Origin of the sequence: Peribacillus sp. NPDC101480 (assembly GCF_050277335.1) — a bacterium.
GTDB lineage: Bacteria > Bacillota > Bacilli > Bacillales > DSM-1321 > Peribacillus.
The window spans coordinates 662597-720267 of sequence record NZ_JBNNSB010000001.1; the positions used below are offsets into that span (position 1 = coordinate 662597).

The following is a 57671-nucleotide window of genomic DNA, read 5'->3' on the forward strand; positions in this document are numbered from 1 at the left end:
TGAACTCAAAGGTATCATGGAATTCACGATGGAACCTTTAGTTTCCAGTGATTTCAAAACGAATCCACACTCTGCAATCATCGATGGGTTGACGACGATGATGATCGGGGACAGGAAAGTGAAAGTCCTTGCATGGTATGATAATGAGTGGGGTTACTCCAACCGGGTAGTGGACCTAGTGAAATTGGTTGGCTCCGAGTTGAAAAAAACTTCCGAAGTCGAATTATCAGTAAAATAAAATGAAAAAAAACGAGCCTGCTAAATTTTTTTAGCGGGCTATTTTTGATTTTTTATCGGATTTGAAGCAGTTATAGAGAATGGTGACCTAACGCATACCATACTTTTCTTTTGCATCTGCTCCTGGTTTTCCAACTTTCTCAATCACTAGTTCAACCAGAAGCTCTAAGATATGATTATCATGCGTATTTCCGGGTGTTACTATCGTCCCTAACACAAATCCATTGCGTATGATGCCGAATGAAACGAATAGGCAAACTTATTTTGTTCGTTCATCATTCACATAATAGTAGCTAATCTCAGTATCAGTTGAACTGCCCTTAATCTCCTTGGTTTCTTCCTTAAATAGACTGTAGGTAAAAGAGTTCTATCTTACTGTTAAAACAAAGTTGATTGGAGCGGGTGTTCGAGACTCCTGCGGGGAAAGTGCGTCCAAGGGAGACCCCATAGGCGCTATGGCGCCGAGGAGGCTCCCGGACCGCCCGCGGAAAGCGAGTGCCCTACGTTCCAATCAACGGCCTAATATACTGTAGACAAACTCAATTATTGAGTTTGTCTACAGTCAGAGCCTGCTGAATTTTTTTAGCGGGCTATTTTTCATGCAGTGATCCATGAATTCCCGGCTGTTTTATGGCGCTGAATAAACCTAAGACGGAATTTGCTCCACATTTGAACCTTCGCTATATCCCCATTACATATAAAGTTTATCTTTCCAAAAATTCAATTTGGAGTTGCAAAAAAAATTCAAACCATATATACTATGAATCGTGAACTTCTTCAATAGCGGTTTGCATGATGGCTACTTAAAGGGTTAGGACCTCTTTGGACTAACTTTCCCCCGTGGTAGTTATCAGAACTTATTTTTAAATCATGGTAAGGGGGAAGCTTAATATGGAAACAGCTTACACTATGGAAACTATGGGTAGACACGTCATTTCTGAACTTTGGGGTTGTGACTTTGAAAAACTGAACAATATCGATTTAATTGAAAAGATTTTTGTTGATGCTGCTTTGAAATCAGGTGCAGAGGTACGAGAAGTTGCCTTTCACAAATTTGCTCCACAAGGAGTCAGCGGGGTTGTCATCATTTCTGAATCACACTTAACGATTCACAGTTTTCCAGAACACGGCTATGCGAGCATTGATGTCTATACATGCGGTAACTTGGATCCGAATATTGCGGCAGATTATATTGCAGAAGCTTTGAATGCGCAAACACGTGAAAACATAGAATTACCACGTGGATTAGGTCCTGTACAAATGAAAAAAGCCAATATAAGTGCCCTATAAAAAACACGTATACACAGAGATGCCATGGGTGCATCTCTTTTTTAATGCAATCAATCGGCAGTCTGCTTTCCTTTATAGGGGAGGATGCCCTTGTAGCATAAAGACTTTGACAACGGTGCTTCAACGGCCGAACAAAAAGTGCCTGCTGCCGGAAGTTACACTTTTTACTTGTACTGGCCGTTCCATTTAATATAAGATTAAGATAGAGAAGTAATTCCTTGGGGAACATTTAGATAGGGGAGTCCTACATAAAATACGGAGCTGATAATGATGAAATGCCCATCATGTCAATATAACGGAACAAGAGTGCTCGATTCCAGGCCAGTCGATGAAAGTAAATCGATTCGACGACGCCGTGAATGTGAGGCATGTGGTTTTCGATTCACGACATTTGAAAAGGTGGAGGAAACACCGCTTATTGTAGTGAAAAAGGGCGGGACGCGGGAAGAGTTCAGTCGTGATAAAATCCTGCGTGGCTTAATCAGGGCTTGCGAAAAACGTCCGGTTCCCTTAAAAGAACTAGAGCAAATTACCAGTTATGTAGAAAAAGAACTACGCAACCAGGGCATATCGGAAGTGAAAAGCGACAATGTCGGCGAGATGGTGATGGACAAGCTGGCAGAAGTCGATGAGGTTGCCTATGTAAGGTTCGCATCCGTCTATCGACAATTTAAAGACATCAATGTCTTTATCGATGAATTGAAAGATTTGATAAATAAAGAAAGAAAGTAGAGCTGAAGATTCACTTTGGCTCTTTTTTCACTACATCTTTTGAAAGGTTTGAATGGAGATGTCAAAGCATTGGCAAGAATTGCTCCCAGCTGATTCATATTTGGTCTCATCTGCGGGGCTGCTTCATGACTATGATCGGAAAATACTTACCCGACTATATCAACCTCTTATTGGACCTATATGCATTAGCCTATATATGACGTTATGGAGTGAGTTGGAGGAGAACAGGCTATGGTCGGAAACCTCCTCACATTATCAATTAATGAATACCATCGGCCTTAAGTTAGCTGATATTTACGAAGCCCGGCTTTTACTTGAGGGAATCGGTCTGTTGAATGTATATAAGAAATCGAAAAATGAAACGAAGGAATTCATCTATGAGTTAAACCCGCCGCTTTCCCCCCAGCAGTTTTTCACGGATGGAATGCTGAATATTTACTTATACAAAAAAATCGGTAAAGCGCAATTCAACCGGTTAAAGAGATTCTTTTGTGATGACCATATCTTAACCGATCAATATGAAGGTGTGACTAAATCTTTTGCGGAAGTATTCTCATCAGATCATTTGGACTCTTTATATGTAACGGATGAAGCGAAAAATGAATGGCAGCCGATGCCTGAACAGCAATACATCGATCGGACGGATGGCGTCGAGCCATCGGGGTTTGATGACTTATTTGATTTCGACCTTTTATTTGCCGGGATAAAATCCTCGATCGTACCGAAAAAGGCATTTACTCCGAAAATAAAAAATACGATTGCCAAACTTGCTTTTTTATATGGCATCGATCCGCTTGAAATGCAAAAACTAGTAATGGATGCCGTTTCATTGGATGATGAGATCGATGAGGAAGTGCTCAGAAAGGCGGCAAGGGACTGGTATCAGATTGAACGACAGGCCGATATGCCTTCCCTTGTCAATCGGGTGCAGCCGATTCGTGAACGGACGCAAAAAGAGGAACCGAAAACACAGGAACAAGAGTTAATCCGCCATTTGGAGACGATTTCCCCAAGGGAGCGGCTGATGCAATTGTCTGGCGGTGCAGAGCCATCAAGCGGTGATTTGAAAGTCGTTGAGGGCGTGATGATCAATCAAAAGCTGAATCCGGGTGTCGTCAATGTCTTGATTGAATATGTCATGCTCAAAGCGGATATGAAGTTCACGAAGGGCTATGTCGAAAAGCTGGCAGGCCATTGGGCACGACTGAAGGTCTCCACGGTGGTCGAGGCGATGGAGCTGGCTAAAAATGAACATAGGAAATATCAGGACTGGGCTCAAGGAAGCAGGAATGCTGCGAAGGGCGGCCGGAAAAAGGCGATACGTGAAGAAGTGGTTCCGGAGTGGCTTGAGAAAAAAGAAGAAGCACAGCAGGAGCAGAATGCAGATCAGCCTGAATTGGATGCCCAGAAACGCGAGCTTCTGGAGAAATGGAAGCAGTGGAAAGCAGGAGGTGAAATGAACGATGGAAAAGATTAATAGGTCTCTTAATAAATTGGCGAATACAAATCAATTTCAACAGCGTTATGAAAAGCTGAAGCAGGAGATTTTTGAAAACGAACAAGTGCGGTTATTTATGAATGCCAACAGCTCGACGGTCACGAAGGAAATGATTGATAAAAACTTGGGGAAGCTTTATGAGTTCACTTCACAAAGCAATAAGTGTGATAAATGTCCGAGCTTGGATGGCTGCATCAATATGATGCAGGGGTATTATCCCAAATTGGTGGTTCAAGGGAAAGCCCTGAACCTGCATTATGAAGTCTGCCCGCGGAAATTGGCAGAGGATGAAAAGCGGAAACGGGAAAAGTTGATCCGCAGCCTGTATGTACCGAAGGATATTTTAAAGGCGAGCATTGAAGACTTTACCCAAACGGATAATGAAAACAAACGCTTGTCTGTCTTAAGTAAAGCGATGTCGTTCATTATGGAATATGAGCCAGGTAAAAGGCAAAAAGGCTTATATATTTATGGGAAATTCGGCGTTGGGAAAACGTACTTATTAGGTGCGATCGCCAATGAACTTGCAAAAAGGCAAATTTCCTCCCTTATTGTCTATGTACCTGACTACTTGAGGGAACTTAAGGGATCGATAGGTGATAATACGGTCAATGAAAAAATTGAAATGGTGAAAACGGCACCTGTCCTCATGCTTGATGATATTGGAGCGGAGTCCATGACGAGCTGGGGACGCGATGAGGTTTTTGGTCCGATTTTACAATTCAGGATGCTGGAAAACCTGCCAACGTTTTTCACTTCGAATTTTGACTTGAATGGCCTGGAGAACCACCTGACCTTTTCACAGCGTGGTGAGAAGGAAGAAGTGAAGGCGGCCAGGGTACTGGAAAGAATTCAATATTTAGCTGAGCCGGTCAAGCTTGATGGTATGAATCGGAGAAGATGAAGAAAAGTGGTCTCTTAATGGAGGTCACTTTTTTCATCATACAAGGCTCATCCTACTTCTAAACACGTCCCCATCCCCATATACATGAAAAAAGAAGCAAGGGGGAAGGGGGGATGTCGTAGTGCAAATTTCGTTTCAAAACGATTCAGAGGCATTGAAATTACTGAATTTCGTTTCTGTCCATCCACTGGGGGCAGAATTTCAAGCATATATTCGATTTCTTCCGCAACAAGGCATGTATGTGGATATGACGGAGTCTTCAGGTGATGAATGGCTAATTCTGCTTCGTGATGCATTTCATTCTTTTTTATTGGAAGAAAAGACGCTTCCTGTTCTGGAGCAAATAATAGTCGGTAAATTTTTTTATAGGGAACGGGAAGAAATTGAAGCCATCATTGAAATTGCATCATCAATCATCGAGGTGGAAAGAGCCAGGAGTCAAGATGAAGCATTCAGTACGGAGAAACGATTGATTGAGGAGGGACTTCAAAGCATCTTGGCTGGAAAGGTATCTTTTTCATTCGATTCTTTTACGACCTTCCGTTTGAAATCATTTCAGCACACGTTGGAAAAGTTTGTCGTCAAGGCGATTGATGAATACAAGCTGGAACAGGACTATCAAAATTTCATTGCTACGCTCCGTGATTGCCTTCAAGGGCAGGAGTCGAAATTAAGAAAGCTTCACCTGGTCAACCGGGATGGTTTTCATTTCTATGATCAGAAGTTCAGCAAGCTCGACCGCCCAAAAATCAATAGTATGATCGACAGGAGGCTTCTTGCCAAAAGTTCACTATTTCTCGATACGGTGATACTTGCCCCGCTTTTATCGATTGCTCCTGAAAACTTATGTATCTATACCGATGACAAGGATGAGGGGCTGATCCAGACCATTTCAAGGATTTTCGAAGAACGGGCCACTATCCTGCCACTTTCGTCATTTTCTATGCATTTGAATGATCTTTCGTGGAAAAAAGAAAATTAACCTTGATTTTCACCGTATAACAAATTATAATTTCCTACATACTATTAAAAAACTAAAAGTTATGATGAGGACAAGGGTATTCTAGTCGCCGATTATCAGAGAGGGGAGCCAACAGGCTGTAAGCTTCCTATTCGCATGGAACACTTACCACCTTTAAACTTCGGCTCGGAAAGCAGGCATCCTGTGAATATGAGCTGACGGGAAGCTGCCGTTACCAAGTTACAAGTGCCATTTTGCCGTGAAAAGCAAGCTGGAACGAGGGTGGAACCGCGGGTTAATGATATTTATTACTAAGCTCGTCCCTGTTTTATACAGGGACGGGCTTTTTTGTGTTGTAATGGAATCAAATACCCGTAATTTGTTCGAACAATAAGAAGGAGTGAAACTCAATGTCAGAATTACTGAAAATATCTTTTCCTGACGGAGCGGTTAAGGAGTTTGCTAAAGGCACAACAACTGAAGACATCGCTGCATCCATCAGTCCTGGTTTAAGGAAAAAATCCATTGCCGGAAAATTCAATGGTGAATTATATGATGTGAAACGGCCGATTGAACAAGATGGTTCAATCGAAATCGTCACACAGGACACAGCGGATGCTCTTGAAGTATTGCGTCACAGTACAGCGCACTTGATGGCACAAGCGATCAAACGTTTGTACAAAAACGCTAAATTCGGCGTAGGTCCAGTCATCGAGGGCGGCTTTTACTATGATATGGATCTGGAGGAATCATTGACTCCCGAAGACCTTCCATTGATTGAAAAAGAAATGAAGAAAATCGTCAACGAGAACTTGGAAATTTCCCGCATCGAAGTAAGTCGTGATGAAGCGATTTCCCGTTTTAAAGAAATAGGCGACGAGTATAAATTGGAGTTGATCGATGCAATTCCTGCCGATCAGCAGGTAACGCTTTATGAGCAGGGTGAATTTTTTGACCTTTGTCGTGGAATTCATGTTCCATCAACTGGGAAAATCAAAGAATTCAAGCTATTGAGCATCGCTGGAGCATACTGGAGAGGCGATAGCAAAAACAAAATGCTGCAACGCATTTACGGTACGGCTTTCTATAAAAAAGAAGATTTGGCCGAACACCTGCGTTTCCTTGAAGAAGCAAAGGAACGTGACCATCGTAAAATCGGTAAAGAATTGAACTTGTTCATGAGCTCACAGAAAGTGGGGCAAGGGCTGCCGATGTGGTTGCCAAAAGGAGCGACCATCCGCCGGACAATCGAAAGGTATATCGTGGACAAGGAAGAACGGTTGGGTTATGACCATGTCTACACACCTGTAATGGGTAGCGTGGACCTTTATAAAACTTCTGGACACTGGGATCATTACCAGGACGGCATGTTCCCTGTCATGGAGATGGAAAACGAACAGCTTGTCCTGCGTCCGATGAACTGCCCGCATCACATGATGGTCTATAAAAACAGCATCCACAGCTACCGGGAACTGCCAATCCGGATTGCCGAGCTAGGCTTGATGCACCGCTATGAAATGTCAGGTGCCCTTTCAGGCCTTCAGCGTGTACGTGGGATGACATTGAATGATGCACACATTTTTGTCCGCCCCGACCAAATCAAAGAAGAGTTCAAGCGCGTTGTGAACCTGGTTCTGGAAGTATATAAAGATTTCGATATCAAGGATTATTCATTCCGTCTGTCATATCGCGATCCGCAGGATACAGAAAAATACTTCGATGATGATGATATGTGGGAAAAAGCGCAAAGCATGTTAAAAGGCGCGATGGATGAACTTGGTCTGGATTACTTTGAAGCGGAAGGTGAGGCGGCATTCTACGGTCCTAAGCTTGATGTTCAGGTACGTACTGCTTTAGGGAAAGATGAAACGCTTTCCACTGTTCAGCTTGATTTCTTGCTTCCTGAACGTTTTGATCTTAATTACGTCGGTGAGGACGGCAAGCAGCATCGTCCGGTTGTTATCCACCGCGGTGTCGTTTCCACAATGGAACGTTTTGTCGCTTATTTGATCGAAGAATACAAGGGGGCATTCCCGACTTGGCTTGCACCTATCCAAGCACAAGTGATCCCGGTCTCACCTGAGGTGCACTTGGATTATGCGAAAGAAGTACAGGAAAAACTTAAAGCGCAAGGCATTCGTGTCGACCTGGATACACGTGACGAGAAAATCGGTTACAAAATCCGTGAAGCGCAAATGCAAAAAATCCCGTACATGCTGGTTGTTGGAGACAACGAAGCCAAAGAAGGCAGCGTGAATGTACGTAAGTACGGTGAACAAAAATCCGAAACGATCGCTTTTGAAGATTTCGTTTCAGCGATTAAGGCTGAAGTAAGCCGTTAACATCAAAAAGAGGGGCACATATAGTTGTGTCCCTCTTTTTAATTATGGCATGATAAAATGAAACCATCATGTGAAAATATGTACAGCAATGAAAAGGAGGGGCAGCATGAAAAAGAAATTTACTTATCTATTCGGACCGACATTCCTTGTCATCATCATCTTATTGTTATTGGATGGTTATCGACAATATGCCATCGTCCCGGTCCTGTTATTTTGGATAGCCCTATTTTCTTGGGACGCCATTGAGAAAAAGAAAAAGGAGAAAGAAAACTCTTAACATTTGAAGGCTTCTGTCAGTATGGACTGTAACCAAAGGGGGAGTGGGGATAAATGGAGATTAGAAAGGCTTCAAGGGAAGACGCGGATAACTTGGCTGCTCTGTTCAATCATGTTGAAGATTCCGGGTATATGCTGTTCAACCCTGGAGAAAGAAAAGCGACAGCGAAACAAATGGAGAAGCAAATGGAGCAAATCGAAAAAAATCCCCTTTCCGTTTTCCTCGTTGCTGCTAGCGGCCATGAACTGTATGGTTACCTGATCTTATTGGGCAATCAAATGGGCCGAACGAGGCATTCAGCCAAAATCGTCATCGGCATCAATGAAACTGACCGGGGAAAAGGCATTGGTACGAAGCTATTTCAAAAAATGGAGGAGCATGCACGGACAAACGGAATCCGGCGCCTGGAATTGTCCGTGATTGCAAACAACGCCCCTGCGCTTTCCTTATATCGAAAGATGGGTTTTGAAAAGGAAGGAATAAAGCGGGAATCATTGTTTTTTGATGGGAAATATCATGATGAATATTTTTTGTCCAAATTACTTTAAAAAACGTATTGTCAAATAACTGAATGTCTGATAATATTAATTTTGTTGTGAAAAACGAATAAATTAGCATTTGACAAGTCATCAGTGTTTATGATATATTTCTAAAGTGAATTGAATACGTGTTTGATGAAAAGAAGAAGCACCCGCTTCTCACCTGGTTGACGCAAACAATGCAGTTAACAGGTCATGATTTGATTATTTGGATCTTTCTGAATGAGTCTATCAGTGTGGGTGCAGCATGCATCCACACTTTTTTATTATGATTATATCCTGTAAGCGAGTTGTGAGCGTGACCGAATTTATTCAAATATTCGTATTCGCCAATATCTTTGGAGGTGGCTAACTATTAGTAAAGACGCGATGGTAAACGAGGGCATCCGAGCCCGTGAAGTTCGTCTTATTGACCAAAACGGAGAACAACTTGGAATTAAAACGAAATTCGAAGCATTGGAAATTGCCGCTCGTGTAAATCTTGATCTAGTTTTAGTTGCTGCAAATGCAAAGCCTCCGGTAGCCCGGATCATGGACTACGGAAAACACCGCTTCGAGCAGCAAAAGAAAGACAAGGAAGCACGTAAAAATCAAAAAGTCATCAGTCTGAAAGAGGTTCGTTTGAGCCCGACGATTGAAGAACACGATTTCAATACGAAGCTTCGCAACGGTATTAAATTCCTTGAAAAAGGCGATAAAGTAAAAGCTTCTATCCGATTCAAAGGACGTGCCATTACGCATAAGGAAATTGGTCAACGTGTACTCGTTCGTTTTTCTGAAGCATGTAAAGAAGTGGCTACAATCGAGCAACACCCAAAAATGGACGGGCGCAGCATGTTCATTATCTTAGCACCGAAAAACGAAAAGTAATTGTAAAGTAATTTGTAATGAGGAGGAATACCTTATGCCTAAAATGAAAACTCACCGCGGATCTGCTAAACGTTTCAAAAAGACTGGATCCGGCAAACTTAAGCGTTCTAACGCTTACACAAGCCATTTATTTGCTAACAAATCTACTAAGCAAAAGCGTAAGCTTCGCAAAGCTAGCCTTGTAAGCAAAGGTGACTTCAAACGTATTCGTCATATGCTAGACAACATTAAATAAGTTCGATTTATCGAGTTAAATAGGAGGGAAATAACATGCCACGTGTAAAAGGCGGTACTGTTACTCGCAAACGTCGTAAAAAGGTAATAAAATTAGCTAAAGGTTACTATGGCGCGAAACATATTCTTTTCAAAGTAGCTAACCAACAAGTAATGAAGTCAGGAAACTATGCTTTCCGTGACCGTCGTCAAAAGAAACGTGATTTCCGCAAACTTTGGATCACTCGTATCAACGCTGCAGCACGCATCAACGGTCTTTCTTACAGCCGTTTAATGCATGGTCTAAAGCTTGCTGGTATCGAAGTGAACCGCAAAATGCTTGCTGATCTTGCTGTTGCTGACGAACAAGCTTTTGCTCAATTAGCAACTGCTGCTAAACAACAATTAGACAAATAAGTCTGACTGATACAGCCACTCTCTTTTCAAGAGGGTGGCTTTTTACATATTTAAAGGAGGGAATAAGGATGCAAGGAGTATGGTTCATTGCTGCTTATATGATCATCACAAACATCATCGGGTTTGCCTTAATGGGAATCGACAAAAGGAAAGCGCGTAATGGGGAGTACCGGATCAGTGAAAAGACACTTTGGTTTTGGGCGGTCATAGGCGGAGGGACTGGGTCCTTTTTGGGGATGAAGCAATTCCGCCATAAGACGAAGCATGCCGCTTTTAAGTGGGGCCTGCCGATATTGATGATTCTTCAGATAGGCTTATTGATTAAGATATTCATTCAATTGTAATATGTAGCCGCTATAATGTATATGCTTGTAGAAGCAGCAAAGAGTAGCTGGAGGGAGAGCATGAATGATAAACTGACACTTGTGATGAGCTACGTTCAATCAGGAAGCGTGTTTGCACCGTTGATTTTTATCACTTTTCATTTATTAAGGCAATTTTTATTCATTCCCGTCATTGTGGTTTGCATGTCTGGAGGAGTATTATTCGGGGCAGCTTTTGGAACCATCTATTCGGTAATCGGTTTGACGTTGTCCAGTATGGCCTTTTATTTCGTGATAGGCAAATTTCCGAAAACAAAGGATAGGCTGCTGCGACTTAAGAATAAGCTTTTTGGAAACCGAAAGCTAAACAGCCGGCAAATTGCAGTACTGAGGCTAATACCATTCATTCACTTTTACTTGCTGTCGCTTTGCTTATTGGAATCCAATAAAGGGCTGAAAAATTATTTTTATCTATCCTTCATGACTAATCTCCCTGTAGCATTCGTATATACGGTTTTTGGCCACTATATTTCAGATTTCAGTCCAACCCTGATCGTCATCATTTTATTATCCTTAACCTTATTGCTCTATTTATTGAGAGAGAAACAGACGGTCGTTCCCTGGAAGGAATTTTTTCGTTCAGATGATTAATATAGAGCCTTGAGTACATTTTTCTCAAGGCTCTTCATTACGTGTGATTTTTTTTTCATTTTTGTAAAAATTCCTTAACAGGGCTTTTCCAATCAATAACGGCATCCGGATATTGTTTTTTTATGGCTTCCTCGATTTTTAAAAAGTCATTTCGCTTCAAGCCTTTTAGGCCGGCCACTTTCTTGGGCCATATGAAGATGGAGATGACCTCAAAGGAGCGTTCCGTCGTCCCTAGATACTTTTCCCCTTCAAACATCACCCCGTTGTACGTCAATAAAAAATTCTTTCGTATATTGGCTGTATCGTCGAGCAGAAAGAACTTTTTCTGTTCATGTGCCAGCTCTAATTTTCTTTTCGGATTAAATAGATATTTGATGACTGTATATATTAAGAAAATGATGAGAGCCAAAAGAATGAACCGCATGATCAATACCATGGAGCTACCTCCTTAAACAGAGTGATTCCCTTCATTTACGTATGGGTTTTTAATAAGTTTCATTTATTTGATATAATTTAGGGGAAGACAAGGAAAGAAGTGATGAAAATGAACATAGGTAAATTAATGGAAATGCAGGCAGCTTTGGATGAGCATATACAATCAAAGCATGAATTGGGTTCTGAAGACTTGGTGGAACGGAAGATACTTGCTCTTTTAGTGGAGCTTGGTGAGCTAGCCAATGAAACGAGATGTTTTAAATTCTGGAGTCTTAAAGGCCCCTCTGATAAAGAAACGATTTTGGCTGAATACGTGGATGGCATTCATTTCATTTTGTCACTCGGGATCGAACGGGGATTTGTACCGAAAGTTCCATCTGGCCCAACCATGCATCAGGAGGATTTGACTGTTCAATTTACTGCTATTTACGGCTACATCAGTGAATTTCGCACACAGTTGACAGAGTCATCTTTCCAAAGGGTATTTGCTGCGTATTTACATTTAGGGGAGTTGCTTGGATTTTCGGCAATGGATGTGGAAAAAGCGTATGTAAGCAAAAATGAAGTGAATTACGAAAGGCAAAAGCAAGGCTACTGATTGTTTATGTAATCGATTGTCTGTATAATTATTCTTGTAATGTAAGTTATAGGGAGGTAAAAGAATGGCTCAATTGGATGAAACGTTAAAGATGCTTCGGGACTTAACGGATGCTAAAGGCATTGCAGGAAATGAAAGTGAAGTAAGAAAAGTGATGACCGAATACATAACACCATTTGCGGATGAAATATCGACAGATGGCCTGGGGAGTTTGATTGCCAAGAAAACGGGAGATGAAAACGGACCGAAAATCGTCGTTACCGGGCATATGGACGAAGTCGGTTTCATGATCACCCAAATTGATGATAAAGGATTTTTGCGTTTTCAGCCGGTAGGGGGCTGGTGGTCACAGGTAATGCTGGCCCAGCGCGTGACGATCGTTACAGGTAAAGGTGATATAACTGGCATTATCGGTTCCAAGCCGCCACATATCCTGTCAGCCGATGCAAGGAAGAAGCCGATTGATATTAAAGATATGTTTATTGATATTGGTGCATCCAGCAAAAAAGAGGTTAAGGAATGGGGCGTCAAGCCAGGGGATATGGTTGTGCCATATTTTGAATTCACGGTCATGAATAATGAAAAGATGCTTCTCGCCAAAGCCTGGGACAATCGAATTGGCTGTGCAATCGCCATTGATGTGCTTAAACAGCTGAAAGAAAGCGACCATCCTAATGTAGTATATGGAATTGGCGCAGTGCAAGAAGAGGTCGGCCTGCGTGGCTCCAAAACATCCACATTCAAAATTCAGCCGGATATCGGCTTTGCCGTCGATGTCGGCATTGCTGGTGATACACCGGGGGTTTCCGAAAAAGAAGCGATGAGTAAGATGGGGGAAGGCCCGCAAATCGTCATCTATGATTCATCGATGGTGGCACATAAGGGATTGCGCGATTTCGTCACCGACACGGCTGATGAAATGAATATTCCTTATCAATATGAATCGATTCCAGGCGGCGGGACGGATGCCGGCTCCATCCATTTAACGGCAAATGGTGTTCCCGCTCTGGCGATCACGATTGCCACACGCTACATTCATTCACACGCAGCAATGCTTCACAGGGATGATTATGAGAATGCAGTTAAGCTCATTGTCGAAGTGATTAAACGCCTCGATCGCGAAGCGGTTGATCGGATCATTTACGAATAATATAGTGAAAGTTAAAAATGGAGGGGCCTAATTTAGGTCCTCTCCATTTTCTATTTCTTATTTCTACTTATCTTCGACGATTATATAGACCGCTTTGATGGGGCCATGGACTCCGACGACAAGGTCCATTTCGATATCAGCAGAGTTGCTCGGGCCTGTTATGAAATTGATGCAGGAAGGAACGACCTCGCCCCGTTTAACTTTTGAACGGATGGCCGCAGCAGCCTGGGTCATTCGCGGTACGATGGTGCTTTTTGGAATGATGGAAACATGGCAAGAAGGAAGGAAGCTGATGGAACGGCCGTGATCCTTGTCGCTGAACAAGACGACGGTCGCTGATTCTGCTAATGTCATCTCACTGAATGTGATTCCGATGTTAGCACTTTCGGCTTTTTCGATATTTTCTTTGCCGGCTTGGTGATCCCATATATGGACATCTTTTTCCTTTAAGATACCCTCTAACCCATAGTCGGAAAACCGATCGTCCTTAGGGATGATCAAGGGTCCGTTTCCAAGCTCCTCGATCACCTGTGTTAAACAATGCATCACTTTCTTGGAGTCGGTAACGTGAAATTGAGTATGCACCCGTTTACATTGCTCCTCCAATTCCGCGACAAGCTCATTTGGTGTCGCATGTATCAAAACTTCTTTTTGGGGGGCGTGCTTCCATTCCGGAACGGAGATGCCTTCCGTAATAGGACCCCTTCCCAGGTTTTTTGCTATATTGTTTAAAAATGTCCCTTCATTATGGATGGTTCCATTCATGATGGTTTCCCTCCTTTTTCCCGATTTTTGAACCAGTCCCGAAAGCTCTCTTTCCCTGGAGCAGGGAACTCGCGGCTTTCTGTCCAAGTTTTGAGCGGTCCCGGTCCTTTCGAGATGATATCCCCCGTTTTAAAAGGGGACATCGCTGATGGTGCGATTTTGGAGCCGAATTTATAAAGCATAGGCGATGCCGCACCAATTCCGAAGGCCTTCATGGCCATCTTTTCTGAAAACGGCGCCATTTTTTCCTTTTCAACGATGACTTCCCGATGCTTCCTCAGTAAATCATGGAGAGGAATCTTTACCGGACAGGCATCTGTACAGGCGGCACAAAGAGTGGAGGCATATGGAAGTTCCTTAAAATCATCATATCCTCCGAGTAAAGGTGAAAGCACAGCACCGATTGGTCCGGGGTATATTGAACCATATGAATGACCGCCAACCTGGCGATAGACCGGGCAGACATTTATACAGGCAGCACAGCGAATGCATTGAAGAACGGATTGAAACTCAGTTCCCAAGATGGAGGAGCGTCCATTATCCACGATCACAAGGTGAAACTCCTCGGGTCCGTCTACATCACCTTCATCACGCGGACCGGTAAGTGCGGTGATGTAACTGGTCAATCTTTGGCCGACAGCGCTTCTTGTCAATAAGCTGACAAGGACTTCGAATTCATCGAATGTAGGTACAAGCCGTTCCATTCCCATCACGGTGATTTGCGTTTTTGGGAGGGCGGTGACCAAATCTGCATTTCCTTCATTCGTCACCAGTCCGATCGAGCCCGTTTCCGCAATCGCAAAATTACAGCCGGTAATGCCCACATCGGCGCTTAAGAAATCTTTCCGCAGAATGCCCCGGACATGGGCGGTAAGCTCTTCCGGCTTTTCAGTTTGCGTATATGCAAGCTTTTCTTTAAAAACATCCCTAATCTGCTCCTTATTTTTATGGAGAGCAGGTGCGACGATATGGGAAGGGGGATCATGATCATCCACTTGTAAAATGTATTCACCAAGGTCCGTTTCAACGACATCGAGGCCAACTGCCTCAAGAGTGGCATTCAAATTGATCTCTTCCGTGACCATCGATTTGGATTTCACGACCTTTTTGGCATTCTTTTTTACAATAACATCCTTGATGTAACCGCTTGCTTCTTCAGCCGTTTGAGCGAAGAAGACATGACCGCCTCTTTTCGAAACATTTTCTGCGAGCTGGTGCAAATAGAAATCAAGGTTACTAAGCACATGCTGCCTGATTTCTTCCCCAAGGGAACGCCAATCCTCCCAGCTTCCCAATTCATCAACGGCAGTCAGCCGCCGTCCGTGTAATCGTTCTTGGGCACTCGATACGGCCAATCGCATAAAATCATTATGTATTCCTTCATCCACCCGGTCTTTAAACTTGGCAGAGCTGGTTTTCATAGCCATAATTTTTTCCCCTCCTCGCTTTCTTTAAATACTATTCAGGACTTCCGCAATATGAAGCACTTGCACCGGTTGCCCCTTCCTTTGGATCCGCCCGCCGATATTCATCAAACATCCTGCATCCCCGCCGATTAAAAAATCTGCCCCGGTATCTTCAATATTGCAGACTTTCTCCTCGACCATTTGCCCGGAAATGTCACCCATCTTGACCGAAAAAGTTCCCCCGAACCCGCAGCAGTTTTGGGCATCCGGAAGTGGTGTCATTTCCAGCCCCCTGACATGGCTTAACAAAATGGCAGGTGCTTCCTTGACCTTAAGCAGCCGTGTCATATGGCATGAAGTATGATAAGTGGCCTTTCCCTTAAGGGTCGCCCCGACGTCGGTCACTTTTAAGACATCCACGATGAATTGGGTCAATTCATATGTTTTAGCCGCTAATGATGCCGCTTTCTTTTCCCATTCGGCATCCCCTTTGAATAGGGCCGGATATTCCTTGAACATCGCTGCACAGGAACCGGAAGGGGTTACGATGTATTCAGCATCCGCGAACGTTTTAATCATCTTTTTCATGGCTTCCTTCGATTCCTTCGTATACCCGCTATTATATGCCGGCTGTCCGCAGCATATCTGGGATTCCGGGAAATCGATCTCACAGCCTAATCTCTCGAGTAGCTCCACTGTCGCTTTGCCGACATTGGATTGAAACAAATCGACTAAACATGTTGCAAAGAGAGTAACTTTCAATCTGAACTCCTCCTATTTCAAATAAGTTAACAGGTCATCTGATGACTAGAAAATGGAAAAAGGAAATGGTTTAGAGAATATACCAATTTCCATGATTTTTTAAATGAGATAATCGTTTTCAAAATAATATATCAATTTTATCCTTTTTTGTATAGGGTATTTTTGAAATTAATGAAAGGTCAACTATGCTTTTACTGATTTTTTTGGATGACCCGGTCAAGTGATTCCTCGACACTTTGAAGGTGAAACAGCATGGCACTGCGGGCTCCGTCTTCATCCTGTGCCAAGATTGCATCATAAATCCTGACATGCTGCTGATAAAGCTGCTTAAGTGTCATCTCTTCGGAATAAAGCGCAATCCGACGGATATCACGCATCTTTTCCATCATTAATTCTGAAACATGGTTCATCAATGTAATCAGCAGCTCATTTTGTGATGCGTTTGCCACTGCAACATGGAAGGCGATATCCGCTTTATCACTGAGTTCTTCATCATCTGATACCTTTTCCATATTAAAAAGCCTGTCCTTGAGTTCGATAAGGTTTTCTTCCGTTCTTTTTTTCGCTGCCACTTCTGCCGTACCGGACTCAAGTATTTTCCGAACTTCCAGTAAATGCTTGATATTGTCTTGATCCATCAAAAGGGCGGCAGACAAGGGGTGGTTCATGATGGCGGGGTCGAAGGTTTTAACGAATGTTCCTTCACCTTGTTTTATTTCAATAAGACCCATTGAACTCAATGCACTTAATGCTTCACGGATGGCCGGGCGCCCGACTTGGAAATTTTCCGCAAGCTGCTGAATCGAATCCAATTGTTCACCTGGTTTCAGGCTGCCTGACCGAATCATTTCATAAAGTTCATCGCTGACTTCTTCATAAATTTTTTTCGGCTTTATTTTTTTATATACCAAGTAGTAGCACCTCTATTTTCTATGAGTTTCTCTGATTAATATTATATAACACAAATGCTATATGACACTTCCAGAAGGGTGAAAAATCAACAAAAAATAAAAAAAATCTTGATTTTATATTTTCAATCATTTAATTTTAATGAGTACTCATCAAGTCATCTGATGACTTTGAATATTTCGATATGTAAGGGGTTTCAATTAGCGATTGATTTCTGAATTTTTTAAAAAATCTACAGAAAATGGAGTCGAAATGAATGACATGGACACAAAACTTTACGCCGATCACCGATAATTTAGTTTTATCATCTCTTGCCGCACTCATTCCAATTCTTTACTTTTTCTGGGCACTTACCATCAAACGTATGAAAGGCTACATTGCAGGTATAACCACTTTGCTTGTAGCTCTTGCAGTGGCTGTATTGATATATGGAATGCCTGCAGGAAAAGCAGTGATGTCTGCTTCACAGGGAGCCGTATATGGGCTGCTCCCAATCGGATGGATAATCATCACTTCCGTATTTTTGTACAAAATGACTGTTAAAAGCGGACAATTCAATATCATTCGTTCTTCAGTGCTTTCGCTTACGGAAGACCGCCGTCTCCAGGCATTATTGGTGGCATTTTCTTTCGGGGCATTTTTAGAAGGTGCCGCGGGATTTGGAGCACCTGTCGCCATTTCGGCTGCGCTTTTGGTCGGTCTCGGATTTAACCCGCTATATGCAGCCGGAATTTGTTTGATCGCGAATACCGCTCCGGTAGCATTCGGGGCAGTTGGAATACCGATTATCGCCATGGAAGGCCCTACTGGCATAGCCGCCATGGAGATCTCAAAAATGGTCGGCCGCCAATTGCCATTCCTTTCGGCTTTCATTCCGCTTTATCTCATTTTAATAATGACTGGGTGGAAAAGGTCGCTTGAAGTCCTGCCGGCAATTTTGGTTTCCGGATTTTCCTTTGCCATCACACAGTACTTAAGTTCAAATTTTCTTGGGCCCGAACTACCGGACATCCTTTCCGCGTTAGTGTCACTATTTGCATTGGCAATCTTCCTTAAATTCTGGAAACCTAAAACGATCTTTCGCTTTGCCTCCGAGGAAACGGCAGCCACTGTCGAACCTTTATATACAGCCGAAGCGGAGACAAAATACACGAAATGGCAGATATTCCATGCTTGGTCACCATTCCTTCTGTTAACGCTTTTCATAACAATATGGGGGATGAACCCAATAAAGCCGGCTCTCTCCGGACATTATGAAGGCAACAATGTGCTGCTTGGCGCAATCAATGAAATCGGGAAGCTATTAACCTTCCAAATCGAAGTCCCAGGTCTGCATAATGAGATAATCGGAAGCAATGGATTGCCGATTGCGGCTTTCTATAAAATAGAACTGCTCGGGGCAGCCGGGACTGCCATTTTACTGGCTGCAATCGTAACGAAGTTCATCGCACACATGTCTGCAAAAGACTTTTATAGCACCTTTGTTGAAGCGATGAAAGAGTTGGCAAAGCCTATCTTGATGATTTCTACCGTGGTGGCCTTTGCCTACGTGACGAATTCTTCAGGAATGTCGACAACATTAGGGATGACCCTTGCAAAATCGGGTGATTTATTTCCGTTCTTCGCACCGGTTCTCGGCTGGCTAGGGGTGTTCATTACCGGATCGGATACATCAGCCAACCTCTTATTTGGCAGTCTGCAGAAAGTGACCGCTCTTAAAGTTGGAATGGAACCGGTGCTGGCACTGGCGGCGAACTCTTCCGGAGGGGTCACCGGAAAGATGATCTCACCACAATCGATAGCGATTGCATGTGCTGCCGTTGGCTTGGCGGGCAGGGAATCGGAATTATTGAGATTCACGCTCAAACATAGTCTTTTCTTATTGCTGCTTGTTTGTGTGATTACCTTCTTGCAAAATGGCGTCCTTTCCTGGATGATTCCATAAGTAGAATGAGGCTCCCTTTTCATAGGGGAGCCTCGAAATATTTTTTTCAAGCCCATACAAAAAAGGAGGACATATAATGCAATTGGCAGCTGTGGCAGGGAAATTGGTTCATGAGGTTCGGAAACTGATTGAAGAGGAAATCATCATTATTGATAATGCTGGCACAATTATCGCCAGCACCGACAGCAGCCGTATTGGATCTTATCATGAAGGAGCCATTCACGCTTTCAACAATCGTGAGAAATTGATCATCAACAAACAGGATGAACGTAGTTGGAAAGGAGTGAAGGCAGGTATAAACCTACCTATTTTCTTCAACCAGGAAGCCGTTTGTGTCATTGGAATTACAGGTGACCCCAAACATGTTTCCCCTTATGCGGAACTATTAAAAAAGATGACGGAGATGTTCATTCAGGAAAGCTATCATATCGAACAAGCAGAATCCCAATCACGTCTGATGGAATTCTTTGTATTTGAATGGCATCAGCTGCAGACGTTCAATGAACATTTCCTTCAGAAGGCCAAGTTGCTTGGGGTCGATGTTCATGCAGACCGAATCATCACTCTTGGGGAATTCAAGACTGAGGAAATCATTGAACCTCATGTATGGAGAACGCTTCAGATTTACATAAGCCAGCAGCATCCCAATGACATCGCAGTCCGTTGGGGGAGGAACCAATTCGTCATTCTTTCAATAGCCGATTTCATCGGTTCAAAAAACCAGCAATATAAGAAACTAAGTAAACTGCAAAAAAAGCTAGAGGAGAGTTCGGGTTATAAAGTGTGTGCAGGAGTAAGTTCGCGTGCATCAGGATCCGCCTTCAGGTCAGCGTTTTTTAGAGCGGAACGTTCCTTGAAAATCGCGTGTCCTTCATCAGGGATCATATTTGACGAGAACTTGAAGCTTGAGGTCCTGTTTGATGAAGTTACCGCTGAAACAAAACAGGAATATTTATCCAGGACGATTCAGGAGCTGCTTCCTAATGAGGAGCTGCTTAAAACCCTCTCCATGTATTTTGCATGTGATCTATCTTTGAAGGAAACAGCCGCAGCCCTGCACATCCATATCAATACCCTTCATTACAGGCTTAAGCGCATAGAAGATTTGACCCGACTGAACCCTAGGAAGCTAGCCGATTTAGTCACTATGTATCTAGCGGTAAGAGTATTGGATAAACATACAAAATAATTATCTGGAAAGCACTAAATTCTATATATTCATACATAGAAGGCCAAGTGTTTTTTTTCTTATACTTACAACATATAAAAAATCTCGAAATTTCCTATGTTTATGAGGAGGATGTACATGTTAACAAAACAGGTTAAGCAGCTACTTCTTACCATCGTCGGTCAGGAGAATTACGATGACTCCAAAGTGGAATGTCTAGTCTATTCATATGATGCAACGCCAGGCTTTCAAGCGATGCCGGATGCTGTCATTAAACCGGGCAGCACAGCTGAAGTCGCAGCCATCGTCAAAGTTTGTAAGGAATATAATGTTCCGATCGTTCCACGCGGGTCTGGGACGAATTTGAGCGGAGGCACCTGCCCGACAGAGGGTGGGCTTGTCCTTTTATTCAATCGAATGAATTCATTACTTGAAATAGATGAGGAGAACTTAACGGCTACCGTACAGCCTGGGCTCATCACATTGGACTTGATTTCAGCAGTTGAAGAGAAGGGATTGTTTTATCCCCCGGATCCGAGTTCGATGAAAATCTCCACGATTGGCGGCAACATTAATGAGAACTCTGGTGGACTGCGAGGATTAAAGTACGGAGTCACCCGTGATTATGTCATCGGGCTTGAAGTTGTCCTTCCGAACGGGGACATCATTCGAACAGGGGGCAAGCTTGCCAAAGACGTAGCCGGATATGATTTAACGAAACTATTTGTCGGATCGGAAGGGACCTTGGGAATCGTTACGGAAGCGATCCTAAAGCTGATCCCCATGCCGGAAACGACAAAGACGATGCTTGCCTTATATCAAGATCTGGATGCTGCAGCCCAGTCAGTGGCCAAGATCATTTCAAATAAAATCATTCCTGTTACATTAGAATTTCTGGATCGGCCGACTTTGATAGTTGTTGAAGACTTCGCGAAAATCGGTTTGCCCACCAATGTGGAAGCGGTCCTGCTGATTGAACAGGATGGGCCGCCTGAAGTGGTGGAACGTGATATGAAAAGGATGGCCGATATCTGTCTAGAGGAGAAGGCGGTTTCAGTGGAAATTGCCGAAACGGAATCTGACGCTGTCGCCTTGAAAACAGCAAGAAGGACAGCCCTTTCCGCACTGGCACGCCTAAAGCCGACAACCATTTTGGAAGATGCCACCGTTCCCCGCTCGGAAATTGCCAAAATGGTTAAAGCAATTAATGAAATCGCAGACAAGCATGACGTGGATATTTGCACTTTTGGTCATGCTGGGGATGGGAACTTGCATCCAACGTGCATTACCGACGCTCGGGATCATGAGGAAATGGAGAGGGTGGAGCTCGCTTTTGCCGACATTTTTGCCGCGGCTATCGACCTTGGCGGGACGATTACCGGTGAACATGGTGTAGGAGCGATGAAGGCCCCGTATCTTGAATGGAAGCTGAAGAAAGAAGGGATTGACGCAATGAGGGCGATTAAACAAGCTTTCGATCCCAATAACATCATGAATCCCGGCAAAGTATTTGCCAAGGAAACCAGGAAAAGAGTGGTGGTTACTTCATGACGACAGTTCAGGAAAGGAAAACTATTGCCATTCAATTCGCGGAAAAAATGAATGAAGATGAATTGTTGAATTGTATGCGCTGCGGCTTTTGCTTACCCCATTGCCCGACATACATAGAATCGGGGCTAAAGGAATCCCATTCACCAAGGGGCCGGATCGCACTTATGAAAGCGGTGGCGGATGGTGTGATTGAGCCTGATGAGGATGTAGAACGTTCGTTGAGTCTTTGCCTCGGCTGCAGGGCTTGTGAGCCTGTGTGTCCTTCAGGTGTCAAATATGGACATCTTCTTGAAGAAGCAAGGGATATCATCCATCAGAATAAAAAACACAGTTACCCTGTAAAAACGATTCGCAAGGCCGTCTTTAGTGGGTTATTCCCACACCAGGAGCGAATGCAGGCCATGACGAGTTTGCTTGGCTTCTATCAGAAATCAGGACTGCAATACATTGCCCGTAAAACGGGAGTCCTCAGCCTGCTTCCGGAAAATTTGGCAACCATGGAAAAAGTGCTGCCGAAAGTCCCGAAAAAATCAGAAATGAAAAATAGGCCGACCAAGCTGCCTGCAACCGGAACGCCGCTCAAAAAGGTGGCTTTCTTTTCCGGCTGCTTGATGGATACGATGTTTTTGGAAACGAACAAGGCCACATTAAAGCTTCTTCAACTGGCCGGATGTGATATCGTGATTCCGAAATCCCAGGCATGTTGCGGGGCGCTGCACGGGCATAGTGGCGAAAAAGAAGGTGCTAAGCAACTGGCCAAGCGTAATATAGAAGCTTTTGAAGCAGAGGAAGTTGATTATATTATTACGAATGCCGGCGGCTGTGGAGCTTTTCTCATAGATTATGACCATCTGCTCCAAGCTGAACCAGAATGGCACGACCGTGCAATCGCATTTAAAAATAAGTTGAAAGATATCAGCGAGATACTTGTTGATTTGCGTTTCCAGGAAAAGGTTCGCTTGAAATTGCCGGCTCAATCGGTAACTTTTCAGGATTCCTGTCACTTACGGAATGTGATGAACACCTCATTGGCTCCGCGAGTTCTCCTTCAATCGATAGAAGGAATCGACTTCAGGGAAATGAAGGATGCGGATCGGTGCTGCGGCTCCGCAGGGATTTATAATATTGTTGAATCAGAGATGTCCATGAATATTCTTGACTCTAAAATGGAGAACACGAAATCGACACACGCCGATATTGTTGTAACGGCAAACCCTGGCTGTTTGTTACAAATGCAATTGGGGATCGAGAGGGAAAACTTGGGGGATTGTACGAAAGCAGTGCATATTGCAGACCTGCTAATAAAGGCTGTGGCTTTATAATAGAAGAAAAAAGAATGTAAATAGAAAACAAATGTAATTATTTGGTTAAACATTACATTTTTATAAATGAGGAATCCCTTGCAAAGTCTGGGTTTTAGAAAAAATGCGTTCTTTGCTGAGAACGAATTGTAAATGTTATAACAAAAAAGAAATATTGATTCCTCGTTTACTTAGGACCATGGCGGGTAGTGTTTATATATAGCATCCACTAAACGAAACAACAAAACCTAAGGAGGAATGTAAAATGAATAAAACAGTATATGGAGTTTATGAATCAAACGCAGAAGTGATCCAAGCAATTAATGCACTTAAGGCAAAGGGTTTTGAAGGGGACGATATTACTGTCGTCGCGGACAAGGAAGAAACATTGGATTTCACGAACCACAAACGCGAAACGGATGTTCATACAATGACCAATGTTCCTAACGACGAATCGTTTATGGACAAGGTGGCACGTTTCTTCATGCCGGAAGATACGGCAGATCTTTCAACAAGATTGGCCAATGCAGGCCTTTCGAATAGTGAAGCGGCTGAACATGTCTTTGATGTAGAGAACGGAAAAGTCCTGGTTCTGGTAGAAGAAGGCGAAGGCCATCTTGGAACGGCAAAAGATAAATTCACGACCGGAACAATGGACACTGCCGGTACAAGGCTTGATACAAACTCCACCAACCAACTATTTAACGGCACTGAAAAAACCGATGCATTAAATAAAGAAGATGTATATGGAGTCAACGGACACGGCCGTGAATTGCCAGAGGATGAAAGGACGCTTACACTACGCGAAGAACAGCTGAACATCGATAAAGAAAAAGTTCAGACAGGTGAAGTCGTCATTAACAAAGAAGTCAATGAACAGAATAAAACGATAAATGTCCCTGTTGAACACGAAGAAGTGACAGTCGAGCATAGATCAGTTTCAGGACGTGAAGCGAATCTGGAAACCGGGAGCATTGAAGATGGGGAAACAATCAGGATCCCTGTTGTTGAAGAAAAATTGGAAGTTTCGAAAAAACCGGTCGTCACTGATGAAATTGTCATCAAGAAACATGCTGTACAAGAAACGGAACAAGTTCAGGATACTCTTAAAAAGGAAGATATTCAGCTTGATAGTACAGATGATTCGATCGTGAATGAGAAAAAGGCAACTGAACATAGAACCGACCGCTTCTAAGCTTGAAGGAAAAAGCCTGCAGTTTTAAAACTGCAGGCTTCTTTTTGATTTTAGAGACTTATTAAAGGTTCGAGCCTAGGGAAGGCAAACCTTTTTGTTTAATTAGCACCCATCAGGGTATAAATACACATAAGAAGAAATATCGGAATAATAGGAGGAGGAAGAAGCATGGGAAAAACATTATATGGTGTTTTTAATGCGGAAAAAGAACTAATCCAGGCTATACAATCCCTCAAGGGAAAGGGGGTCCATGAAGGAGAAATAACGGTAATGGCTGATAGGAAAGAAGATTTGGATTTCGTCAATGAAAAGCGTGATCCGGATGTCGAAGTCGTTACTAACTTAAATGAGGATTCCTTCATTGATAAGATGAAACATTTTTTCCTGAACGAGGGTTCTGAAGATATAAGGAACCGACTAGGTGAGTTAGGGCTTGCCGATAGTGAAGCCACTGCTTATATAAATGAAGTGGAGGCTGGAAAATTCCTGATTCTTTTAGATGAATCGAAAACCGTATCAGCACGAGAGAACATAACTTCCGACCGCATCGAGGATACGGACGAACCTGCAGAGAATCCGCTTAAAACAGGAGTGGTGAACAATCCGGACCCTAACCTTTTTCCTGAAACAACAGCGAATGCCTATCAATCAGGAGAAGTGGAAGCACAGCCAGGAAGAAGTGAAGAGCTTCACGGGAATTCAGCTAACATCTTTGAAAATGAAGAACTGGGTACGAAGCGAGCTCAAGAAAGGGAAATCTGGGGGAACTCCACGGAAAAATTCAAGAAGCAAAAACCAGGTAATCATGAAGGAACACTGGCAAGCGACCCTCATGCAGACTTGTTTTCTGCCGATACTGACAAAGCCCTCGATGCCCAAGGATCACTGGATCAGACTCTGAGCCCGAATGCGAGCGGACAGCCAGAGGAAGGCCTGCAAGAAGAATACATCAAAAATCGAATCAATACCGACAATCTGTAATACGCAAAAAGAACAGCCTGCACAAGGCTGTTCTTCAGTTTGTGGATAAAGAGGGTTTCGGAAAATATATCTTTATCTTATGTTCCCGAAAAATCTGACCCAAAGCAACATCTTATATCCTCCGATTTGATATAGTTGATTGGAGCGAGCGGGTGCCTGGAATGGAAATCAACGTCCAAGTTGTACAAGCCATAAAGAAATTGCAGGCAAACTCGATTCTTCATCTAGTTTGTCTACAGGCTGTTTTTTAAAAATCCTTTAGGCAAAGGGTTTTCCCGTTAATTAGTTGCGAATTTCCGCTATACTATTTGCTTGTTTAAAGTTAAAGCCGCAAGGTATAATGACTAAGGAATTTTATTTTTAGTAGAGTAACAAGGAGAGGGAGAAACATGGAAAAAAACGTATATGGTGTTTTTGACTCTAATCCGGAAATACTTGCTGCAATTCAAGACTTAAAAGCTAAAGGCATATCTGGCACCCAAATGACAGTGGCAGCTGATATAAAAAATCACGTGCAGCTTGGAAATGAACATACGGATATACTGATCATTGCCAATCAGGATAAGGAGGACACTCTTTTCTTGAAAATTTTCCATTACTTCACAGATGAAGGATCTGGAGATTTACGCAGCTTTTTCACGAAATATGGCTACTCTTTTGCTGAGACAAAAGCGATGCTTGAAGAAGTGAGCTCAAAAAAACTCATCTTGCTGCTTGATGAAGAAGTCTCCATCGAAAAACTTAAGGCTGGCGAAGCGAAATCAAAAAAATAACAGCCTGCTAAGGCTGTTATTTTTTTAATCCTGCTTCGAGGGCAGTGATCATTTCCTGTTTTTCCTGCTCGGATGAATTTTGCCAGATGACCTCGAATAATACTCCCAATCCAGGAAGCATTTTTTCCTCGCCATTTTGTATGGCATCGACAATCGTGTCTTCCAGCTGCTCTTGCGAATTTCCAGATACATTTTGGATGATCGCATTACGTAAGTTTAAATTCATAATTATTCCTCCTCTAACACATAATGACTGACATTAATAGCATTTCACAAACTCGCATGCAATATGTATGCGAATTGCGTTATAATAGGAAAATCAGTGAGAAGTTAAAGGAGCGTTTACCCTTGAAATATATCGAATCCGTAAAAAACCCGCAAGTTAAGCATTGGAAAAAACTTTTGACAAAAAAAGAACGCGATAAAACAGGTAAATATTTAATCGAGGGTTTTCACTTAGTTGAAGAAGCCTTAAAAGAAGAAATCGTCTTGGAAGTGATCATAAATGAAGAAACTGAAATGCCTGCCCATTTTAAGGTGGAAGGCACAGAACTCATTTATGTGAAAAATGATATTATGAAGGCGATATGCGATACCGAAGCCCCGCAGGGAATTGCCGCGGTTTGTGAACAGAAATCAACGAGCATGGCGTCCATCAATCCGGATAAGCTATTGTTGATCGATGCCGTTCAAGATCCGGGTAATATTGGAACGATGATCAGGACAGCGGATGCTGCTGGAATCGATGCGGTCATACTTGGCGAAGGGTGTGCCGACTTGTATAATCCCAAAGTGGTCCGTTCGACGCAAGGAAGCCTCTTTTATATGCCTGTCATTAAAGGGAACCTTTCCGAAATCATCGATGAGCTGAAGCAAGGCGGCACACCGGTTTATGGCACGGCATTAGAAGGCGCATCGCCATTTGAGGAAGTGGAAAAGTCTTCCCGATTTGCCCTCCTGGTCGGTAATGAAGGCCAAGGGGTATCGAAGGAATTATTGGTGAAAACGACTAAAAACCTTTATATTCCCATCTACGGAAAAAGCGAATCATTGAATGTGGGTATCGCTGCCGGGATTTTAATGTACCATTTACGAAAATCGATTTGAAACGGCCGAAGAATTATAATATAATAAAACAGAATTTTATAATGAAACGACGATGACAAAGACTAGTAGCTTTAGTTAACCATATCCAGGGAGAAAATGCCTTGACTGAAAGCATTTTTATGGCACTGCTTAAGTGAATTCACCTTTCGAGTTGGCATTGGGAAGACAGGATGTCTGAAAAATGTTCCGGTGAAGAGCCGTTATTTTTAATGAAGTGAGTGCAGAAGTTGTTTTGTGCACTAATAAGGGTGGTACCGCGATACATAAACCTCGTCCCTTTAGGGATCGGGGTTTTTTTGTGTTCATTTTTACAAAAGGAAAATAAAGGAGGAAGACATGATGCAGGAACGTTTATTAGAACTGCAGGAAGAAGCGTTGCAAAAAGTTGCCGCCGCTTCCGAATTAAAAGAACTGAATGAAGTCCGTGTTGCTTATTTAGGGAAAAAAGGGCCAATCACTGAGGTATTGCGCGGCATGGGTAAATTATCTGCCGAAGAACGCCCGAAAATCGGGGCACTTGCCAATGATGTACGGGAAGCGATCGCAACAAAGATCGAGGAGAAACAAAAAGCACTTGAAACTGCGGCAGTCAATGCAAAGCTAGCAACTGAAACGATTGACGTCACACTTCCAGGACGTCCGGTAAACAAGGGGAACCTTCATCCATTAACACGTGTCGTGGAAGAAATCGAAGACTTATTCATCGGTATGGGTTATACCGTCGCGGAAGGTCCTGAAGTTGAAAGCGACTATTACAACTTCGAGGCACTTAACTTGCCAAAAAGCCATCCGGCACGTGATATGCAGGATTCCTTCTACATCACGGATGAAATCCTGATGCGTACGCATACGTCACCTGTTCAAGCAAGAACGATGGAAAAACATAAAGGTCAAGGTCCTGTTAAAATCATTTGCCCAGGAAAAGTATACCGCCGTGATAACGATGATGCGACACACTCCCATCAATTCCAGCAAATTGAGGGCTTGGTCATCGATGAGAACATCAGCATGAGCGATCTGAAAGGAACACTAGACGTATTTGCGAAAAAAGTATTCGGGCAAGACCGTGAAATCCGTCTTCGTCCTAGTTTCTTCCCATTTACCGAGCCTTCCGTCGAAGTCGATATTTCTTGTAAAATCTGCGGCGGTAAAGGCTGCAGCGTTTGTAAACAAACAGGCTGGATCGAAGTGCTTGGCGGTGGAATCGTTCATCCGAACGTCCTTGAAATGGCTGGCTTCGATTCCAAGAAATACTCTGGCTTCGCATTTGGAATCGGTGTGGAACGGATTGCCATGTTGAAGTACGGCGTGGACGATATCCGTCATTTCTATACGAATGATGTCCGATTCTTAAAACAATTCAACCATCACGAAGCATAAATTTTTTATTTTAAAAAGGAGGACCTACCATGTTTGTGTCATATAAATGGTTACAAGATTATGTTGACCTTTCAGGCATCAATGCGACGGAGCTAGCTGACAAAATCACGAAAAGCGGCATTGAGGTTGAAGGGGTAGAAAAGAAAAGTGAAGGGCTAAAAGGGGTCGTCATCGGGCATGTCCTAGAACGTGAACAGCATCCAAATGCGGATAAATTGAATAAATGCCAAGTTGATATCGGGGCTGAAAATCCCGTTCAGATCATCTGTGGAGCACCGAATGTCGATAAAGGCCAAAAAGTCGCAGTCGCTACTGTTGGCGCGGTCCTTCCAGGTAACTTCAAAATCAAGAAAGCGAAACTTCGCGGAGAGGAATCGCACGGGATGATTTGCTCGCTTCAGGAATTGGGCTTCGAATCCAAGCTCGTTTCCAAGGATTATGCTACAGGTATCTTCGTCTTCCCGAATGATGTGGAAGTAGGGAAAGATGCATTGGAGGAACTTGGTTTAAGTGATGAAGTGCTGGAACTTGGGCTGACTCCAAACCGTTCCGACGCTTTGAGCATGCTTGGTGTTGCATACGAAGTGGGAGCGATTCTAGGCCGGGAAGTGAAATGGCCGGTTGTCGAGAAAGAAGAGGCAGCTGAAAAAGCAACTGATTATATCAGTGTCAAAGTGGAAGCGAAAGAAGATAACCCGATATACATGGCTAAAATCATCAAGGATGTTAAGGTCGGCCCTTCACCGCTTTGGATGCAGACTAGGTTGATGTCTGCAGGTATCCGACCTCATAATAATGTCGTGGATATCACGAACTACATTTTACTTGAATACGGCCAACCGCTCCATGCCTTTGATTATGACCGCTTTGGTTCAAAGGAGATCGTCATCCGCAGAGCGAAGGATGCTGAAAAAATCGTAACATTGGATGAAACTGAACGCACTTTGACACCTGACCATTTAGTGATCACAAATGGCAGCGAGCCTGTTGCGATAGCTGGTGTGATGGGCGGAGCTGATTCCGAAGTTAAAAATGATACGACGAACATCATTATTGAAAGTGCATATTTTGCAGGTACAGTAGTTCGTAAAGCATCAAAGGACCATGGATTACGCAGTGAAGCCAGTGCCCGCTTTGAAAAAGGCGTCGACCCAGCACGTGTACGTGAAGCTGGAGAACGTGCTGCACAATTGATTGCGCAATATGCAGGCGGAACAGTCTTACAAGGAGCAGCAGAAGTTGACGAATTGACAATGGAACCTGCAGTCATTAGCATCACTCTTGAAAAAATCAACACACTTCTTGGCACAAGCATGACCGTATCAATTGTGGAATCAATCTTCAAACGTCTGCAATTCGGCGTTGAACTTGACAATGAAACATTCACAATCACAGTCCCGACGCGCCGTGGTGATATTACGATTGAAGCTGATTTAGTCGAAGAGGCGGCACGTTTATATGGATATGATAACATTCCTGCTACACTTCCAATCGGCTCTGCTACCCCAGGCCAATTGACTGACTATCAAATTAAACGGCGGAAGGCACGCCGTACACTTGAAGGCGCAGGCCTTTATCAAGCGGTGACCTATTCACTGACAAGCCAGGAAAAAGCGTCCCAATTTGCATTGGAAGCAAGAGAATCCATACGATTAGCAATGCCAATGAGTGAAGAACGGAGCCAGCTGCGTTTAAGCATCGTGCCTCAATTGCTGGAAGTCGTGAAATATAACAATGCCCGCCAAATTGATTCACTGGCACTGTATGAAATCGGTTCGGTATTCTTTAAGCGTGACGAACAAGAGCTGCCTGAAGAAAAAGAACATATTGCTGGAGCAATCACAGGCCTATGGGAGTCACATCTATGGCAAGGTGAAAAGAAACCAGTGGATTTCTTTGTAGCCAAAGGCGTGATCGAAGCATTATTCGACACACTTGGATTAGCTGATCAAATCAGTTATCGCCAAGCGGAAATCAACGACATGCATCCAGGACGGACAGCGGAAGTACTATTGAATGGTGAAGTGATTGGCTTTATCGGCCAAGTGCACCCAACTGTCCAAAAAGACTTGGATATTAAAGAAACATACATTTTCGAACTTTCCTTAAAAGCATTGGCAGAAGCCGAAGTCGCGCCGATTGCTTACCAAACCATTCCGCGCTATCCATCAACCACACGCGATATCGCGCTCGTTGTGGATCAAGCTACGAAAGCCGGGGACATTCAGGAAATTATTGAAGAAGCCGGTGGCAAATTGCTGAAAGAAGTAAGCATCTTCGACTTATACGAAGGTGAAAGAATGGAGGAAGGCAAGAAATCCATTGCCTACTCACTGAAATACTTCGACCCGGAACGTACTCTAACGGACGAGGACATTACAAAAGCACATGATAAAGTGCTTGAAGCCGTTAAAGAAAAAGCTGGCGCAGAGCTAAGAGGATAAAACCAAAAAGACAGCTCCCTGAATCTTGGGGAGCTGTCTTTTAGGATTTTACGAGTAAATAGTGCAAACTCACGAGTAAATTGCGATAATTCACGAGTAAATGGAGCGAACTCACGAGTAAATGACGTGAATTCACGAGTAAATAGCGTAAACTCACGAGTAAATGGTGCAAACTCACGAGTAAATAGCGTAAATTCCCGAGTAAATGGCGCGAACTCACAAGTAAAACGCAAATTCACGAGTAAATAGCTCAAACTCAAGAGTAAATGGCGTAAATTCACGAGTAAATGCTCGAACTCACAAGTAAATGATGCAAACTCACGAGTAAAACGCAAATTAACGAGTAAATAGCGCAAACTCACGAGTAAAAAGCGTAAATTCACGAGTAAAAGGCGCGAACTCACAAATAAATGGCGCAAACTCACGAGTAAAACGCAAATTCACGAGTAAAAAGCGCAAACTCACGAGTAAAAGGCGAGAATTCACGAGTAAATAATGCGAACTCACGAGTAAAACGCAAATTCACGAGTAAATAGCGCAAACTCAAGAGTAAAAAGCGCAAACTCACGAGTAAATGGTGCAAATTCACGAGTAAAAGGCGAGAATTCACGAGTAAATGGAGCGAACTCACGAGTAAATGACGTGAATTCACGAGTAAATAGTGTGAACTCACGAATATGGAGCGAACTCACGAGAAAAAGGCGGCTTTTCCAAAAGATCAGCCGCTTTCTTCTATTTATGATATTTCTGTTGATATAGTCGCTTCGCTTTTTCTGTATTGGCGAAGTGGGTTTTCGTGAATTCGTTTAATGAATCGATTCCTTTTTCATGAATCAATCTTGCGGCCGCTTCATCGACTGCAAACCCGGCTCCTTTAGGGATTTTGAATCCGGCCTTTTCACTCAGCAAGTCAAAGCGTTTCACGAATGCATATCGGGCCAGGATGGATGCGGCTGCTACTCCAAGGTGTATGCCTTCCGCTTTTGTGCATAGATAGGTGGCGTTAGCTTGAAATAGTTCTTGCCCTTTAAGGTAATTGAAAAATACCTCTGGTTGGGCGAATTGATCAATAAGGACCGCTTCCGCTTGTTCCGGGTGGATTTTTTGCATGAGATTCTTGATTGCTTGGTTATGGAGGAGTGCCTTCATTTTTCCTTGTGAAATTCCCTTTGCCTGGAGCGCATTATATTTCGGGTTGTCGCATGTGAGTAGGCTGAATGGCACTACATCCTTAATCTGTTTGGCGATTTCGATGATCTGTGGATCTTTAAGATTTTTGGAATCCTGGACACCAAGCTCCTTTAATAGGGCTAGTTGTTCCTTTTTTGCATATACGGCTACGACGGTGATCGGGCCGAAATAGTCTCCTGTTCCGACCTCATCGGATCCAATCACAGACATGGTTCCGATATTTGCAGGCGGCGAATATCGATGGACATTGACTGATGCAGAGGATGTCGTTTTTTTCTTTGGAGCAGCAACAGTGGTGCCATTTTGCCATTTTACTGCTTCTAGCTCGGCATTTTTACCCTGAAAAAGCACCTTTCCAGATTTATAGGCGGTCACCGTACATAACGGCGGTTTGGCGGAAAAGATGCTCCCGGGCGGCAGCTTGGCGGCCAAGGATGAAGAATAGTGGGACTTCATAGCCTTTATTTGTTCAGGGCTGATAAGTAAAACAACATGGGACATAATGGGTAAGCTCCTAACTTCATTTTGTTTATTAGGTAATCCTCTTCCTAAAATTCGTTTTCGTTTGACAAATTATTGAAATTTTTATGCGAGAAATGACGATGTACTCTCTTTCATGACGAAAAACTTCGTGATATGATAGAATTAGGATTGTTTAGATTGGGGGCATCATTTTGTCAGACGATAAACGAAATAAAACAACAGTTGATATATACGGACAACCATATACAATCGTCGGCACAGAAAGCGCAAGTCATATGCGCCTGGTCGCTTCGATGGTTGACGAAAAAATGAGAGAGATCAGGATGAAAAATCCATACTTGGATACAAGTAAGCTAGCGGTGCTAACGGCCGTGAATACCATCCACGAATATATTAAATTAAAAGATGAATTAGACCAGCTTCAACTGGAATTAAAGAGAGAGAAGGACTGAGTACATGCTTGATTTAGCAATTCTGGCCATTCTTTTAATCGGTTTATTAATCGGTTTAAAGCGTGGCTTCATTTTACAAACGGTTCATATGACAGGGTTCATAGTAGCCTTCATCGTCGCCTATGTATTTTACGGAGATCTTGCTCCCAATTTGAAATTGTGGATTCCTTTTCCAACGATGGGAGATTCCTCGACCCTTAATATGTTTTTCAATACAGTCGGGCTTGATACGGCGTATTACAATGCAATTGCCTTTGCAATCATTTTCTTTGCTGCCAAGATTCTTTGGCAAATGATAGGATCCATGCTCAACTTCATTACCCATCTTCCGATATTAAAGCAGCTGAATCGCTGGGGTGGAGGGATATTGGGCTTTCTCGAAGTCTATCTTATCATGTTTATTATATTATATATAGCTGCCATGCTACCAATGGATTCAATCCAGAAACCATTAACGGGCTCGTTTCTGGCAGAATCGATCGTGAAACATACGCCGTTCCTATCCGAGCAGGTGAAGGAACTTTGGTTTCATGATCTAAAACAATCTTAATGTCAGTATAAGTGGGCCTGCCTCCCTTTCTCAAAGTCCTGGATTCCTATACTTTGAACGGGGGAGGCCCCTTTTTATGTAGCAGCATGTAACTCCCCCTAAGTTAAGAATCGGACTGCTTGTACTTTACCTCCAAGAAAGGTATCTTTAAGAAAGTGAACATGGGAGACCCTACTAATTTTTCCGGCGGTGAATTAAATGACAATTAATAAAAAAGATATCATTAAATTATTAGAAAAAATTGCAATATATATGGAATTAAAAGGAGAGAACCCGTTCAAGGTTTCAGCTTTCCGAAAGGCAGCAGGCGCCTTGGAAACGGATGACCGGAGCCTGTCGGAGATCGAAGATTTTACCGCTTTAAATGGAATCGGGAAAGGAACGGCATCCGTCATCGAAGAGTATATAAATGAGGGGAAATCGACTGTACTTGAAGAGCTTCAGGAGCAGGTGCCAAAAGGATTGATTCCGCTCTTGCAGCTTCAAGGTTTGGGCGGGAAGAAAATTGCCAAGCTTCATAAAGAGCTGCATGTCAAAGATGTGAATGATCTTAAAATCGCCTGTGAAGAAGGCAGGGTCGCGGCGCTTGCCGGTTTCGGCAAAAAAACGGAAGAGAAGATCCTGTCTGCAATTGCCGAGGCGGGTTCAAGGCCCGATCGACTCCCCCTTGCCTTCATGAGGCCGATTGCGGCTGATATTGAAACGGCCCTTGCTAACATGGAATACATCATCCGTTCTTCCAGGGCCGGCAGCATCCGGCGCATGAGGGAAACGATCAAGGACCTAGATTTCATCATTTCGACAGATCATCCCGAAGAGGTTAAAAATCAACTGCTAGCAATAAAAGGGATAAAGCAGGTAATTGCGGCCGGTGATACAAAAGTATCGGTCGTGCTTGATTATGAATATGATATTTCTGTTGATTTCCGAATCGTTAAGGATAAGGAATTCATCACGACACTCCATCATTTTACAGGTTCGAAGGATCACAATGTGCGGATGCGCCGGCTTGCTAAAGATCGCGGAGAGAAAATCAGCGAATATGGGGTGGAAGTGACTGAAACCGGTGATGTATTGACGTTTGAAACGGAAGAACAATTTTATAACCATTTTGGCCTTCCTTTCATTCCGCCAGAAATACGTGAAGATGGAACGGAAGTCGAGCATTATGATGCTAATGAACCTCTCATATCTTTAGAGGCCATTAAAGGTGATCTGCATATGCATACCACATGGAGTGATGGGGCTCATACGATTGAAGAAATGATTGAAGCATGCCGTGCAAAAGGGTATCGATATATGGCCATCACCGATCATTCGCAATATCTGAAAGTGGCGAACGGCTTGACCGCGGAACGTTTACGAGAACAAAAACGAATCATCCATGAACTTAATGAAAAATACGCTGACTTTACCGTTCTTTCAGGGATTGAAATGGATATACTTCCTGATGGGACACTTGATTATGACGATGAGCTGCTTGCAGAGATGGATTTGGTGATCGCATCGATTCACTCAAGCTTTTCACAGCCGCGGGAAACGATCATGGAGCGCTTAAAAACGGCTCTGAATAATCCGCATGTAGACATCATCGCCCATCCAACGGGAAGGATCATTGGCAGACGCGCCGGATATGATGTGGATATAGAGATGCTGATCGAACTGGCTCGTGAAACGAATACCGCCTTGGAATTGAATGCGAATCCGAACCGATTGGATTTGGCACCTCCCCATCTGCGCAAGGCGCAAGAAGCGGGAGTTCCTATCATAATCAATACGGATGCCCACAGCATCGACATGCTTGAACATATGCCTGTTGGGGTCTCGTCAGCCAAAAAGGGCTGGATTAAAGAATCAACGGTTCTTAATGCAAGGGATACGGATGGATTATTCGCGTTTTTAAAGAGAAATGATTAACTATTTGCCCATAAATAAGGAGGAGCTTTAACTCCATGCATAATAAAGCTTTAAAGACATTGGAATTTCATAAAATAAAAGAACAATTAATCTCACAAGCATCCTCATCCATAGGAAAAGAGAAGGCAGAGCAATTAATGCCTTCCACGGATTTTGAAGAAGTGTCGAGATGGCAGGAAGAAACAGATGAGTCAGCCAAAATCGTCCGGTTGAAAGGTAACTTGCCATTGGGCGGGATTTTCGATATCCGTCCACATGCAAAAAGGGCACAGATTGGCGGAATGCTCTCACCGATGGAACTGATGGAACTTGCGAGTACGATTCGTGCCGGCAGGATCCTCAGCCGTTTTTTCGAAGAACTCGCAGAGCAGGAAATTGATGTTCCGCTATTAGCTGAATATATCGATTCCCTTCATCCGTTGATTGATTTGCAACAGGAAATTACGTTTGCAGTAAGCGAACATGGCGAAGTGATGGATTCTGCCAGCGACAAGCTTCGTACCCTAAGAAACCAAATTCGGACGAACGAAAGTCGCGTCAGGGAAAAACTGGAAAGTATGATCCGTTCTTCAAATGCATCAAAAATGTTATCCGATGCCATCATCACCATCCGAAATGATCGATTCGTCATCCCGGTAAAACAGGAATACCGCAGTGTATATGGCGGAATCATTCATGATCAATCATCATCAGGGCAGACGTTGTTCATTGAACCGCAAGCAATTGTTCAACTGAATAATGTCCTGCAGGAAACCCGGGTGAAGGAAACGCAGGAAATAGAACGGATATTGGTTGAACTATCGGAAAAAGTCGGTGCGTTCACCCCTGAATTGCTTCATAATGTCAAAGTGCTTGCACAAATCGATTTCCTTGTTGCTAAGGCAAAATATGCAAAAGCGATAAAAGGATCCAAGCCGATTCTGAATAATGAGGGACGCGTGAAATTATTCAAAGCGAAACATCCGCTCATTCCGAGTGATGTTGTCGTAGCCAATGATATTTTTCTTGGTGATGAATTTACGACAATCGTCATCACCGGTCCAAATACAGGAGGGAAGACGGTTACCCTGAAAACGATAGGCCTCTGTACGTTAATGGCCCAGTCGGGTCTGCAAATCCCTGCGCTGGATGGTTCCGAAACGGCTGTGTTTTCTTCTGTTTATGCCGATATTGGCGATGAACAGTCGATTGAACAAAGCTTAAGTACATTCTCTTCGCATATGGTCAACATTGTCGATATCCTTAAGCATGTCGATTATGACAGCCTTGTTTTATTCGATGAGCTTGGAGCGGGAACAGATCCACAGGAAGGTGCCGCTTTGGCCATTTCCATTTTGGATGAAGTGTATAAGCGCGGAGCACGTGTAATTGCAACGACACATTACCCGGAATTAAAAGCGTATGGATATGATCGGGAAGGCGTCATTAATGCTAGCGTCGAATTTAATGTGGAAACCTTGAGTCCCACCTACAAACTTTTGATCGGTGTACCAGGGCGGAGTAATGCTTTTGAAATTTCCAAGCGTCTTGGTTTGGAAGAAAGCGTGATAAGCAGCGCCCGCAGTCATATTGGTGAGGACACGAATAAAGTTGAAAATATGATAGCATCCCTTGAGGACAGCCGCAAGAAGGCTGAAGAAGAGGAGCTGGAAGCCAAGAATCACCTGAAAGAGGCGGAAATTCTTCATAAAGACCTTCAAAGGCAAATTGATGAGTACCATGAAGAACGGGATGCGATGGTCGAAAAGGCAGCAAAACAGGCAGCAGCAATCGTTGAAAATGCACAAAAGGAAGCGGAAGCGATCATTGCCGATTTACGTAAACTGCGACTGGAAAAGCATGCCGATGTTAAAGAGCATGAACTGATCGATGCCAAAAAGCGGCTTGAAGAAGCAGCGCCTAAAGTGAAAAAAACGTCAAATAAAGCTGCTAAGCCGCTGGATAAAAGCTTGAAACCTGGAGATGAAGTTAAGGTAGTAAGCTTTGGTCAAAAAGGTCACTTGATTGAGAAGGTCTCAAATAATGAATGGCAGGTTCAGATCGGCATCATGAAGATGAAGGTGAAGGAGTCTGACCTGGAATTCATCAAGAGCACAAAAGTAAAAGAAACAAAGCCGCTTACCACAATCAAAGGCCGCGATTATCATGTTAGCGTGGAACTTGACCTCCGTGGAGAACGCTTTGAAAATGCAATTTCAAGAGTGGAAAAGTACATTGATGATGCTCTTTTGGCCGGTTATTCGAGTGTTTCCATCATTCATGGTAAAGGAACGGGCGCTCTTCGGTCCGGAGTCCAGGAATACTTGAAAAATCACCGCTCTGTCAAAAGGATTCGCTTCGGGGAAGCCGGTGAAGGCGGAACAGGTGTTACGGTGGTGGAATTTAAATAAAGGAAAGCGGTCACTCCGGCTATTTAGCCAAGCCGGGTGGCTAGTTACCATTCGGGAGTTGGACCATGGAGAACATGTGGGAAAATGAATATGTATATATAGCTGCTCGTTACAGTGTCGTTATTTTGTGCATGATTGTTTTTTTAGCCATTTTTGAACTTGTCACAAAGTACAAGAACTGGGAGGAAATCAAACAGGGAAACCTTTCTGTCGCATTGGCAACAGGTGGTAAAATATTTGGGATCGCCTATGTATTCCAACAGTCCATTCTCCTTCAGAATTCGCTTCTTACCATGATTGGCTGGGGCGTATACGGATTTGTCCTGCTGTTAATCGGGTATTTCATTTTTGAATTTATGACTCCTGGATTTAAAATAGATGAAGAAATACAAAAAGATAATCGGGCAGTTGGATTCCTATCGATGATCATATCAATCGCATTATCTTTTGTCATCGGCGCCGGAATTTCTTAATGCCCTTCATGAGAGGGAGTAAGCTGTGGAGAAACTTGCAAAAGTATTAATTGTTTGTTGCGGTATCTTTTTTCTGTTTGGAATCATTTATATGACATTCTTCAATTGAAGCGGCCATTGTGCCGCTTCTTTTATTTGAACTCTTACAAAAGTTAGAAATAACATTGGTCAAATAGACTTTACGGCAAAGGAAGAGAAATAGGGTTCACTCCAAATTGATACAAAAGATTGAAGCATTATCGCTTAATGCTTTACCGTGCATGCAAACTTATATGAGATGAAACTTTCACTAGAATTGAAGGTAAACTGGTTCTACCCTAATTTGTCTACAGTCTGTAAGGAGTGGATCCACTCCTTTTTTTTCTCTCTTTTAATGTATTTCGTTCCCTGTGGTTGGCATAGGATATATACTGGTCTGCTTCTCATCATAAGGTCTTTATACTCTGAAATTCGGCAATTGTAAGAAAATCCCGATTGTATTATAATGATTAAGAGTATTGAGAATATTCAGAAGGGGTGGGCAAATGAGCAATAAGCCATGGCAAGCTATTTATCCGGAACAGATACCCGCTGTTTTGTCGTACGAAGATAAACCTCTTTATTCTTTTTTGAAGGAATCAGCTGAAGAATTCCCTGATAAAGTATCGATTCATTTCCAGGGAAAAGAATTAACTTTCCGGGAAGTGCATGAATCGGCTTTAAAGTTTGCAGCCTATTTAAAAAGTATCGGTCTTCAAAAAGGTGAACGCGTTGCCGTCATGCTTCCAAACTGCCCTCAGGGTGTCATAAGCTTTTTTGGGATTTTGATGGCCGGCGGAGTCGTGGTTCAAACGAATCCAACCTATACGGAACGTGAATTAGAATATCAAATGAAAGATTCCGGAGCGAAAATAATTTTAGCGATGGATATTTTATTTCCCCGTGTCACAGCAGTGGCATCAAGAACGGATATAGAACATATAATTGTAACCGCTATCAAGGAATATTTACCATTCCCGAAAAATCTTATCTATCCTTTTATCCAAAAAAAGCAATACGGCATTGTCATTAATGTGGAGCATGAAGGGAATCATCATTTATTTTCCGAAATCATGAAACGAAAGATCACTGAAGAAGTCACAGTGCCAATCGATGTGGATAATGACCTTGCGCTTTTGCAATATACAGGTGGGACAACAGGCTTTCCCAAAGGGGTCATGCTTACCCATAAGAACATGCTGGCAAATACGAAAATGTGCAATGCATGGCTTTATAAAAATAAGCGCGGTGAGGAAAGGATCCTTGCGATTCTGCCTTTCTTCCATGTATACGGTATGACTACAGTTTTGGTTTTATCCGTCATGGAAGGGAACACCATGATCATCATGCCAAAATTTGATGTCGAAGCGACGCTTAAAACCATTCAAAAACAGAAACCGACCATGTTTCCAGGAGCACCCACGATGTATATTGGCCTCTTGAACCATCCGGATATCGCCAAATATGACCTTTCTTCCATCAATGCCTGTATAAGCGGTTCTGCATCATTGCCCTTAGAGGTCCAGGAGCAGTTTGAGAAAATTACCGGCGGAAAGCTTGTTGAAGGCTATGGGCTTTCAGAAACCTCACCGGTGACACATGCTAATTTCATTTGGGATCAGCCGCGTGTAAAAGGAAGCGTTGGACTGCCTTGGCCAGATACCGACTCGGTGATTCTGTCCCTGGAAAACTTTGAAGAGCTTCCTCCGAATGAAATTGGAGAGATTGCAATAAAAGGACCACAGGTGATGCAAGGATATTGGAATCGTCCGGATGAAACGGAAAAAACCTTTAAAAATGGCTGGCTGCTTACTGGCGATCTGGGTTACATGGATGAGCAGGGGTTCTTTTATGTCGTCGAGAGGAAAAAGGATACAATCATTGCAGGCGGTTTCAATATATATCCACGTGAGGTGGAAGAGGTGCTATACGAGCATGAGGCCATACAGGAAGTGGTTGTGGCAGGTATCCCTGACCCATATCGCGGGGAAACCGTCAAGGCCTATGTCGTACTGAAAAAAAATGCGAGGGTCACAGAAGAGGAATTGAATGAATTTGCCAGAAAGAACCTGGCTTCCTATAAGGTGCCGCGCAGCTATGAATTCAGGAATGAACTTCCAAAAACGACGATAGGAAAGATCCTGAGAAGGGTCCTAATCGAGGAGGAAAAGAAAAAAATATCCGAGGAAAGAAAAGAAGCTTAAACATGCACCCCCCTTTTAACGGAGCAGCGGAAGAGAGCTCCGTGTTTTGCAAAACGGCTGGACAACCTATGGATGGGGACTGTACAATGAACAGAAGTGGAATGTCAGGCCCCTTAGAAGTTTTGCTTGACAGTAAAGGGTCATCATTTTATGATAGAAATATGAATGATGATTCATTCATTTTCTGAAAGGGGACATCCAGTGAAAAGCAACAGACCTAAGTATAATCAAATTATTGATGCGGCCGTTATCGTCATTGCCCAAAACGGTTACTATCAAGCCCAAGTATCCAAAATCGCCAAGCAGGCAGGGGTAGCGGATGGCACCATATATCTTTATTTTAAAAATAAAGAAGATATCCTAATATCATTATTCCATGAAAAGATGGGCTATTTTGTGGAACAGATCGAAGAAGAGCTAAAAGGAAAGACCACTGCTTCGGATAAACTGCATGTGCTCATCCAAAAACATTTTAAAAACCTTTCAGAAGACGTGAATTTAGCAATTGTCACTCAGTTGGAATTAAGACAGTCGAATAAAGAATTGCGCCTAAGAATTAATGATGTGTTAAGAGGGTATTTAAATTTAATCGATCAAATCATTATAGAAGGAAAAGAAAACGGCGAATTCCTGCCTGATTTAAATAATTTACTTGCCAGGCAGATGATTTTTGGAACGATTGACGAAACAGTGACGACCTGGGTCATGAATGAGCAAAAGTATTCGCTCCCAGACCTTGCACCAGATGTTCACCGCCTTCTGATTGGCGGCTGTGGCCTGAAAAGTTAACGATTTAAATAGAGGATGGCGAGCCATCCTCGAAAGAATCGGTTAATTCTGCTTCCAGCTTTATCGGGAAGTGATACATATTAAATTTTCTAAAAAGTTCGACTAGTATGCCTGGAGGGATTGAAATGGAATATCTTAAGCTTTCTGTCGAAAATCATGTGGCTTTTATAACGATTGATCATGCACCTGCAAATGCACTTTCTTCGGCTATCATCGGAGAGCTGTCACAGGCTTTCGACCAAATTGAGAATGATGACGCCGTACGGGTTGTCCTTCTTCATGGTGAAGGAAGATTCTTCTCTGCAGGAGCAGACATTAAGGAGTTTACGGAAGTGAAAGACGGGAAAGCTTTCGAGAAGCTGACCAAGAACGGGCAATCTGTTTTTGAGAAAATCGAATCTTTCCCAAAACCGGTCATTGCAGCCATCCATGGAGCGGCCCTTGGCGGAGGATTGGAGCTGGCCATGGCCTGTCACATCCGTTTGGTAACCGAAAGGGCTAAACTGGGTTTGCCTGAGCTGCAGTTGGGCTTAATCCCTGGATTTGCTGGGACCCAACGTCTTCCTCGTTATGTGGGCATGGCAAAGGCAGCTGAAATGCTGTTTACAAGTGAACCGATTTCAGGTACCCAAGCTGTACAATGCGGATTGGCGAATCATGCCTTCACGGATGAAGAATTGATTCCGAAAGCTAAAGAACTAGCCAATAAAATTGCCAAGAAAAGCCCGCTTGCTTTAAAGTCGGCCATAGAGTTATTAAATTATTCCAAGCATGATGCCTACCATAAAGGTGTGGAAAGGGAAGCCGCCCTCTTTGGCCAAGCTTTCGATACTGCTGATGCACAAGAAGGAATCGGCGCTTTCATTGAAAAAAGGGAAGCTGTATTCACAGGGAAATGATGATTCGAGTATAAATAACTATTTTTATATATCATGCAGGATTTTGATGAAATCTGTAGAATACAATACTATATATCAATAAAATTCATAATCTTCAAAACTCAAACTATTCGGGAGGTATTATCGTGAACATTTATGTACTGCTGAAAAGAACATTTGATACAGAAGAAAAAATTACTCTATCCAACGGGAAAATTAATGAGGATGGAGCAGAATTCATCATTAATCCATACGATGAGTATGCAGTTGAAGAAGCAATCCAGGTGCGTGATGCACAAGGCGGCGAAGTAACGGTTATTTCCGTCGGAACCGAAGAGGCTGAAAAGCAATTACGTACGGCGCTGGCAATGGGTGCTGACAAAGCCGTATTGATAAATATAGAAGACGATATTGAAAATGGAGACCAATTCACGACTGCCAAAATTATAGGCGAATACTTAAAAGATAAAAATGCCGATTTAATCATTGCAGGGAACGTTGCAATTGATGGCGGTTCTGGTCAAGTGGGACCACGCGTGGCCGAAATTTTAGAAATTCCCTATATTACTACCATTACTAAGCTGGACATCGAAAATGGAAATGTAAGCGTTATCCGTGATGTCGAAGGGGACTCTGAAACGATCGAAGCATCCCTTCCGTTGTTGGTGACGGCTCAGCAAGGGCTAAACGAACCACGTTATCCATCATTGCCGGGAATCATGAAAGCGAAGAAAAAACCGCTTGAAGAATTGGAATTGGATGACCTGGATTTGGAAGAAGAAGATGTTGAGGCAAAAACAAAAACGATTGAAATTTACCTTCCTGCTAAAAAAGAAGCTGGAAAAGTATTAAACGGCGAAATCGGTGATCAAGTAAGCGAACTTGTTCAATTATTACGAAGCGAAGCAAAAGTGATTTAATCGAAACGGTACTTTTTCAAAATAACAACACACGACAAAAAGATAAAATAGTGCACAGGAGGTTTTTATAAATGGCTAGAAAGTTTCTTGTATTGGGCGAAGTTCGTGACGGTTCACTGAGAAATGTATCATTTGAAGCTATCGGTGCGGCTAAACTTGCTGCAGATGGCGGGGAAATAGTAGGTGTCTTGGTTGGTGACAGTGTTCAAAATTTCGGAAATGAATTGATCCAGTATGGGGCAGACCGGGTTGTTGCAGTCGAAAATGATCAATTGAAACAATATACTTCAGATGGTTATGCGCAAAGCTTGCTTGCCGTCATCGAACAGGAAAAACCAGAAGGAATATTCTTTGGACATACGGCCCTAGGAAAAGACCTTGCACCAAAATTGGCTGGAAAGCTTGAATCAGGATTGATCTCTGACGTTACATCCATTGAAGAAGAAGGCGGAAATATCGTTTTCACCCGTCCGATCTATTCCGGTAAGGCATTTGAAAAGAAAATTGTAACAGATGGCGTGATATTCGCGACAATCCGTCCGAACAATATCGAACCATTAGCGAAAGATGAGTCCCGCTCTGGTGATGTTTCTACATTAAGTGTGGATATCAAGGATTTACGTACAATCATTAAAGATGTTGTAAGAAAAGCCAGTGAAGGGGTCGACCTTTCAGAAGCGAAAGTAATCATCGCTGGTGGCCGCGGCGTGAAAAGTGAAGATGGTTTTGAACCATTAAAGGAACTGGCACAAGTTCTTGGCGGAGCGGTAGGAGCTTCCCGCGGAGCATGTGATGCGGATTATTGCGATTACTCTCTGCAAATCGGGCAAACGGGTAAAGTCGTAACACCTGACCTTTATATCGCCTGCGGAATTTCCGGTGCGATCCAGCACTTAGCTGGGATGTCCAACTCGAAGGTTATCGTTGCGATCAATAAAGACCCGGAAGCTAACATATTCAATGTGGCGGATTATGGAATTGTCGGAGACCTTTTCGAAGTCGTTCCGTTACTAACGGAAGAATTCAAAAAACTTAAAGTTAACGCGTAATAGAAATAATACAGATGAGGGGCAAGACATTTGGCATAAGCCGATACATGTCTTGCCCCTTTATTTGGCCTGCATATTTACTCTTTCTTTGGACATCCTACCACTGAAGCAAAATATTAGCATCGATTCGAGCAACAATGATATACTGTTTTTAGTTATTTGAGTAAATTTGAGGAGGAAATATATATGGCAATTATAAATGCAACTGACCAAACGTTCACAACAGATACTAGCGAAGGTGTCGTTCTTGTAGATTTTTGGGCTCCATGGTGCGGACCTTGTAAAATGATCGCTCCTGTTCTTCAAGAGCTTGATACTGAAATTGGCGATACAGCAAAAATCGTAAAAGTGGATGTGGATGAAAACCAAGAAACAGCTGGAAAATTTGGTGTGATGAGCATCCCTACATTAATCGTGCTTAAAGACGGTGAAGTGGTTGATAAGGTTGTTGGTTTCCAACCTAAAGAAGCACTTGCTGAACTTATTTCAAAACACGCGTAATAGTAGGTTAGCTAAAAAAAGCTTCAAGTCTGCGGACTTGAAGCTTTTTTCGCTATCTTGATATATAATAATTGTAAAAAAGGGAGAACAGGAGGCTGAATGCGTGAATCAACAAATAAAGAATAAACTTGCCCTTCTTCCCGATCAACCTGGTTGTTATTTAATGAAAGATCGTCAGGGAACGATCATCTATGTAGGCAAAGCGAAAGTGTTGAAAAATCGTGTCCGTTCTTATTTCACGGGATCTCATGACGGAAAAACATTCCGGCTCGTGAATGAAATTGAGGATTTTGAATATATTGTCACCTCTTCCAATATCGAGGCTCTTATTTTAGAGTTGAACTTAATCAAAAAACATGACCCAAAATATAATGTCATGCTAAAGGATGATAAGACGTATCCCTTCATAAAGCTGACTGCGGAACGCCACCCACGTCTAATCATTACGCGAAAAGTCAAAAAAGACAAAGGTAAATATTTCGGTCCTTATCCGAATGCATTTGCAGCTAACGAAACGAAAAAATTGCTCGACCGCATCTATCCCCTTAGAAAATGCAATACTTTACCTGATCGCGTTTGTCTCTACTATCACCTTGGCCAGTGCCTGGCCCCATGTGTATATGATGTAGAGGAACAGGAATATAAAAAAATGGTGGATGATATCAACAGGTTCTTGAACGGCGGGCATACTGAAATAAAAAAAGAACTGACTGAAAAAATGCTGGAGGCATCGGAAGATCTCGATTTCGAGAGGGCCAAGGAGTTCCGTGACAAAATTGCCCATATCGATATTACGATGGAGAAGCAGAAAATGATGACGACAGATTTCATCGACAGGGATGTATTTGGTTTTGCCTATGATAAAGGCTGGATGTGCGTTCAGGTATTTTTTGTCCGGCAGGGTAAATTAATAGAAAGGGATGTTTCACTTTTTCCGGTCTACGATGAACCCGAACAGGAACTTCTTACATTCCTCGGTCAGTTTTACGAGATTACGAACCACTTTAAACCAAAGGAAATCTTGCTGCCTGAATCAGTGGATGCCGAAATGGCCGAAGGGCTGCTTGGTGTCAAAACGATTCACCCGAAACGGGGAGCGAAAAAAGACATGCTTAAATTGGCGAATAAAAATGCCTCCATCGCGCTTCAGGAAAAATTCTCTTTGATTGAAAGGGATGAAGAAAGAACGATCAATGCGGTGGAAAACCTCGGGAAGCAACTGGGTATCTACACCCCGCATCGAATTGAAGCTTTCGATAACTCCAACATCCAGGGAAGTGACCCAGTTTCCGCTTTAGTCGTGTTCATTGATGGAAAGCCGGAAAAAAGGGAGTACCGCAAATATAAGATCAAGACGGTCCAAGGGCCTGATGATTATGAATCGATGCGTGAAGTGGTCAGAAGAAGGTATTCACGGGTATTGAAAGAAGGGCTGCCGCTTCCGGACTTGATCATCATTGATGGCGGAAAGGGACATGTTGAAGCCGTACGGGATATTCTGGAAAATGAATTGGGCCTTGATATTCCACTTTCAGGCCTCATTAAGGATGAAAAGCATAGGACCTCGCAATTGATGATCGGAAATCCGCTTGAAATCGTACCTCTTGATTCACGGAGCCAGGAATTTTACCTATTGCAAAGAATTCAGGATGAAGTGCATCGGTTCGCGATTACATTCCATCGTCAGCTACGCGGGAAAAATGCAGTTCACTCCCAGCTTGATGATATTCCAGGAGTCGGGGAAAAGCGAAGGAAGCAATTATTAAGGCATTTTGGATCATTGAAGAAAATCAAAGAGGCAACCGCCGAGGAAATCATGGAAGCTGGCATGCCAAAAGGGGTAGCAGAGGGAATCGTTAGAAAATTACAAGAATAATCTTGCTACCGATAAATCTCTATGCTATGATTAAAAAGAATTTTTAACTAGACAACTTAAAAGTGCTGATAGAGGTGCGGAATTCAAGAGTAAAAACCTGGAGAAGTATGAGCTTCCATGAAAGGTTTTGAAAGGGGATGACGCCGAAGGAAGACAAGACTCATACCTTGTTTTCCTGGTCCGACATTTAATAAATGGCGGATTGTCAGGGTTTATACCCTGGAGAGCTATCTCACTGTGTTTACAGTATTTAGATATGTGATCACAGCAATGAGATATTTCTCATTGCTTTTTTTATTGCCTAAAAAGGTAGAGAGGGTGCATGAGGATGGCATTAATCGTTCAAAAATTTGGCGGAACATCCGTCGGAAGCGTAGAAAAAATCAAAAATGTTGCCAATCGGGTAATCGAGGAAGCGCAGAATGGAAATGAGGTAGTCGTCGTTGTTTCAGCCATGGGGAAAACCACGGATCAATTGGTTTCCATGGCCCGGGATATTTCCGGAACCCCGAGCAAGAGGGAAATGGATATGCTATTGACTACGGGGGAACAGGTAACGATTTCCCTGTTAACGATGGCATTGATTGAAGAAGGACATGAAGCCATTTCGTATACTGGCTGGCAGGCTGGCATGCAAACGGAATCCGTTCATGGGAATGCCCGGATTTTAAACATCGATGCCACGAGGATCCAAGCTCAGCTTCAGGAGAAGAAAATAGTGGTCGTGGCTGGTTTCCAGGGGAACGATGCAAATGGGGAAATCACTACCTTAGGGCGAGGCGGTTCCGATACGACAGCGGTTGCCATCGCTGCAGCGCTGAATGCGGATAGATGCGATATTTATACGGATGTAACGGGTGTTTTCACAACGGACCCTCGCTACATAAAAGGCGCACGAAAACTCCAATCGATTTCTTATGATGAAATGCTGGAACTTGCCAACTTGGGGGCGGGCGTCCTTCATCCAAGGGCTGTCGAATATGCAAAAAATTATCAAATACCGCTTGAAGTCCGTTCAAGCATGGAGAGAGAATCAGGAACGATCATTGAGGAGGAAGCAACTATGGAAGAAAACTTAATTGTACGCGGGATTGCTTTTGAAGACAGTATTACGAGGGTCACAATATATGGTTTGCCCCAATCACTTGGTGCATTATCCACAATCTTCACAACACTTGCGAAAAACCGGATTAATGTGGACATCATCATTCAAAGCATGACTGCCGAGGATACGACCAATCTATCTTTTTCCACAAAAAGTGAAGATACGGAAGCGGCCTTGATCGTGCTGGAAAATAATAAAGAACAATTGGGATTCGACCGAGTCGAAACGGAGAGCGGATTGGCAAAAGTGTCCATCGTCGGTTCTGGTATGGTATCCAATCCGGGAGTGGCTGCCGAGATGTTTGAAGTGATGGCCAATACAGGCATCCAGGTGAAAATGGTCAGCACATCGGAAATTAAAGTTTCGACTGTCGTCAATGAAAAGGAAATGGTGAAGGCGGTCGAATCTCTTCATGAAGCATTTAAACTAGGTCAGCATGCAAATGTGCTAGCTTAAGTGTCAGGAGTCCAATAAAAAACAGACTTCCGGTAAAAAGGGTAAGTCTGTTTTAAGGGCTCATTAGATTGGATCTCTGGGATCCCATTGGATGGTGAATATCACTTTTTTTGCGCGGCGTTTAATTTCTTCCGTTGATTCGCTGAGGAATTTTTTTTGCAGTGTAAACTGCTCGGCAAGGAAACCGGCTTCAAGTTGGAAGTGACAATCAGGGTGTAAATCCAGGCGGCGGCTGATTATTTCACCCGTCAGGGATAATTCCATCTCGTGTTTTGTATACTTCAAGATTTCCAGATTGCCCCATCCAGCGCTTTGAAAAAATTCAATCACTTCCTGATCGCCATTCAATGGGAATTTTCTTGCTAATTGTTTACCTGCCCAATAGAGGATTTGATTAGAGTCTTTTCCGAGAATATCGTTCAATAGAACTTCTCTGATTAATTCGTATCCGAAAGCTGGAACCAGGAATTCTTCAGTTTGAATTTCTTCAGTTTGAATCTCTTCTTCTATCGCAGCAGCAATATTTTTTTTCATAATTTATCGCCTCTTTCTGTAAATCTATTATAAACGTATTTCTTTTGCAAATTATACTGTTTTTTATTTATTTAAATATCAATTGGAAAAAAATGAGAAATTATATCGAGATATTAATAGTTAAATTAGAAATTTATTTAAAATATCATCTTGACATACAAAAAATAGCTAATTTAATCCAATAAAATCTATTCTGAAAAAGAGATTTCTTGTATCCGTTTTCTTGACGCATATAGAAGTCAGGAGTAAAATGGACATGTCACATAATTGTAAAGGAAGTATAGAGGAGTTTTTTTGACTCTATACTGTATTTTCACGCGGAGATAAAAGGTAGCCACCAGTTTATCTTTGCATGATTTTTCACAAATTAAGGGGGGGCACTTAGTGGCAAAAAATCGTGAGTTTGGAAATCGCAGGCTTCATTCACTTCTAGGAGTAATTCCAATTGGTCTATTCCTAATTTTTCATTTATCGGTAAACTTTATGGCAACAAAAGGAGAAGAGACTTTTAATGGGGCAGTTCATTTAATTGAGTATACGCCCGTGAAGATTCTGGTAGAATGGGTCGTCATCTATCTACCGCTCATTTTCCATGCTGTGTACGGAATTTATATTGCCTTTACAGCAAAAAACAATTTAGGCAGATTTAGTTTCTTCCGTAACTGGATGTTCATGCTACAACGTCTAACTGGAATCATAACGTTGATTTTCCTTGTTTGGCATATATGGGCAACTAGAATTCAAGCAGCTATGGGTGCTGAAGTTAACTTTGACATGATGGCTGAAATTTTCTCTAGTCCATTTATGATTGTGTTCTATATTGTTGGTATTATCTCGGCAATCTTCCACTTTGCTAATGGATTATGGTCATTTGCAGTTAGCTGGGGTCTTACAGTTTCACCAAGATCGCAAAGAATCATGACTTACTTTACATTGATCGTTTTCGTTCTTCTTTCTTATATCGGAATCAGCGCAATTTTCGCTTTCGTATAAGAAGATAGAGTTCATTTATAAGAATTAGGAAAAACATAGCTTGGCTAATGGAAATAAGGGAGTGACAGAATTGGGTAAAGGTAAAATAGTTATCGTTGGTGGAGGTCTAGCTGGATTAATGGCTACGATCAAAGCAGCAGAGCTGGGACAACAGGTTGATTTATTTTCTTTAGTGCCTGTTAAACGCTCTCACTCAGTTTGTGCCCAAGGCGGAATCAACGGGGCAGTAAATACAAAAGGTGAAGGGGATTCTCCATATATCCACTTCGACGATACAGTTTATGGCGGAGATTTCTTGGCTAACCAACCGCCGGTTAAAGCGATGTGCGAAGCAGCACCATCGATCATCCATATGTTTGACCGTATGGGTGTTATGTTCAACCGTACTCCGGAAGGTCTTCTTGATTTCCGTCGTTTCGGTGGTACTCAACATAGCCGTACAGCATTCGCTGGTGCAACAACTGGTCAGCAATTACTTTACGCATTGGACGAGCAGGTTCGCCGTTATGAAGTTGAAGGCCTTGTAACGAAATATGAAGGCTGGGAATTCCTTGGAGCTGTAATCGATGATGAGCAAACAGCACGCGGTATCGTAGCTCAAAACCTGACTTCAATGGAAATCAAATCATTCCCTGGAGACGCAGTCATCATGGCGAGCGGCGGCCCTGGAATCATTTTCGGTAAATCAACTAACTCAATGATCAATACAGGTTCAGCAGCTTCCATCGTTTATCAACAAGGTGTAAATTATGCAAATGGTGAGTTCATTCAAATTCACCCGACAGCAATCCCTGGAGATGACAAACTTCGTCTAATGAGTGAATCCGCTCGTGGTGAAGGTGGACGTATCTGGACATATAAAGACGGAAAACCTTGGTATTTCCTTGAAGAAAAATACCCTGCTTATGGTAATCTAGTACCTCGTGATATCGCGACTCGTGAAATCTTCGACGTTTGCATGAACATGAAGCTTGGCATTAATGGAGAAAACATGGTTTACCTGGATCTATCACATAAAGATCCGAAATTACTTGATATTAAACTTGGCGGAATCATTGAAATCTACGAGAAATTCATGGGTGAAGATCCTCGTAAAGTTCCAATGAAAATTTTCCCTGCGGTTCACTATTCTATGGGCGGACTTTGGGTGGATTATGACCAAATGACTAACATCAAAGGTTTATTCGCTGCAGGTGAGTGTGATTACTCACAACATGGCGGTAACCGTCTTGGTGCTAACTCACTTCTTTCTGCAATCTATGGTGGTTCAGTCGCTGGACCGAACGCCGTTAAATATATTGAAGGCCTTGATAAAACTTCAGAATCCATTCCTTCTTCATTGTATGAAGGGTACGAAAAACAAGAACAGGAGAAATGGAATGAAGTCATGTCTCTTGATGGTAACGAAAATGCGTACGTCCTTCACAAAGAACTTGGTGAGTGGATGACACAGCATGTTACTGTAGTTCGTTACAATGACAAGCTGAAAGAAACGGATAACAAGATACTTGAACTAATGGAACGTTACAAGAAAATTAACATCAATGACACGGCTAAATGGAGTAACCAAGGAGCTGCATTCACTAGACAGCTGCAAAACATGATGCAATTGGCTCGTGTAATCACAATTGGTGCGTTAAACCGTGACGAAAGCCGCGGAGCGCATTACAAACCTGATTTCCCAGAACGTAATGATGAGGAATTCATGAAAACTACTATGGCAACATTCAAAGGCTTGGATCAAGCACCAGAATTCCATTATGAAGATATTGATGTATCACTGATCGCACCGCGTAAACGTGACTACACTACGAAACACTAAAGAGGGGGAGCAAAAAAATGGTTGAAACTAAATCTGAGACTAAAACAGTCCGTTTTATAATCACTCGTCAAGATACACCGGATTCAGCTCCTTATGATGAGGAATTCGAATTAGCATACCGCCCGAATATGAACGTAATTTCGGCTCTTATGGAAATTCGTCGTAATCCGGTAACTGTACAAGGCAAGCACACTACAGCAATCGCATGGGACATGAACTGTCTTGAAGAGGTATGTGGTGCTTGTTCAATGGTTATCAATGGTAAACCAAGACAATCATGTACAGCTCTTATCGATCAATTGGAGCAGCCAGTTCGTCTAGCTCCAATGCGTACATTCCCTGTTGTTCGTGACCTGCAAGTCGATCGCAGCCGTATGTTCGACTCATTGAAAAAGGTAAAAGCATGGATTCCAATCGATGGAACGTACAATCTTGGACCGGGACCGCGTATGCCAGAAAAGAAACGTCAATGGGCTTACGAGTTATCTAAATGTATGACTTGCGGTGTTTGTTTGGAAGCTTGTCCGAACGTAAACAGCAATTCAGACTTCATGGGGCCACAACCATTATCACAAGTTCGGTTGTTCAACGCACATCCAACAGGTGCAATGAACAAAGCTGAACGTTTAAATACAATCATGGGTGATGGAGGACTTGCAAACTGCGGTAACTCACAAAACTGTGTGCAGTCTTGCCCTAAAGGCATTCCATTAACTACTTCGATTGCAGCGTTGAACCGTGATACTACGATCCAACAATTCCGTAACTTCTTCGGCAGCGATGAAGTTTAATAATGAACATGAAAGAACCTATATCTTATGGTATGGGTTCTTTTTTTATCGATTGATAGCTTGGATTGATGTGTAAAATGATTTGTGGCACCCGCAAATGCTGAATGACTAAATTAATGAAGTGAGAATGATAAAATTAAACATCTTCCAATATAAAATACTTTTCATTATGGCTTTTTTCTTATAAAATGAGTGAATAGTCATTCATTTCAGAAAGGGTGTGCACAAGTTGGGCAAAATATCATATATCGATAATATAACGGAGTGGATCAATGATTTTTCCTTTAAACATGAGATTAAGGTCCGCTTTTCAGAAACTGATATGTTTGGGCACTTGAATAACACGATTCCTTTTACTTATTTTGAGGAAGCACGGATTGAGTATTTCAATAGCATGGGATTCATGTCGGATTGGACCTCTGCTGAATGCTGTGAGATGCCGGTTGTTGCTAACTTACAGTGTGATTACCTGAAGCAGGTTTTTTTCAATGATCGATTGACGATCCATGTGAAAGCTGACCATATCGGAAATTCTTCAGTGGACATACATTATATGGGGACCAAACAGGATGGATCAATTTGTTTAACGGGCAGGGGGACGATTGTGCAAGTCTCCAAGGCCACCGGAAAGCCGATACCTTGGACGGAAGAGATGAAGCACTCGATGTGGCAAACTGTGCTGGAACATTCCTAAAAATATTTCCATTTAGACAAGTAAAATAGTCACTCCATTGCCCCAGCCGACATACTATATCTTGACTAAATAGACACCCACTCCGGGTTTTATGCTGGTGAAGGCAAGGAGGGTAACATTACTTGAAGGAGAACGAATTCACTCATAAGCCACTACTCACCAAAAGAGAAAAAGAAGTATTTGAGTTACTAGTACAAGACAAAACAACAAAAGAAATCGCAGGTGAATTGTTTATTAGCGAAAAAACAGTTCGAAACCATATTTCGAATGCGATGCAGAAGCTTGGAGTTAAAGGACGTTCGCAGGCAGTCATAGAACTCCTTCGTATGGGAGAACTTAAGCTTTAATGTGTTAACTCTTAATACGTAAGCCTAATAAATATTTTCTCTCCCGTTCATTGGCAGCATATAAGGAAGGGCAAAACAATTTGGTTGTTTTGACTTCTTTGGATGCTGCTTATTTTTATGAGAGCGTTTCATTATGATTCCAGGTAATCAATCTTGAAAATCATTTCACTTTCATCCAAAATGGTAGTATGATAAGTTTCATGAAGTGGGGAGCTGTGTGTATGGATGAAGAGAAGCAGGCGGCATATGTAGCCGATATCGAGAGGGAATTGCGCTATGTATCGTCATGGCTTAAACAAAGGGGGAGAGAAATTCTCCATGATTATAAAATTACCATTCCTCAATTCGTGGCTTTGCAATGGCTTTTTGAATCAGGTGACATGACGATTGGCGAATTGTCCACGAAGATGTTTCTCGCCTTCAGCACAACGACGGATCTGATTGACCGCATGGAGAAACATCAGCTTGTCCAGCGTGTCAGGGATGAAAAGGACCGGCGTGTGGTTCGAATTCACCTTCTTGAAGAAGGTGAACGGATAATCGAAGAAGTGATTAATAAACGGCAGCAGTACTTGAGTGGCGTGTTAGTCAATTTTAACGAATCTGACATCATGTCCCTCAAAGGGATTCTAGTAAAACTACATCAAGAAATGAAAGAAAAATGAGGCGAGTTTTTTGAAACAACCGATAGGCATCATTGATTCAGGGGTAGGCGGTTTGACAGTAGCTAAAGAAGTCATGCGTCAGCTTCCAAATGAAAATATAATTTACTTAGGTGATACAGCAAGATGCCCTTATGGGCCAAGGACCAAAAAAGATGTCCAAACCTTTACATGGCAAATGACGAGGTTTTTGATGAAGAAGGAAATAAAAATGCTGATCATCGCCTGCAATACAGCGACTGCAGCTGTACTGGATGAAATCAGGGCAACACTTCCGATTCCTGTGTTGGGTGTCATCCATCCAGGGGCAAGGGCGGCATTGAAAGTTTCTGATTCCTTGCATATTGGCGTGATTGGTACGGAAGGCACGGTGAAAAGCAAAGCATATGACGACGCGCTTGCCTCCATCAATTCCGATGTGAAAGTAGATAGTTTAGCATGCCCGAAATTTGTCCCAATCGTAGAAAGCGGGGAGTTTGAAGGGGGTATCGTCAATAGGGTCGTGGCACAGACCTTGAACCCGTTGAAGAAAACGAAGATCGATACATTGATCCTTGGATGTACCCATTATCCACTGCTGGGGCCTGTAATCTCTTCCTATATGGGGGATGAAGTACAAGTCATTTCCTCTGGGGAAGAAACCGCCCGTGAGGCAAGTGTCATTTTGGATTACTATAAATTAATCAATAAAAGCAAGCTCCGCCCAGTTCATCGCTTTTATACAACCGGTTCCAGAGATATGTTTGGTTCCATCGCGTCGAGCTGGCTCGGTATTCATGTCAATACCATTGAAACAATTAAAATCGATCACTTATAAGACTTCCATTTGGAAGTCTTTTTTTCTTGTCTTGAACAGACGGTGTTAGTATCGATACGGTGATTATGAGACATATGACAGATTCATATTTTGGAACAAGAATTTCCCTATCAACATAAAGCCTGCTTTCAAGAAGTGCGAAAGGGTTATGGACGAAGATGTAGATGATTTCATCGGAAGACAGAAAGAAGGTTCAAGGATCTGGCTTGTCGGCAGTGCAGAATTAGTGGGTGATTTCATAAGGGAAACGCAGGTGGATGAAATGATTCTGTCCATCATTCCGGTTATATTGGGGAATCGGATTCGATTGTTCCATTCAGGTAGTCCCGAAATCCCAGTGAAGCTGACAAACGGGCAAATTGCCCAGCCCCATTATCAAAGAGAAAAATAATTGGTCTATTTTCCCCTAGGGCTCGTATAAATAGGAGTACAAACTGTCCTAGGAGTGATTTTATGTCCAATAAATCAAAAGTAACAATGGCTGTGACCATTCTGGCATCTTCTTTTTGGCTTTCAGGCTGTGGATTATTTGGCGGTGAAGAGAAAAAGGAAATAGATCCGCCGAAGGATGTTTCATTAGTCGAGGATGAATCTTCATTAAAAGAAACAGAAATGAATGGTGAGGAAAAGCCCGCGACTGATGGAGAAGAGGGCGCTGTTGAAACGAAAACAGTGAAGACGGAGTTATATTTAATTGATAAAAGCGGGTATGTGGTTCCACAAACATTGGAACTTCCTAAATCGGAAGCTGTTGCCAAACAGGCTCTTGATTACCTTGTCACTAACGGACCTGTCACGGATAAACTTCCGAATGGATTCAGGGCCGTCATTCCTGCCGATACCCAAATAAGCGTGAACATTAAAGACGGAGTGGCTGTGGCGGACTTTTCGCCGGAGTTCAAAAATTATCAGAAAGAGGATGAACTTAAAATCCTCCAAGCCATTACATGGACACTGACACAATTCGACTCGGTCGAGAAAATCCAAATGAGAATTAATGGGGAAGATATATCCGAAATGCCTGTCAATGGCACACCGATAGATGAGAATGTCTCAAGGTCGTCAGGAATCAATATCGATACGAGTGACGTAGTCGACATTTCCAATACCAAATCACTGACCGTTTATTATGTAGGCGGTGACGAGGAGTACACCTATTATGTTCCGGTGACACGCAGGATCAGCGAAACGGTGTCTGATAATGTAACAGCGGTCATTCAGGAATTAACGAAGAGTCCTTCAGGTTCAAGCCTGCAAACAGGGTTCATGAGTGATGTAGCTTTACTTGACGAGCCTAAAGTCGCAGAAGGTAAGGTCAGCCTCAATTTTAATGAAAATATCCTTGGAAGCTTTAAAGAGAAAAAGGTATCACAAGAAGTCCTTGATGCCTTGGTCCTTTCCTTAACGGAACAGAAAGGAATTGAAAGCGTTGAAGTGCAAGTGCAGGGCAGCGCAGATGTTCTTAATGAAGAAGGCAAGAAATTATCCGAACCAGTGGTCCGTCCAGAGAAAGTCAACACAGGTAGTTTTTAAAGAGCAATTTATATCTGGAAATCACAATGAGGCAGCCTGCAGCTGCCTCTATTTTTTATTCCACAATTGAATTACCACGCTGTTATTGCACCTGTTGTATACATTGTTTTTAGTTGAATACTAATGCCGCCGCAAAGCATTTCTAGTATCAAGAGAAAGTTTTTACATAAATAAATTTTTAAAAGGGGAAATTACTTTTAATCGTGTAATTAATGGGGGGATATTATGGATCAAAAGATCATTCAGGCTTTACACATCTATGTTTTAATCATCATGAATACAGGATTCATGGTACATGTCCTACTCCTTCCCAATATATTGACCGCATCTCAACGCGACGCATGGATAAGTGTCATAATAAGTGTTGTTCCATGTATCGTTTGGACCCTATTTATTTTTTATATTTATAAAAAACTAGATAAAGAAGATATAATCGCTTTTCTAAAAAAATGGTCTACACCTTTTGTTACATATATTTTCACTATAGCATTTGGGTTGTACTTTATATTTAACGCCTTCATTACCGTCAAGTTTACAGTGATTTGGGCAAAAGCTAATTATACTCATGACATACCGAACATTGTAGTCGTTAGCCTATTCACTTTTATTTGTATTTTTGCAACTTATAAAGGAATACGCACCATAAGTACTTTGGCTCTACTGTTTCTTCCGTTCGTCACTTTTTTTGGGATATTTGTGGGGCTGGGGAATACGAGTAATAAGAATTACGAATTATTGTTCCCGATATTTGAAAGCGGGTATCGCAATACTCTAAATGGTATTTTGTATACGAGTGCAGGATATTTAGAAATTATCGTTTTTTTATTTTTGACTCCTTACCTGAAAGATAAGCTAAAAGCCAAGTGGCTTTTATTAGTTAGTTTAATTTTAATCATGCTTACGTTAGGACCCCTGATTGGGGCGATTGCAGAATTTGGTTCTGTGGAAGCAGTGAAAATGAGGAATCCAGCTTATGAACAGTGGAAGTTGTTAAGGTTTGGCTATTATATTACTCGACTCGATTTCCTGTCCATTTTCCAATGGCTTTCAGGTGCCATGATTCGAATAAGTTTATGTTTATTTATAGGATATAAATTAATCT

The 57671-nt window shown here is 42.6% G+C and carries 57 protein-coding genes, 1 pseudogene, 1 riboswitch and 2 other annotated features (2 of these 61 running past the window's edge); of the genes and pseudogenes, 49 read left to right on the top strand and 9 right to left on the bottom strand.

The window, feature by feature from the left end; translation table 11 throughout:
• Nucleotides 1–238 carry the 3' portion of a glyceraldehyde-3-phosphate dehydrogenase gene (locus ACQKMF_RS03355; RefSeq protein ID WP_230176759.1) on the top strand. It extends 800 nt beyond the left edge of the window, so only the last 238 of its 1038 coding nucleotides appear in the window; its start codon lies beyond the left edge, outside the window; it ends in the stop codon at nucleotides 236–238.
• A gap of 105 nt (nucleotides 239–343) precedes the next feature.
• Here ACQKMF_RS03355 and ACQKMF_RS03360 read toward each other — a convergent pair.
• Nucleotides 344–580 (bottom strand): annotated as a pseudogene (locus tag ACQKMF_RS03360) (IS5/IS1182 family transposase); the annotation flags it as partial.
• A 566-nt stretch (nucleotides 581–1146) separates the two neighbouring features.
• Between ACQKMF_RS03360 and speD the strand changes: the two are divergent.
• The 13 genes from speD (at nucleotide 1147) to ACQKMF_RS03425 (ending at nucleotide 11254) form a co-directional block, all read left to right on the top strand.
• Nucleotides 1147–1527, top strand: coding sequence for an adenosylmethionine decarboxylase (gene speD / locus ACQKMF_RS03365; protein ID WP_034311443.1), 381 nt, complete (start codon nucleotides 1147–1149; stop codon nucleotides 1525–1527).
• Between the two features lie 270 nt (nucleotides 1528–1797).
• Nucleotides 1798–2259, top strand: coding sequence for a transcriptional regulator NrdR (gene nrdR, locus ACQKMF_RS03370; protein WP_057911467.1), 462 nt, complete (start codon nucleotides 1798–1800; stop codon nucleotides 2257–2259).
• Between the two features lie 58 nt (nucleotides 2260–2317).
• Nucleotides 2318–3736, top strand: coding sequence for a replication initiation and membrane attachment family protein (locus ACQKMF_RS03375; protein WP_427571760.1), 1419 nt, complete (start codon nucleotides 2318–2320; stop codon nucleotides 3734–3736).
• Nucleotides 3723–4661 (top strand): primosomal protein DnaI, encoded by a 939-nt coding sequence (gene dnaI, locus ACQKMF_RS03380; protein WP_101222887.1) that lies wholly within the window; start codon nucleotides 3723–3725, stop codon nucleotides 4659–4661. Before ACQKMF_RS03375 ends, dnaI begins: the two co-directional genes overlap by 14 nt.
• Before the next feature lie 121 nt (nucleotides 4662–4782).
• Nucleotides 4783–5643 carry a sporulation protein YtxC gene (gene ytxC, locus ACQKMF_RS03385; protein WP_427571762.1) on the top strand — a complete coding sequence of 287 codons (861 nt, stop codon included), beginning with the start codon at nucleotides 4783–4785 and terminating at the stop codon, nucleotides 5641–5643.
• A 389-nt stretch (nucleotides 5644–6032) separates the two neighbouring features.
• Nucleotides 6033–7964 carry a threonine--tRNA ligase gene (gene thrS / locus ACQKMF_RS03390; RefSeq protein WP_427571764.1) on the top strand — a complete coding sequence of 644 codons (1932 nt, stop codon included), beginning with the start codon at nucleotides 6033–6035 and terminating at the stop codon, nucleotides 7962–7964.
• A gap of 106 nt (nucleotides 7965–8070) precedes the next feature.
• Nucleotides 8071–8241, top strand: a complete 171-nt coding sequence (locus ACQKMF_RS03395; protein WP_427571766.1) for a hypothetical protein — start codon at nucleotides 8071–8073, stop codon at nucleotides 8239–8241.
• A gap of 53 nt (nucleotides 8242–8294) precedes the next feature.
• On the top strand, nucleotides 8295–8789 hold the full coding sequence (locus ACQKMF_RS03400) for a GNAT family N-acetyltransferase (RefSeq protein ID WP_230176763.1): 495 nt from the start codon (nucleotides 8295–8297) through the stop codon (nucleotides 8787–8789).
• A 125-nt stretch (nucleotides 8790–8914) separates the two neighbouring features.
• Nucleotides 8915–9051: a sequence feature (ribosomal protein L20 leader region), on the top strand.
• Between the two features lie 98 nt (nucleotides 9052–9149).
• Nucleotides 9150–9650, top strand: coding sequence for a translation initiation factor IF-3 (gene infC / locus ACQKMF_RS03405; protein WP_034309072.1), 501 nt, complete (start codon nucleotides 9150–9152; stop codon nucleotides 9648–9650).
• Nucleotides 9651–9684: 34 nt separating this feature from the next.
• On the top strand, nucleotides 9685–9885 hold the full coding sequence (rpmI, locus tag ACQKMF_RS03410) for a 50S ribosomal protein L35 (protein WP_034309070.1): 201 nt from the start codon (nucleotides 9685–9687) through the stop codon (nucleotides 9883–9885).
• Nucleotides 9886–9920: 35 nt separating this feature from the next.
• Nucleotides 9921–10280 (top strand): 50S ribosomal protein L20, encoded by a 360-nt coding sequence (gene rplT, locus ACQKMF_RS03415; RefSeq protein WP_034309067.1) that lies wholly within the window; start codon nucleotides 9921–9923, stop codon nucleotides 10278–10280.
• A gap of 68 nt (nucleotides 10281–10348) precedes the next feature.
• A complete protein-coding gene (locus ACQKMF_RS03420; RefSeq protein WP_101222879.1) occupies nucleotides 10349–10624 on the top strand; it encodes a DUF1294 domain-containing protein in 276 nt (91 codons plus the stop codon).
• Nucleotides 10625–10684: 60 nt separating this feature from the next.
• Nucleotides 10685–11254 carry a TVP38/TMEM64 family protein gene (locus ACQKMF_RS03425; protein ID WP_063232748.1) on the top strand — a complete coding sequence of 190 codons (570 nt, stop codon included), beginning with the start codon at nucleotides 10685–10687 and terminating at the stop codon, nucleotides 11252–11254.
• Nucleotides 11255–11309: 55 nt separating this feature from the next.
• Here the strand turns inward: ACQKMF_RS03425 and ACQKMF_RS03430 are convergent, their stop codons facing one another.
• Entirely contained in the window at nucleotides 11310–11690 is a 381-nt protein-coding gene (locus ACQKMF_RS03430; RefSeq protein WP_101222875.1) for a sigma-w pathway protein ysdB, read from the bottom strand.
• A gap of 108 nt (nucleotides 11691–11798) precedes the next feature.
• On the opposite strand from ACQKMF_RS03430, the gene ACQKMF_RS03435 reads away from it, so the two are divergent.
• On the top strand, nucleotides 11799–12287 hold the full coding sequence (locus ACQKMF_RS03435; protein ID WP_427571769.1) for a dUTP diphosphatase: 489 nt from the start codon (nucleotides 11799–11801) through the stop codon (nucleotides 12285–12287).
• Between the two features lie 64 nt (nucleotides 12288–12351).
• Nucleotides 12352–13437 (top strand): M42 family metallopeptidase, encoded by a 1086-nt coding sequence (locus ACQKMF_RS03440; protein WP_101222873.1) that lies wholly within the window; start codon nucleotides 12352–12354, stop codon nucleotides 13435–13437.
• Nucleotides 13438–13500: 63 nt separating this feature from the next.
• On the opposite strand, the gene ACQKMF_RS03445 is transcribed toward ACQKMF_RS03440, so the two are convergent.
• The 4 genes from ACQKMF_RS03445 to ACQKMF_RS03460 all read right to left on the bottom strand — a co-directional run bounded on the left by ACQKMF_RS03445 (nucleotide 13501) and on the right by ACQKMF_RS03460 (nucleotide 17281).
• Nucleotides 13501–14205: a LutC/YkgG family protein gene (locus tag ACQKMF_RS03445; RefSeq protein WP_402940125.1), complete on the bottom strand. Its 705-nt coding sequence runs from the start codon at nucleotides 14203–14205 to the stop codon at nucleotides 13501–13503.
• Nucleotides 14199–15629, bottom strand: coding sequence for a LutB/LldF family L-lactate oxidation iron-sulfur protein (locus ACQKMF_RS03450; protein WP_230176764.1), 1431 nt, complete (start codon nucleotides 15627–15629; stop codon nucleotides 14199–14201). The genes ACQKMF_RS03445 and ACQKMF_RS03450 overlap by 7 nt, the downstream gene beginning before the upstream one ends.
• 24 nt (nucleotides 15630–15653) lie before the next feature.
• On the bottom strand, nucleotides 15654–16370 hold the full coding sequence (locus ACQKMF_RS03455; protein WP_101222868.1) for a (Fe-S)-binding protein: 717 nt from the start codon (nucleotides 16368–16370) through the stop codon (nucleotides 15654–15656).
• A 191-nt stretch (nucleotides 16371–16561) separates the two neighbouring features.
• Nucleotides 16562–17281 (bottom strand): FadR/GntR family transcriptional regulator, encoded by a 720-nt coding sequence (locus tag ACQKMF_RS03460; RefSeq protein ID WP_402938859.1) that lies wholly within the window; start codon nucleotides 17279–17281, stop codon nucleotides 16562–16564.
• Between the two features lie 254 nt (nucleotides 17282–17535).
• Between ACQKMF_RS03460 and ACQKMF_RS03465 the strand changes: the two genes are divergently transcribed.
• From ACQKMF_RS03465 to ACQKMF_RS03495, 7 genes are all read left to right on the top strand, one after another.
• Nucleotides 17536–19224 carry an L-lactate permease gene (locus tag ACQKMF_RS03465; protein WP_402938856.1) on the top strand — a complete coding sequence of 563 codons (1689 nt, stop codon included), beginning with the start codon at nucleotides 17536–17538 and terminating at the stop codon, nucleotides 19222–19224.
• A 76-nt stretch (nucleotides 19225–19300) separates the two neighbouring features.
• Nucleotides 19301–20413, top strand: coding sequence for a PucR family transcriptional regulator (locus ACQKMF_RS03470; RefSeq protein ID WP_427571773.1), 1113 nt, complete (start codon nucleotides 19301–19303; stop codon nucleotides 20411–20413).
• A gap of 117 nt (nucleotides 20414–20530) precedes the next feature.
• The gene (gene glcD, locus ACQKMF_RS03475; protein WP_427571775.1) at nucleotides 20531–21943 is read left to right on the top strand and encodes a glycolate oxidase subunit GlcD; all 1413 of its coding nucleotides are present in this window, start codon (nucleotides 20531–20533) and stop codon (nucleotides 21941–21943) included.
• Complete coding sequence (locus ACQKMF_RS03480) at nucleotides 21940–23265, top strand: (Fe-S)-binding protein (protein ID WP_402938849.1); 1326 nt, start codon at nucleotides 21940–21942, stop codon at nucleotides 23263–23265. Before glcD ends, ACQKMF_RS03480 begins: the two co-directional genes overlap by 4 nt.
• A 244-nt stretch (nucleotides 23266–23509) precedes the next feature.
• Nucleotides 23510–24439 carry a YsnF/AvaK domain-containing protein gene (locus tag ACQKMF_RS03485; protein WP_427571777.1) on the top strand — a complete coding sequence of 310 codons (930 nt, stop codon included), beginning with the start codon at nucleotides 23510–23512 and terminating at the stop codon, nucleotides 24437–24439.
• Between the two features lie 168 nt (nucleotides 24440–24607).
• Nucleotides 24608–25420, top strand: a complete 813-nt coding sequence (locus ACQKMF_RS03490) for a general stress protein (RefSeq protein WP_427571779.1) — start codon at nucleotides 24608–24610, stop codon at nucleotides 25418–25420.
• 389 nt (nucleotides 25421–25809) lie between these two features.
• Nucleotides 25810–26193 carry a general stress protein gene (locus ACQKMF_RS03495; RefSeq protein ID WP_101222856.1) on the top strand — a complete coding sequence of 128 codons (384 nt, stop codon included), beginning with the start codon at nucleotides 25810–25812 and terminating at the stop codon, nucleotides 26191–26193.
• 16 nt (nucleotides 26194–26209) lie between these two features.
• On the opposite strand, the gene sspI is transcribed toward ACQKMF_RS03495, so the two are convergent.
• Nucleotides 26210–26419 carry a small acid-soluble spore protein SspI gene (gene sspI / locus ACQKMF_RS03500; RefSeq protein WP_057911488.1) on the bottom strand — a complete coding sequence of 70 codons (210 nt, stop codon included), beginning with the start codon at nucleotides 26417–26419 and terminating at the stop codon, nucleotides 26210–26212.
• A gap of 56 nt (nucleotides 26420–26475) precedes the next feature.
• On the opposite strand from sspI, the gene ACQKMF_RS03505 reads away from it, so the two are divergent.
• From ACQKMF_RS03505 to pheT, 3 genes are all read left to right on the top strand, one after another.
• Complete coding sequence (locus ACQKMF_RS03505; protein ID WP_427571782.1) at nucleotides 26476–27300, top strand: TrmH family RNA methyltransferase; 825 nt, start codon at nucleotides 26476–26478, stop codon at nucleotides 27298–27300.
• A gap of 43 nt (nucleotides 27301–27343) precedes the next feature.
• Nucleotides 27344–27581, top strand: a binding site (T-box leader).
• Nucleotides 27582–27639: 58 nt separating this feature from the next.
• Entirely contained in the window at nucleotides 27640–28680 is a 1041-nt protein-coding gene (gene pheS / locus ACQKMF_RS03510; RefSeq protein ID WP_098370018.1) for a phenylalanine--tRNA ligase subunit alpha, read from the top strand.
• Between the two features lie 29 nt (nucleotides 28681–28709).
• Nucleotides 28710–31124: a phenylalanine--tRNA ligase subunit beta gene (gene pheT / locus ACQKMF_RS03515; protein ID WP_427571785.1), complete on the top strand. Its 2415-nt coding sequence runs from the start codon at nucleotides 28710–28712 to the stop codon at nucleotides 31122–31124.
• Between the two features lie 732 nt (nucleotides 31125–31856).
• On the opposite strand, the gene rnhC is transcribed toward pheT, so the two are convergent.
• Complete coding sequence (gene rnhC / locus ACQKMF_RS03520; RefSeq protein ID WP_427571787.1) at nucleotides 31857–32816, bottom strand: ribonuclease HIII; 960 nt, start codon at nucleotides 32814–32816, stop codon at nucleotides 31857–31859.
• Nucleotides 32817–32989: 173 nt separating this feature from the next.
• On the opposite strand from rnhC, the gene zapA reads away from it, so the two are divergent.
• From zapA to ACQKMF_RS03585, 13 genes are all read left to right on the top strand, one after another.
• The gene (gene zapA, locus ACQKMF_RS03525) at nucleotides 32990–33250 is read left to right on the top strand and encodes a cell division protein ZapA (protein WP_048678967.1); all 261 of its coding nucleotides are present in this window, start codon (nucleotides 32990–32992) and stop codon (nucleotides 33248–33250) included.
• 4 nt (nucleotides 33251–33254) lie between these two features.
• Nucleotides 33255–33800, top strand: a complete 546-nt coding sequence (locus tag ACQKMF_RS03530) for a CvpA family protein (protein WP_427571789.1) — start codon at nucleotides 33255–33257, stop codon at nucleotides 33798–33800.
• A 198-nt stretch (nucleotides 33801–33998) separates the two neighbouring features.
• Entirely contained in the window at nucleotides 33999–35717 is a 1719-nt protein-coding gene (polX, locus tag ACQKMF_RS03535) for a DNA polymerase/3'-5' exonuclease PolX (RefSeq protein ID WP_427571791.1), read from the top strand.
• A gap of 35 nt (nucleotides 35718–35752) precedes the next feature.
• Nucleotides 35753–38107, top strand: coding sequence for an endonuclease MutS2 (locus ACQKMF_RS03540; protein ID WP_427571793.1), 2355 nt, complete (start codon nucleotides 35753–35755; stop codon nucleotides 38105–38107).
• Between the two features lie 65 nt (nucleotides 38108–38172).
• Nucleotides 38173–38580: a DUF350 domain-containing protein gene (locus ACQKMF_RS03545; RefSeq protein WP_402898235.1), complete on the top strand. Its 408-nt coding sequence runs from the start codon at nucleotides 38173–38175 to the stop codon at nucleotides 38578–38580.
• A 524-nt stretch (nucleotides 38581–39104) separates the two neighbouring features.
• The gene (locus ACQKMF_RS03550) at nucleotides 39105–40802 is read left to right on the top strand and encodes a long-chain-fatty-acid--CoA ligase (RefSeq protein WP_427571795.1); all 1698 of its coding nucleotides are present in this window, start codon (nucleotides 39105–39107) and stop codon (nucleotides 40800–40802) included.
• Nucleotides 40803–41003: 201 nt separating this feature from the next.
• Nucleotides 41004–41591 (top strand): TetR/AcrR family transcriptional regulator, encoded by a 588-nt coding sequence (locus ACQKMF_RS03555; protein WP_101222845.1) that lies wholly within the window; start codon nucleotides 41004–41006, stop codon nucleotides 41589–41591.
• 125 nt (nucleotides 41592–41716) lie between these two features.
• Entirely contained in the window at nucleotides 41717–42490 is a 774-nt protein-coding gene (locus ACQKMF_RS03560) for an enoyl-CoA hydratase (protein WP_427571797.1), read from the top strand.
• A 125-nt stretch (nucleotides 42491–42615) separates the two neighbouring features.
• On the top strand, nucleotides 42616–43389 hold the full coding sequence (locus tag ACQKMF_RS03565) for an electron transfer flavoprotein subunit beta/FixA family protein (protein WP_101222842.1): 774 nt from the start codon (nucleotides 42616–42618) through the stop codon (nucleotides 43387–43389).
• Between the two features lie 71 nt (nucleotides 43390–43460).
• Complete coding sequence (locus ACQKMF_RS03570) at nucleotides 43461–44438, top strand: electron transfer flavoprotein subunit alpha/FixB family protein (protein WP_098370029.1); 978 nt, start codon at nucleotides 43461–43463, stop codon at nucleotides 44436–44438.
• Between the two features lie 186 nt (nucleotides 44439–44624).
• Nucleotides 44625–44939, top strand: coding sequence for a thioredoxin (gene trxA / locus ACQKMF_RS03575; RefSeq protein WP_101222840.1), 315 nt, complete (start codon nucleotides 44625–44627; stop codon nucleotides 44937–44939).
• 103 nt (nucleotides 44940–45042) lie between these two features.
• A complete protein-coding gene (gene uvrC / locus ACQKMF_RS03580; protein WP_230176777.1) occupies nucleotides 45043–46815 on the top strand; it encodes an excinuclease ABC subunit UvrC in 1773 nt (590 codons plus the stop codon).
• A 61-nt stretch (nucleotides 46816–46876) separates the two neighbouring features.
• A riboswitch (Lysine riboswitch) is annotated at nucleotides 46877–47053 on the top strand.
• Nucleotides 47054–47143: 90 nt separating this feature from the next.
• The gene (locus ACQKMF_RS03585; RefSeq protein WP_101222838.1) at nucleotides 47144–48376 is read left to right on the top strand and encodes an aspartate kinase; all 1233 of its coding nucleotides are present in this window, start codon (nucleotides 47144–47146) and stop codon (nucleotides 48374–48376) included.
• A gap of 63 nt (nucleotides 48377–48439) precedes the next feature.
• Here the strand turns inward: ACQKMF_RS03585 and ACQKMF_RS03590 are convergent, their stop codons facing one another.
• Entirely contained in the window at nucleotides 48440–48910 is a 471-nt protein-coding gene (locus tag ACQKMF_RS03590; protein WP_101222837.1) for a YslB family protein, read from the bottom strand.
• Between the two features lie 384 nt (nucleotides 48911–49294).
• Here ACQKMF_RS03590 and ACQKMF_RS03595 point away from each other — a divergent pair, with 384 nt between their 5' ends.
• From ACQKMF_RS03595 to ACQKMF_RS03640, 10 genes are all read left to right on the top strand, one after another.
• Complete coding sequence (locus tag ACQKMF_RS03595) at nucleotides 49295–49903, top strand: succinate dehydrogenase cytochrome b558 subunit (RefSeq protein ID WP_034308986.1); 609 nt, start codon at nucleotides 49295–49297, stop codon at nucleotides 49901–49903.
• A gap of 70 nt (nucleotides 49904–49973) precedes the next feature.
• Complete coding sequence (sdhA, locus tag ACQKMF_RS03600; protein WP_095390769.1) at nucleotides 49974–51725, top strand: succinate dehydrogenase flavoprotein subunit; 1752 nt, start codon at nucleotides 49974–49976, stop codon at nucleotides 51723–51725.
• 17 nt (nucleotides 51726–51742) lie between these two features.
• A complete protein-coding gene (sdhB, locus tag ACQKMF_RS03605) occupies nucleotides 51743–52516 on the top strand; it encodes a succinate dehydrogenase iron-sulfur subunit (RefSeq protein WP_048689018.1) in 774 nt (257 codons plus the stop codon).
• Nucleotides 52517–52745: 229 nt separating this feature from the next.
• Nucleotides 52746–53210, top strand: coding sequence for an acyl-CoA thioesterase (locus ACQKMF_RS03610; protein WP_427571802.1), 465 nt, complete (start codon nucleotides 52746–52748; stop codon nucleotides 53208–53210).
• 122 nt (nucleotides 53211–53332) lie between these two features.
• On the top strand, nucleotides 53333–53557 hold the full coding sequence (locus tag ACQKMF_RS03615) for a helix-turn-helix domain-containing protein (RefSeq protein ID WP_028392149.1): 225 nt from the start codon (nucleotides 53333–53335) through the stop codon (nucleotides 53555–53557).
• A gap of 221 nt (nucleotides 53558–53778) precedes the next feature.
• Entirely contained in the window at nucleotides 53779–54222 is a 444-nt protein-coding gene (locus tag ACQKMF_RS03620) for a MarR family winged helix-turn-helix transcriptional regulator (RefSeq protein WP_101222835.1), read from the top strand.
• 10 nt (nucleotides 54223–54232) lie between these two features.
• Nucleotides 54233–55036 (top strand): glutamate racemase, encoded by an 804-nt coding sequence (gene racE / locus ACQKMF_RS03625; protein ID WP_101222834.1) that lies wholly within the window; start codon nucleotides 54233–54235, stop codon nucleotides 55034–55036.
• A gap of 148 nt (nucleotides 55037–55184) precedes the next feature.
• Nucleotides 55185–55427 carry a dihydrofolate reductase family protein gene (locus ACQKMF_RS03630; protein WP_427571805.1) on the top strand — a complete coding sequence of 81 codons (243 nt, stop codon included), beginning with the start codon at nucleotides 55185–55187 and terminating at the stop codon, nucleotides 55425–55427.
• A 62-nt stretch (nucleotides 55428–55489) separates the two neighbouring features.
• Nucleotides 55490–56569, top strand: coding sequence for a GerMN domain-containing protein (locus ACQKMF_RS03635; RefSeq protein WP_101222832.1), 1080 nt, complete (start codon nucleotides 55490–55492; stop codon nucleotides 56567–56569).
• 225 nt (nucleotides 56570–56794) lie between these two features.
• Nucleotides 56795–57671, top strand: the 5' portion of a protein-coding gene (locus tag ACQKMF_RS03640; RefSeq protein WP_427571807.1) for a GerAB/ArcD/ProY family transporter. It continues 206 nt past the right edge of the window; 877 of the gene's 1083 nt are visible here — the first part of the coding sequence; it begins with the start codon at nucleotides 56795–56797; its stop codon lies off the right edge, out of view.

What these genes read in the sequence shown, in the direction of transcription:
- speD (WP_034311443.1), top strand. Translation starts at nt 1,147, where the DNA reads ATGGAAACTATGGGTAGACACGTCATTTCTGAACTTTGGGGTTGTGAC.
- nrdR (WP_057911467.1), top strand. Translation starts at nt 1,798, where the DNA reads ATGAAATGCCCATCATGTCAATATAACGGAACAAGAGTGCTCGATTCC.
- ACQKMF_RS03375 (WP_427571760.1), top strand. Translation starts at nt 2,318, where the DNA reads ATGTCAAAGCATTGGCAAGAATTGCTCCCAGCTGATTCATATTTGGTC.
- dnaI (WP_101222887.1), top strand. Translation starts at nt 3,723, where the DNA reads ATGGAAAAGATTAATAGGTCTCTTAATAAATTGGCGAATACAAATCAA.
- thrS (WP_427571764.1), top strand. Translation starts at nt 6,033, where the DNA reads ATGTCAGAATTACTGAAAATATCTTTTCCTGACGGAGCGGTTAAGGAG.
- ACQKMF_RS03395 (WP_427571766.1), top strand. Translation starts at nt 8,071, where the DNA reads ATGAAAAAGAAATTTACTTATCTATTCGGACCGACATTCCTTGTCATC.
- ACQKMF_RS03400 (WP_230176763.1), top strand. Translation starts at nt 8,295, where the DNA reads ATGGAGATTAGAAAGGCTTCAAGGGAAGACGCGGATAACTTGGCTGCT.
- infC (WP_034309072.1), top strand. Translation starts at nt 9,150, where the DNA reads ATGGTAAACGAGGGCATCCGAGCCCGTGAAGTTCGTCTTATTGACCAA.
- rpmI (WP_034309070.1), top strand. Translation starts at nt 9,685, where the DNA reads ATGCCTAAAATGAAAACTCACCGCGGATCTGCTAAACGTTTCAAAAAG.
- rplT (WP_034309067.1), top strand. Translation starts at nt 9,921, where the DNA reads ATGCCACGTGTAAAAGGCGGTACTGTTACTCGCAAACGTCGTAAAAAG.
- ACQKMF_RS03420 (WP_101222879.1), top strand. Translation starts at nt 10,349, where the DNA reads ATGCAAGGAGTATGGTTCATTGCTGCTTATATGATCATCACAAACATC.
- ACQKMF_RS03425 (WP_063232748.1), top strand. Translation starts at nt 10,685, where the DNA reads ATGAATGATAAACTGACACTTGTGATGAGCTACGTTCAATCAGGAAGC.
- ACQKMF_RS03430 (WP_101222875.1), bottom strand. Translation starts at nt 11,690, where the DNA reads ATGGTATTGATCATGCGGTTCATTCTTTTGGCTCTCATCATTTTCTTA.
- ACQKMF_RS03435 (WP_427571769.1), top strand. Translation starts at nt 11,799, where the DNA reads ATGAACATAGGTAAATTAATGGAAATGCAGGCAGCTTTGGATGAGCAT.
- ACQKMF_RS03440 (WP_101222873.1), top strand. Translation starts at nt 12,352, where the DNA reads ATGGCTCAATTGGATGAAACGTTAAAGATGCTTCGGGACTTAACGGAT.
- ACQKMF_RS03450 (WP_230176764.1), bottom strand. Translation starts at nt 15,629, where the DNA reads ATGGCTATGAAAACCAGCTCTGCCAAGTTTAAAGACCGGGTGGATGAA.
- ACQKMF_RS03465 (WP_402938856.1), top strand. Translation starts at nt 17,536, where the DNA reads ATGACATGGACACAAAACTTTACGCCGATCACCGATAATTTAGTTTTA.
- ACQKMF_RS03470 (WP_427571773.1), top strand. Translation starts at nt 19,301, where the DNA reads ATGCAATTGGCAGCTGTGGCAGGGAAATTGGTTCATGAGGTTCGGAAA.
- glcD (WP_427571775.1), top strand. Translation starts at nt 20,531, where the DNA reads ATGTTAACAAAACAGGTTAAGCAGCTACTTCTTACCATCGTCGGTCAG.
- ACQKMF_RS03480 (WP_402938849.1), top strand. Translation starts at nt 21,940, where the DNA reads ATGACGACAGTTCAGGAAAGGAAAACTATTGCCATTCAATTCGCGGAA.
- ACQKMF_RS03485 (WP_427571777.1), top strand. Translation starts at nt 23,510, where the DNA reads ATGAATAAAACAGTATATGGAGTTTATGAATCAAACGCAGAAGTGATC.
- ACQKMF_RS03490 (WP_427571779.1), top strand. Translation starts at nt 24,608, where the DNA reads ATGGGAAAAACATTATATGGTGTTTTTAATGCGGAAAAAGAACTAATC.
- ACQKMF_RS03495 (WP_101222856.1), top strand. Translation starts at nt 25,810, where the DNA reads ATGGAAAAAAACGTATATGGTGTTTTTGACTCTAATCCGGAAATACTT.
- sspI (WP_057911488.1), bottom strand. Translation starts at nt 26,419, where the DNA reads ATGAATTTAAACTTACGTAATGCGATCATCCAAAATGTATCTGGAAAT.
- ACQKMF_RS03505 (WP_427571782.1), top strand. Translation starts at nt 26,476, where the DNA reads ATGCAATATGTATGCGAATTGCGTTATAATAGGAAAATCAGTGAGAAG.
- pheS (WP_098370018.1), top strand. Translation starts at nt 27,640, where the DNA reads ATGCAGGAACGTTTATTAGAACTGCAGGAAGAAGCGTTGCAAAAAGTT.
- pheT (WP_427571785.1), top strand. Translation starts at nt 28,710, where the DNA reads ATGTTTGTGTCATATAAATGGTTACAAGATTATGTTGACCTTTCAGGC.
- rnhC (WP_427571787.1), bottom strand. Translation starts at nt 32,816, where the DNA reads ATGTCCCATGTTGTTTTACTTATCAGCCCTGAACAAATAAAGGCTATG.
- ACQKMF_RS03530 (WP_427571789.1), top strand. Translation starts at nt 33,255, where the DNA reads ATGCTTGATTTAGCAATTCTGGCCATTCTTTTAATCGGTTTATTAATC.
- polX (WP_427571791.1), top strand. Translation starts at nt 33,999, where the DNA reads ATGACAATTAATAAAAAAGATATCATTAAATTATTAGAAAAAATTGCA.
- ACQKMF_RS03540 (WP_427571793.1), top strand. Translation starts at nt 35,753, where the DNA reads ATGCATAATAAAGCTTTAAAGACATTGGAATTTCATAAAATAAAAGAA.
- ACQKMF_RS03545 (WP_402898235.1), top strand. Translation starts at nt 38,173, where the DNA reads ATGGAGAACATGTGGGAAAATGAATATGTATATATAGCTGCTCGTTAC.
- ACQKMF_RS03550 (WP_427571795.1), top strand. Translation starts at nt 39,105, where the DNA reads ATGAGCAATAAGCCATGGCAAGCTATTTATCCGGAACAGATACCCGCT.
- ACQKMF_RS03560 (WP_427571797.1), top strand. Translation starts at nt 41,717, where the DNA reads ATGGAATATCTTAAGCTTTCTGTCGAAAATCATGTGGCTTTTATAACG.
- ACQKMF_RS03570 (WP_098370029.1), top strand. Translation starts at nt 43,461, where the DNA reads ATGGCTAGAAAGTTTCTTGTATTGGGCGAAGTTCGTGACGGTTCACTG.
- trxA (WP_101222840.1), top strand. Translation starts at nt 44,625, where the DNA reads ATGGCAATTATAAATGCAACTGACCAAACGTTCACAACAGATACTAGC.
- ACQKMF_RS03585 (WP_101222838.1), top strand. Translation starts at nt 47,144, where the DNA reads ATGGCATTAATCGTTCAAAAATTTGGCGGAACATCCGTCGGAAGCGTA.
- ACQKMF_RS03590 (WP_101222837.1), bottom strand. Translation starts at nt 48,910, where the DNA reads ATGAAAAAAAATATTGCTGCTGCGATAGAAGAAGAGATTCAAACTGAA.
- sdhB (WP_048689018.1), top strand. Translation starts at nt 51,743, where the DNA reads ATGGTTGAAACTAAATCTGAGACTAAAACAGTCCGTTTTATAATCACT.
- ACQKMF_RS03620 (WP_101222835.1), top strand. Translation starts at nt 53,779, where the DNA reads ATGGATGAAGAGAAGCAGGCGGCATATGTAGCCGATATCGAGAGGGAA.
- ACQKMF_RS03630 (WP_427571805.1), top strand. Translation starts at nt 55,185, where the DNA reads ATGGACGAAGATGTAGATGATTTCATCGGAAGACAGAAAGAAGGTTCA.
- ACQKMF_RS03635 (WP_101222832.1), top strand. Translation starts at nt 55,490, where the DNA reads ATGTCCAATAAATCAAAAGTAACAATGGCTGTGACCATTCTGGCATCT.